The sequence below is a fragment of the Roseateles cavernae genome (assembly GCF_040187885.1).
Lineage (GTDB): Bacteria > Pseudomonadota > Gammaproteobacteria > Burkholderiales > Burkholderiaceae_C > Roseateles_E > Roseateles_E cavernae.
In genome coordinates this window covers 110,961-165,368 of sequence record NZ_JBDPLH010000008.1, presented here as the reverse complement: position 1 = coordinate 165,368, position 54,408 = coordinate 110,961, and the positions used below count along the sequence as shown (strand labels likewise).

Annotated in this window: 55 protein-coding genes (2 of these 55 running past the window's edge); 27 read left to right on the top strand and 28 right to left on the bottom strand. The window is 68.4% G+C overall.

Going from position 1 to position 54,408, the window contains the following annotated elements; genetic code table 11:
• The 3 genes in view from ABGI63_RS19635 to ABGI63_RS19625 are tightly spaced (at most 9 nt apart) and all read right to left on the bottom strand, a layout consistent with a single transcriptional unit that may run on beyond the window.
• A protein-coding gene (locus ABGI63_RS19635; RefSeq protein ID WP_349744106.1) for an aquaporin crosses the window boundary here: on the bottom strand, positions 1 to 203 show its 5' portion. The gene continues 493 nt to the left of window position 1, outside the view; 203 of the gene's 696 nt are visible here — the first part of the coding sequence; it begins with the start codon at positions 201 to 203; its stop codon lies beyond the left edge, outside the window.
• A gap of 9 nt (positions 204 to 212) precedes the next feature.
• Positions 213 to 728, bottom strand: coding sequence for an arsenate reductase ArsC (locus tag ABGI63_RS19630; RefSeq protein ID WP_349744105.1), 516 nt, complete (start codon positions 726 to 728; stop codon positions 213 to 215).
• The gene (locus ABGI63_RS19625; RefSeq protein ID WP_349744104.1) at positions 725 to 1,048 is read right to left on the bottom strand and encodes an ArsR/SmtB family transcription factor; all 324 of its coding nucleotides are present in this window, start codon (positions 1,046 to 1,048) and stop codon (positions 725 to 727) included. The genes ABGI63_RS19630 and ABGI63_RS19625 overlap by 4 nt, the downstream gene beginning before the upstream one ends.
• Before the next feature lie 181 nt (positions 1,049 to 1,229).
• On the opposite strand from ABGI63_RS19625, the gene ABGI63_RS19620 reads away from it, so the two are divergent.
• Positions 1,230 to 1,496: a hypothetical protein gene (locus ABGI63_RS19620; RefSeq protein ID WP_349744102.1), complete on the top strand. Its 267-nt coding sequence runs from the start codon at positions 1,230 to 1,232 to the stop codon at positions 1,494 to 1,496.
• Between the two features lie 65 nt (positions 1,497 to 1,561).
• On the opposite strand, the gene ABGI63_RS19615 is transcribed toward ABGI63_RS19620, so the two are convergent.
• Complete coding sequence (locus ABGI63_RS19615; protein ID WP_349744101.1) at positions 1,562 to 2,113, bottom strand: hypothetical protein; 552 nt, start codon at positions 2,111 to 2,113, stop codon at positions 1,562 to 1,564.
• 213 nt (positions 2,114 to 2,326) lie between these two features.
• On the opposite strand from ABGI63_RS19615, the gene ABGI63_RS19610 reads away from it, so the two are divergent.
• From ABGI63_RS19610 to ABGI63_RS19600, 3 genes are all read left to right on the top strand, one after another.
• Positions 2,327 to 2,641 carry a BON domain-containing protein gene (locus ABGI63_RS19610; protein ID WP_349744099.1) on the top strand — a complete coding sequence of 105 codons (315 nt, stop codon included), beginning with the start codon at positions 2,327 to 2,329 and terminating at the stop codon, positions 2,639 to 2,641.
• Between the two features lie 31 nt (positions 2,642 to 2,672).
• Positions 2,673 to 3,146 (top strand): thioesterase family protein, encoded by a 474-nt coding sequence (locus ABGI63_RS19605; RefSeq protein ID WP_349744098.1) that lies wholly within the window; start codon positions 2,673 to 2,675, stop codon positions 3,144 to 3,146.
• A gap of 61 nt (positions 3,147 to 3,207) precedes the next feature.
• Positions 3,208 to 4,269: a hypothetical protein gene (locus tag ABGI63_RS19600; protein ID WP_349744097.1), complete on the top strand. Its 1,062-nt coding sequence runs from the start codon at positions 3,208 to 3,210 to the stop codon at positions 4,267 to 4,269.
• Positions 4,270 to 4,283: 14 nt separating this feature from the next.
• Here ABGI63_RS19600 and ABGI63_RS19595 read toward each other — a convergent pair whose 3' ends face one another.
• Positions 4,284 to 4,871, bottom strand: coding sequence for a hypothetical protein (locus tag ABGI63_RS19595; RefSeq protein ID WP_349744096.1), 588 nt, complete (start codon positions 4,869 to 4,871; stop codon positions 4,284 to 4,286).
• A gap of 119 nt (positions 4,872 to 4,990) precedes the next feature.
• Here ABGI63_RS19595 and ABGI63_RS19590 point away from each other — a divergent pair, with 119 nt between their 5' ends.
• Genes ABGI63_RS19590 through ABGI63_RS19570 form a run of 5 tightly spaced genes read left to right on the top strand, consistent with a single transcriptional unit; the run spans position 4,991 to position 8,536 of the window.
• Positions 4,991 to 6,079 (top strand): hypothetical protein, encoded by a 1,089-nt coding sequence (locus ABGI63_RS19590; RefSeq protein ID WP_349744095.1) that lies wholly within the window; start codon positions 4,991 to 4,993, stop codon positions 6,077 to 6,079.
• Between the two features lie 39 nt (positions 6,080 to 6,118).
• Positions 6,119 to 6,595, top strand: coding sequence for a protein-tyrosine phosphatase family protein (locus tag ABGI63_RS19585; RefSeq protein WP_349744094.1), 477 nt, complete (start codon positions 6,119 to 6,121; stop codon positions 6,593 to 6,595).
• Positions 6,595 to 7,194, top strand: a complete 600-nt coding sequence (locus ABGI63_RS19580; protein WP_349744093.1) for an RluA family pseudouridine synthase — start codon at positions 6,595 to 6,597, stop codon at positions 7,192 to 7,194. Before ABGI63_RS19585 ends, ABGI63_RS19580 begins: the two co-directional genes overlap by 1 nt.
• A gap of 5 nt (positions 7,195 to 7,199) precedes the next feature.
• A complete protein-coding gene (locus ABGI63_RS19575) occupies positions 7,200 to 7,802 on the top strand; it encodes a DUF938 domain-containing protein (RefSeq protein WP_349744092.1) in 603 nt (200 codons plus the stop codon).
• Positions 7,799 to 8,536, top strand: coding sequence for an SDR family NAD(P)-dependent oxidoreductase (locus ABGI63_RS19570; protein ID WP_349744091.1), 738 nt, complete (start codon positions 7,799 to 7,801; stop codon positions 8,534 to 8,536). Before ABGI63_RS19575 ends, ABGI63_RS19570 begins: the two co-directional genes overlap by 4 nt.
• Positions 8,537 to 8,547: 11 nt before the next feature.
• On the opposite strand, the gene ABGI63_RS19565 is transcribed toward ABGI63_RS19570, so the two are convergent.
• The gene (locus ABGI63_RS19565) at positions 8,548 to 10,236 is read right to left on the bottom strand and encodes a methyl-accepting chemotaxis protein (protein WP_349744089.1); all 1,689 of its coding nucleotides are present in this window, start codon (positions 10,234 to 10,236) and stop codon (positions 8,548 to 8,550) included.
• 174 nt (positions 10,237 to 10,410) lie between these two features.
• On the opposite strand from ABGI63_RS19565, the gene ABGI63_RS19560 reads away from it, so the two are divergent.
• Positions 10,411 to 11,310, top strand: coding sequence for a Tim44 domain-containing protein (locus tag ABGI63_RS19560; RefSeq protein ID WP_349744088.1), 900 nt, complete (start codon positions 10,411 to 10,413; stop codon positions 11,308 to 11,310).
• 108 nt (positions 11,311 to 11,418) lie between these two features.
• Here ABGI63_RS19560 and ABGI63_RS19555 read toward each other — a convergent pair whose 3' ends face one another.
• The 6 genes from ABGI63_RS19555 to rpsP all read right to left on the bottom strand — a co-directional run bounded on the left by ABGI63_RS19555 (position 11,419) and on the right by rpsP (position 15,449).
• A complete protein-coding gene (locus ABGI63_RS19555) occupies positions 11,419 to 12,408 on the bottom strand; it encodes a CobD/CbiB family protein (protein WP_262968070.1) in 990 nt (329 codons plus the stop codon).
• A gap of 42 nt (positions 12,409 to 12,450) precedes the next feature.
• Positions 12,451 to 13,146, bottom strand: a complete 696-nt coding sequence (locus ABGI63_RS19550) for a CoA pyrophosphatase (RefSeq protein WP_349744087.1) — start codon at positions 13,144 to 13,146, stop codon at positions 12,451 to 12,453.
• A 65-nt stretch (positions 13,147 to 13,211) separates the two neighbouring features.
• Positions 13,212 to 13,565, bottom strand: coding sequence for a 50S ribosomal protein L19 (rplS, locus tag ABGI63_RS19545; protein ID WP_089417256.1), 354 nt, complete (start codon positions 13,563 to 13,565; stop codon positions 13,212 to 13,214).
• A 166-nt stretch (positions 13,566 to 13,731) separates the two neighbouring features.
• Complete coding sequence (gene trmD, locus ABGI63_RS19540; protein ID WP_349744086.1) at positions 13,732 to 14,517, bottom strand: tRNA (guanosine(37)-N1)-methyltransferase TrmD; 786 nt, start codon at positions 14,515 to 14,517, stop codon at positions 13,732 to 13,734.
• Between the two features lie 27 nt (positions 14,518 to 14,544).
• On the bottom strand, positions 14,545 to 15,165 hold the full coding sequence (gene rimM / locus ABGI63_RS19535) for a ribosome maturation factor RimM (RefSeq protein WP_349744085.1): 621 nt from the start codon (positions 15,163 to 15,165) through the stop codon (positions 14,545 to 14,547).
• Positions 15,166 to 15,182: 17 nt separating this feature from the next.
• A complete protein-coding gene (gene rpsP, locus ABGI63_RS19530; protein WP_137942383.1) occupies positions 15,183 to 15,449 on the bottom strand; it encodes a 30S ribosomal protein S16 in 267 nt (88 codons plus the stop codon).
• A gap of 233 nt (positions 15,450 to 15,682) precedes the next feature.
• On the opposite strand from rpsP, the gene ABGI63_RS19525 reads away from it, so the two are divergent.
• Genes ABGI63_RS19525 through ABGI63_RS19510 form a run of 4 tightly spaced genes read left to right on the top strand, consistent with a single transcriptional unit; the run spans position 15,683 to position 17,625 of the window.
• On the top strand, positions 15,683 to 16,240 hold the full coding sequence (locus ABGI63_RS19525; RefSeq protein ID WP_349744083.1) for a GNAT family N-acetyltransferase: 558 nt from the start codon (positions 15,683 to 15,685) through the stop codon (positions 16,238 to 16,240).
• On the top strand, positions 16,237 to 16,680 hold the full coding sequence (locus ABGI63_RS19520; RefSeq protein ID WP_349744082.1) for an NINE protein: 444 nt from the start codon (positions 16,237 to 16,239) through the stop codon (positions 16,678 to 16,680). Before ABGI63_RS19525 ends, ABGI63_RS19520 begins: the two co-directional genes overlap by 4 nt.
• Complete coding sequence (locus ABGI63_RS19515; protein ID WP_349744081.1) at positions 16,667 to 17,239, top strand: DUF4166 domain-containing protein; 573 nt, start codon at positions 16,667 to 16,669, stop codon at positions 17,237 to 17,239. The genes ABGI63_RS19520 and ABGI63_RS19515 overlap by 14 nt, the downstream gene beginning before the upstream one ends.
• Positions 17,236 to 17,625 (top strand): thiol-disulfide oxidoreductase DCC family protein, encoded by a 390-nt coding sequence (locus ABGI63_RS19510; protein WP_349744080.1) that lies wholly within the window; start codon positions 17,236 to 17,238, stop codon positions 17,623 to 17,625. The genes ABGI63_RS19515 and ABGI63_RS19510 overlap by 4 nt, the downstream gene beginning before the upstream one ends.
• A gap of 35 nt (positions 17,626 to 17,660) precedes the next feature.
• Here ABGI63_RS19510 and ABGI63_RS19505 read toward each other — a convergent pair whose 3' ends face one another.
• The 8 genes from ABGI63_RS19505 to murJ form a co-directional block, all read right to left on the bottom strand.
• Positions 17,661 to 18,671, bottom strand: a complete 1,011-nt coding sequence (locus tag ABGI63_RS19505) for an inorganic phosphate transporter (RefSeq protein ID WP_262968063.1) — start codon at positions 18,669 to 18,671, stop codon at positions 17,661 to 17,663.
• 15 nt (positions 18,672 to 18,686) lie between these two features.
• Positions 18,687 to 19,334 carry a DUF47 domain-containing protein gene (locus tag ABGI63_RS19500; protein ID WP_137942379.1) on the bottom strand — a complete coding sequence of 216 codons (648 nt, stop codon included), beginning with the start codon at positions 19,332 to 19,334 and terminating at the stop codon, positions 18,687 to 18,689.
• Positions 19,335 to 19,467: 133 nt separating this feature from the next.
• Positions 19,468 to 19,968, bottom strand: coding sequence for a 2-amino-4-hydroxy-6-hydroxymethyldihydropteridine diphosphokinase (folK, locus tag ABGI63_RS19495; RefSeq protein WP_432767444.1), 501 nt, complete (start codon positions 19,966 to 19,968; stop codon positions 19,468 to 19,470).
• Positions 19,968 to 21,530 carry a polynucleotide adenylyltransferase PcnB gene (pcnB, locus tag ABGI63_RS19490; RefSeq protein WP_349744078.1) on the bottom strand — a complete coding sequence of 521 codons (1,563 nt, stop codon included), beginning with the start codon at positions 21,528 to 21,530 and terminating at the stop codon, positions 19,968 to 19,970. The genes folK and pcnB overlap by 1 nt, the downstream gene beginning before the upstream one ends.
• Complete coding sequence (locus ABGI63_RS19485; RefSeq protein WP_137942376.1) at positions 21,527 to 22,195, bottom strand: histidinol-phosphatase; 669 nt, start codon at positions 22,193 to 22,195, stop codon at positions 21,527 to 21,529. Before ABGI63_RS19485 ends, pcnB begins: the two co-directional genes overlap by 4 nt.
• Positions 22,192 to 22,872 carry a DnaA regulatory inactivator Hda gene (hda, locus tag ABGI63_RS19480; protein WP_137942375.1) on the bottom strand — a complete coding sequence of 227 codons (681 nt, stop codon included), beginning with the start codon at positions 22,870 to 22,872 and terminating at the stop codon, positions 22,192 to 22,194. Before hda ends, ABGI63_RS19485 begins: the two co-directional genes overlap by 4 nt.
• Positions 22,873 to 22,951: 79 nt before the next feature.
• Complete coding sequence (locus tag ABGI63_RS19475) at positions 22,952 to 23,806, bottom strand: SirB1 family protein (protein ID WP_349744077.1); 855 nt, start codon at positions 23,804 to 23,806, stop codon at positions 22,952 to 22,954.
• 10 nt (positions 23,807 to 23,816) lie between these two features.
• The gene (gene murJ, locus ABGI63_RS19470; protein WP_349744076.1) at positions 23,817 to 25,379 is read right to left on the bottom strand and encodes a murein biosynthesis integral membrane protein MurJ; all 1,563 of its coding nucleotides are present in this window, start codon (positions 25,377 to 25,379) and stop codon (positions 23,817 to 23,819) included.
• A gap of 152 nt (positions 25,380 to 25,531) precedes the next feature.
• Between murJ and rpsT the strand changes: the two genes are divergently transcribed.
• Complete coding sequence (gene rpsT, locus ABGI63_RS19465; RefSeq protein ID WP_137942372.1) at positions 25,532 to 25,828, top strand: 30S ribosomal protein S20; 297 nt, start codon at positions 25,532 to 25,534, stop codon at positions 25,826 to 25,828.
• Between the two features lie 85 nt (positions 25,829 to 25,913).
• Here the strand turns inward: rpsT and ABGI63_RS19460 are convergent, their stop codons facing one another.
• The 3 genes from ABGI63_RS19460 to ABGI63_RS19450 form a co-directional block, all read right to left on the bottom strand.
• A complete protein-coding gene (locus tag ABGI63_RS19460; RefSeq protein ID WP_349744074.1) occupies positions 25,914 to 26,720 on the bottom strand; it encodes an alpha/beta fold hydrolase in 807 nt (268 codons plus the stop codon).
• Positions 26,717 to 27,712, bottom strand: coding sequence for a M14 family zinc carboxypeptidase (locus ABGI63_RS19455; RefSeq protein WP_349744072.1), 996 nt, complete (start codon positions 27,710 to 27,712; stop codon positions 26,717 to 26,719). The genes ABGI63_RS19460 and ABGI63_RS19455 overlap by 4 nt, the downstream gene beginning before the upstream one ends.
• Positions 27,713 to 28,030: 318 nt before the next feature.
• Positions 28,031 to 28,360 (bottom strand): DUF3579 domain-containing protein, encoded by a 330-nt coding sequence (locus ABGI63_RS19450; protein ID WP_137942369.1) that lies wholly within the window; start codon positions 28,358 to 28,360, stop codon positions 28,031 to 28,033.
• Positions 28,361 to 28,616: 256 nt separating this feature from the next.
• On the opposite strand from ABGI63_RS19450, the gene ABGI63_RS19445 reads away from it, so the two are divergent.
• Both ABGI63_RS19445 and argF read left to right on the top strand, forming a co-directional pair.
• Positions 28,617 to 29,819, top strand: a complete 1,203-nt coding sequence (locus ABGI63_RS19445) for an aspartate aminotransferase family protein (protein ID WP_349744071.1) — start codon at positions 28,617 to 28,619, stop codon at positions 29,817 to 29,819.
• Positions 29,816 to 30,778, top strand: coding sequence for an ornithine carbamoyltransferase (argF, locus tag ABGI63_RS19440; RefSeq protein ID WP_349744070.1), 963 nt, complete (start codon positions 29,816 to 29,818; stop codon positions 30,776 to 30,778). The genes ABGI63_RS19445 and argF overlap by 4 nt, the downstream gene beginning before the upstream one ends.
• A gap of 3 nt (positions 30,779 to 30,781) precedes the next feature.
• Here the strand turns inward: argF and ABGI63_RS19435 are convergent, their stop codons facing one another.
• A complete protein-coding gene (locus ABGI63_RS19435; RefSeq protein ID WP_349744068.1) occupies positions 30,782 to 31,597 on the bottom strand; it encodes a substrate-binding periplasmic protein in 816 nt (271 codons plus the stop codon).
• 94 nt (positions 31,598 to 31,691) lie between these two features.
• Here ABGI63_RS19435 and ABGI63_RS19430 point away from each other — a divergent pair, with 94 nt between their 5' ends.
• The 3 genes from ABGI63_RS19430 to ABGI63_RS19420 are packed head-to-tail and all read left to right on the top strand — an operon-like array spanning position 31,692 to position 34,248.
• A complete protein-coding gene (locus tag ABGI63_RS19430) occupies positions 31,692 to 32,447 on the top strand; it encodes a metallophosphoesterase family protein (RefSeq protein WP_349744066.1) in 756 nt (251 codons plus the stop codon).
• 4 nt (positions 32,448 to 32,451) lie between these two features.
• Entirely contained in the window at positions 32,452 to 33,903 is a 1,452-nt protein-coding gene (locus ABGI63_RS19425; protein WP_349744065.1) for a serine/threonine protein kinase, read from the top strand.
• Between the two features lie 9 nt (positions 33,904 to 33,912).
• Positions 33,913 to 34,248, top strand: coding sequence for a YkgJ family cysteine cluster protein (locus tag ABGI63_RS19420; RefSeq protein ID WP_349744064.1), 336 nt, complete (start codon positions 33,913 to 33,915; stop codon positions 34,246 to 34,248).
• 15 nt (positions 34,249 to 34,263) lie between these two features.
• Here ABGI63_RS19420 and ABGI63_RS19415 read toward each other — a convergent pair whose 3' ends face one another.
• Entirely contained in the window at positions 34,264 to 35,427 is a 1,164-nt protein-coding gene (locus tag ABGI63_RS19415) for a tetratricopeptide repeat protein (protein ID WP_349744062.1), read from the bottom strand.
• A 118-nt stretch (positions 35,428 to 35,545) separates the two neighbouring features.
• Positions 35,546 to 38,290, bottom strand: a complete 2,745-nt coding sequence (locus tag ABGI63_RS19410) for an alpha-1,6-glucosidase domain-containing protein (RefSeq protein WP_349744061.1) — start codon at positions 38,288 to 38,290, stop codon at positions 35,546 to 35,548.
• Between the two features lie 156 nt (positions 38,291 to 38,446).
• On the opposite strand from ABGI63_RS19410, the gene ABGI63_RS19405 reads away from it, so the two are divergent.
• The gene (locus ABGI63_RS19405; protein ID WP_349744060.1) at positions 38,447 to 39,997 is read left to right on the top strand and encodes an alpha-amylase family glycosyl hydrolase; all 1,551 of its coding nucleotides are present in this window, start codon (positions 38,447 to 38,449) and stop codon (positions 39,995 to 39,997) included.
• A complete protein-coding gene (locus tag ABGI63_RS19400; RefSeq protein WP_349744059.1) occupies positions 39,994 to 41,913 on the top strand; it encodes a glycoside hydrolase family 13 protein in 1,920 nt (639 codons plus the stop codon). Before ABGI63_RS19405 ends, ABGI63_RS19400 begins: the two co-directional genes overlap by 4 nt.
• Here the strand turns inward: ABGI63_RS19400 and ABGI63_RS19395 are convergent.
• Positions 41,849 to 44,821 carry an FAD-binding and (Fe-S)-binding domain-containing protein gene (locus tag ABGI63_RS19395; RefSeq protein WP_349744058.1) on the bottom strand — a complete coding sequence of 991 codons (2,973 nt, stop codon included), beginning with the start codon at positions 44,819 to 44,821 and terminating at the stop codon, positions 41,849 to 41,851. The genes ABGI63_RS19400 and ABGI63_RS19395 overlap by 65 nt on opposite strands.
• On the bottom strand, positions 44,818 to 45,507 hold the full coding sequence (locus ABGI63_RS19390) for a GntR family transcriptional regulator (protein WP_262968046.1): 690 nt from the start codon (positions 45,505 to 45,507) through the stop codon (positions 44,818 to 44,820). Before ABGI63_RS19390 ends, ABGI63_RS19395 begins: the two co-directional genes overlap by 4 nt.
• A 135-nt stretch (positions 45,508 to 45,642) precedes the next feature.
• On the opposite strand from ABGI63_RS19390, the gene ABGI63_RS19385 reads away from it, so the two are divergent.
• From ABGI63_RS19385 to ABGI63_RS19365, 5 genes are all read left to right on the top strand, one after another.
• Complete coding sequence (locus ABGI63_RS19385) at positions 45,643 to 46,878, top strand: pyridoxal-phosphate-dependent aminotransferase family protein (protein WP_349744057.1); 1,236 nt, start codon at positions 45,643 to 45,645, stop codon at positions 46,876 to 46,878.
• A 2-nt stretch (positions 46,879 to 46,880) separates the two neighbouring features.
• Positions 46,881 to 47,627: a fumarylacetoacetate hydrolase family protein gene (locus tag ABGI63_RS19380; RefSeq protein ID WP_349744056.1), complete on the top strand. Its 747-nt coding sequence runs from the start codon at positions 46,881 to 46,883 to the stop codon at positions 47,625 to 47,627.
• A gap of 61 nt (positions 47,628 to 47,688) precedes the next feature.
• Positions 47,689 to 48,672, top strand: a complete 984-nt coding sequence (locus tag ABGI63_RS19375; RefSeq protein ID WP_349744055.1) for a tripartite tricarboxylate transporter substrate binding protein — start codon at positions 47,689 to 47,691, stop codon at positions 48,670 to 48,672.
• A 130-nt stretch (positions 48,673 to 48,802) separates the two neighbouring features.
• Positions 48,803 to 52,210 (top strand): ATP-binding protein, encoded by a 3,408-nt coding sequence (locus ABGI63_RS19370; protein WP_349744054.1) that lies wholly within the window; start codon positions 48,803 to 48,805, stop codon positions 52,208 to 52,210.
• 49 nt (positions 52,211 to 52,259) lie between these two features.
• Positions 52,260 to 54,408, top strand: the 5' portion of a protein-coding gene (locus tag ABGI63_RS19365) for a SulP family inorganic anion transporter (RefSeq protein WP_349744052.1). It continues 77 nt past the right edge of the window; the window shows 2,149 of its 2,226 coding nt (coding positions 1-2,149); its start codon is at positions 52,260 to 52,262; the stop codon falls past the right edge of the window.

The following is a 54,408-nucleotide window of genomic DNA, read 5'->3' as shown; positions in this document are numbered from 1 at the left end:
AAATGCGCACCGCTGACGGGGCCGAAGACCTCGATCAGGATGTACAGGCCGCCCACCGTGGCCAGGGTGTTGGCCAGCAGCGCGATTGCCACATTGCCGCCGGACAGGCGCTCGGCCATCAGGCCGGAACCGATGACGACCGCCAGCAGCAGCGCGGTGCCGAGGCCCTCGGCCAGCAGCTTCTGGGAGGTGCTTGCATGCATGGTCGCGCCTCAGCTCTTCGCGATGGCGTTCAGCGCTGCCAGCAGCTCCGGCCTGCTCATCGACTCCAGCGGCAGCTGCAGCAACTGCAGCATGCGGTAGCCGATGGCCTGGCGGGTCAGCTCGAAAGCGCGGCGCTTGCCCTCGTCGCCACCTTCGGCATTCGACGGATCGGCATAGCCCCAGTGCACCTTGACCGGCTGGCCTCCATCACGGTTCGCTCCGAAGAACACCGGGCATTGCTCGGCCGCGGCGCTGTCGCAGACGGTGATCACCAGGGACAGCGGCGGCGCCTCGGGGCCGGTGAACTCGTCCCAGCTCTTGCTGCGGTAGGCGTCGGTCTCGATGCCGGCGTTGCTGAGCGCTTCGATGGCGAAGGGGTTGATGCGGCCGCTGGGTGCGCTGCCGGCACTGTGCGCGCGGACGTCGCGGCCCAAGCGCACGGCGAGGTGGTTCAGCATGCCCTCGGACAGCACGCTGCGGGCCGAGTTGTGGGTGCAGAGAATCAGAACGTTGAATGTCGTCATGGGCAGCACATCTTGTTGGGGTCGGGCAGGCAGGCCTCGCCCTGGCAGCAGTTGGCGGCCAGATAGGCCAGCAAGGCGTTCATCTGCTCATAGGCGGCGCGGTAGATCAGGTGGCGGCCATCGCGCTCCTGAGTCACCAGGCCGGCATGCAGCAGTTCCTTCAGATGAAAAGACAGCGTCGAGCCGGGCAGCGCCAACTGCTCGGCCAGTGCGCTGGGCGTCAGGCCGGCCGGGCCGGCCACGACCAGGGCCCGGAACACCTGCAGCCGCGCGGCCTGGGCCAGCGCGGCCAGCGATTTGATGACTTGCTGCTCTTCCATATTTCCATCTTAATCGAAATATAGAATAGATAGCAAGCTCACGGGAACGCCAGCGCGGGCAAGGTAGCAAAACAATCCCACGCCGCGGACGAATAAGGGTTAGCCTCGGGCGAGAAGCCGGCACAGACGGGCAACACCACTCCCGGCCTCGCGCCGTACGCAGTCAACCGCAGGCCCCACCATGTCCCACGCCGCTTTTTTTCACCAGCCGTCGGAAACCGTCCGCTTCTATGTTCCGGTCGGCACCGGTCAGGTGGGCGCCAGCGTCAGTCGCGCGACCCTGCATCATTGCTTCCGCCCCGGCTCGCAGGACGAGGATCCGCTGGAGACCTTCGAGGCCTTCTCGGCCGAGCTGGCCCTGGCCGTGCAGCGCCGCGTCGCCCAGGGCGCACTGGAGCCGGTGATGCTGCGCGAGTTCGATCTGCGGTCCGAGCCGCGCCAGAAATAAGAAAACCCGTGATCGGCTGATCACGGGTTCGGCCTCGCCCGCAGGCGAGGATCAGCGAGCAAAGGTCAGCTCTTGCCGAACTGGGCCTTGGCACCGGAGATGCAGGCGCTCTTGGCATCGCCCGCCAGCGCGTCGCACTTCTCGAGGGCCACCTTGTAGTCGGCATCGCGCTTGTCCTCGACGGCATCCTTGCGCGCCTCGCCGACCTGCTTGCCCAGCTTCGCGTCCGCCAGGGCCTTGGTCTCGGCGGCCTTGGCCTCCTTGACGCAGACATCCTTGTCGTTGCCGGCCTTGTCGTCGCACTTCTCCTTGGCCACCTCGTACTCGGCCTTGGCCTTGGTGGTCAGCAGCTTGGTCTGATCGGCCGGCTTGCCACTGTGGGCGTACTCGAGTTCGGCCAGGGCCACCTTCTCCTTGCCCTTGGCCTGCTCTTGGCAGACGTCCTTGGCATTGCCCGACATCGCATCACAGCTGGCCTTCGAGGCCTTGTACTCGGCACTGATGCGGGTCTTGCCGGCCTTGTACTCGTCCTTGCTGATGGTGGCGGCCTGGGCCATGGGCAGGGCCAGCAGGGCGGAAATCAGCAGTGCAGACTTGATCTTGAAACTGGTGTTCATGAAGGCATCCTCTTGGGTTGATGGAGTGAACGCAGTATGCAAATCACCCTGGGCTGCGGCCTAGCAGAGGAGGCCTCGGCTTGCCGTAGTCGGCGTCCTACATGGGCTGGCGCTGTGCGCCTATGGGCCGATATCGACAAAGTTTCTACAGTGCAGTCATGGCTTGTCGCAACTTGCGCAGTCCACTGCCCTCACCACTCCAAGGAGATTCTCATGACCATTCGCCACACTTTCGCCATCGGCCTGACCACGCTGGCCTTGCTCGCCACCACCGGCTGCGCCGTCACCCGCGGCCAGCAATCGGTTGGCACCTATGTCGACGATGCGGCCATCACCACGGCCGTCAAGGCGCGCTTTGTCGACAACACCAATGTCGCGGCCTCGGCCATCAGCGTCGAGACCATGAAGGGCACCGTGATGCTGTCGGGCTTCGCGAAGAACAGCACCGAAAAGAGCACCGCCGAGGCGCTGGCCTGGAAGGTCGACGGCGTCAAGGCGGTCAAGAACGAGATCACCGTTCGCCCCTGAACCGATCTGAAAATGCGCTACCGTTGGGGGCATGACCTGTCACTCCAGCCTGTTTGAAGCCGAGTTCGTCCAGCGCCTGTGCGAGATCTTCGAGCAGCACATCGCCTTCAACCAGGTGCTGGGCCTGCGGATCGACAGCCTGGAGGCCGACCGGGTCAAGGCCCACATCACGATGCGGCCCGAGCTGATCGGCCATTTCACCCACCAGCGTCTGCATGGGGGTGTGATCAGCGCGACCCTCGATGCGATGGGCGGGCTGGCCGTGATGGCGGCGACCGGCGCGCGCCATATGGACGAGGCGCCGCTGGCCCGGCTGGCGCGCTTCGGCAAGCTCGGCACCATAGACCTGCGCATCGACTACCTGCGCCCGGCCACCGGCCCCTGCTTCCACGCCACGGCCGAGGTGCTGCGCCTGGGCAGCCGCGTGGCCTCGACCCGCATGGAATTCAAGGACGCCGAGGGCCGCCTGCTCAGCAGCGGCGCTGGCGCCTACATCGTGTCCTGAGCGCGCTGACGGCGCAGGCATACTGGGCAGCGACGCCACGCAGACCGACCCGCCCGCCGCCATGCCGCCTATTGACCCCGCAGCAGATGCCGCCGCGACGCTGGCGACCGTGAAGGCCGCCATGCTGGCCCACCGCTGGGACTACGCGCAAGGCCTGGCCGAGGCGGCCCTGAGCGCAGCTGGCGGCACGCCGGCGCATGGCGAGTTGCAACTGCAGCTTGCGATGAGCCACTGGTGGCAGGGTCATCTGAGCCAGGTCCACCCGGCGGCGCTGCGCGCGGCGGCCCTGCCGTTGCCGACCGGCCAGCGTATCCGGGCGCTCGGGCTGGCGGCCCTGGGTCTGAGCGAGTTGGGTCTGGTGAACGAGGCGCTGATGCCGGCGCTGCGGGCGCTGGTGCTGGCGCGCGAGCCGGGCCAGCACCCGCACCTGCCGAGCGCGCTGAGCTGCGCGGCCCATGCCTACGCGCTGGCCGGGCAGCCCGAGCTGTCCGAGCCGCTGCATATGGAGGCGCTGTCGATGGCCCGCGAGTCCGCCCACAGCGGCGAGTTGCAGCAGGCCTATGCCAACCTGCTGGTGAGCTTCGCCCATGCTCATGCCGAACTGCTGGAGCAGGCTCAGCCGGAGGCGGCACGGGCGGTGCTGCAGCGCGGGCTGCACCATCTGAGCCAGGCGCGCGGTCTGCTGCTGGACGGCCGCATCCAGGAGGAGCGCCAGGTGGGGATGCGACTGGCGATCGCTCGCTTGCTGATGCTGGCCGAGCGGGCCGACGAGGCTGAGCCGCAGCTGCGGCAGGTCATCGCCGACAGCACCGCGCTGTCCAGCCATTTCTACCTGCACGCCGGCCGCCAGGTGCTGGCCGAACTGCTGCATCGGCGCGGCCGGCATCACGAGGCCTTGACCTGGTTGCGGCCGGAGCTCGACCGTGAGACCACTCACGGGGTACAGAGCCTGCGCATCGCCGCGCTGCGCAGCGCCCTGGCCTGCCAGCAGGCGCTGGCGCTGGCCGGCGAAGCGGCCTGCACGCGGGCCGATCTGGAGCAGGCCCTGGCCGAGCGGGACGATACGCGCCGGCAGGCGCGCCACGACCTCATGGCGCTGCCGCAACAGGCTGCGCTGAGCTGAGGCGGCCGCGCAGCCTATTTCTTGGCCGGCGTCTCGGCCTTCTTCTCGAAGGGCAGCAAGTCGCTGGGCAAGACCTTCAGCAGGGCCAGGCAGGCCCCCTTGGACTCGGTGAACTTGTTCAGCTCGCCCATCTCGCAGCGGTCGCCGCCATGCACCTGCAGCTTGGCGATCTCGCCGCAGCCGATGCCGGCGAACTGCAGCGCGCGTCTATGCTCGTCGCCCGGCCGCACCGGACCAAAGCCGGTCAGCTGGGTCATATAGGCCACGTCGTTGGTGCGCAGCACGGTGAAGTCGGGCACCACGCTGCGAATCTCGTAGTCCAGCTTGTTGCTCAAGGCCAGCTCGAAGCGGCAACCGCCGGGCGCCTCGATGCGCCGCTCCAAGCGCAGCTCGGCCTGCAGCAGCGGCTTGGCCGGCGCCGCCGGCGCAGCGGGTGCTGCGGGCGCGGCCGCATCGGCATAGCGCCAGCTGCCGTCATCCTTGAGCAGGATGCGCCGCCCCTGCTCGTCCTTCAGTTCGAAGTCGGCCAGCGCGCCGGCCGCCAGCGCGGCCAGCCCGGCGGCGACCAGCGCCGCGCGCAGGCCTTTTACTGTCTCGATCATGCGGAGTTCCGTCCCGGTTGTTGTCAGTGGCTAGCATAGTAGCGGGGCCGCCGCGGATGCTCGAAAGCCCACCCCGGATGCGGCGCCGGCTTGGCATAAAGTCCCAGCAAGCCCTTCCGATGCCGACCATGCCCGACGCGCCCTCCCGCCCCGCATCGCCCTCGCCCGCCCCCGCCGAGCAGACCCTGCAGCTGCTGGAGCAGGCCGATGCCGCGCTGGCCCGGCAGCAATGGTCGGTGGCACTGGCGCTGGCCACGCAGGCCCTGAGCCCCGCGCTGCCCGATGCGCAGCGCGCCCAGGCCTTGCTGATGCAGGCACGCGCCCATTGGCAGATGGGCGCGCTCTGGCAGGTCTATCTGCCGGCACTGGAAGTGGGTCGGCTCGGGCGGCTTTGCGGCAACGCCCGGACCGAGGTCGACGGTCTGAGCCTGGCCGCGTTTGCGCTGGCCGAGCTGGGGCTGGCCGACGAGGCCAGGCCGATCAGCCTGGAGGCCCTGGCCGCCGCCGGCGACTCGGCCGAGCTGCTGCCGCGCACGCTCAGCTGCGCCGCCCATGTGCACGCCCGGCTCGGCGACGTCAGCCATGCCGAGCTGATGCATATGCGGGCCATCTCGCTGGCCCGCGAGTCGCACGACAGCAATCTGCTGGCCCTGGCCTTCATCAACCTGCTGCTGTCGCTGAGCCTGGCCTACGAGGAGTTGCTGCATGGCCCCGGGGAGGCGGCCGCGCAGATCGCGCTGGTCCATGCGCCGCGTTTCCTGGCCCAGGCCAGCGGCCTGCTGGCCGACGAACGCCTGCCGCTCACCGCGCGGGCGAGCCTGCAGCTCGCCGCCGCGCATCTGGCCCTGCTGTGCGGCCGCCTGGACCAGGCCGAACCCTGGCTGACGGCCGCCCATCGCCAGTACAGCGAGCAAGGCACCGGCTACAACCGCCTGGCCGCCGAGCAAAGCCTGGCGGAACTGGCGCTGCGCCGGGGTCGGCCGGCCGAGGGCCTGGCCTGGCTGGACGGGCTGCTGGCACCCGCGCCCGGCCATGGCAGCTTCAATATGCGGCTGCCGGCCTTGCGCACCGCACTGGCCTGTCATCGCGCCCTCGGCCAGGCCGAGGCCGAGCGTGCGGTGGCGGTAGAACTGGATGAATTGCTGCGCGCCCGCCAGGCCATGCGCGAGCAGGCGCTGGGCGTGCTGCACCGGCCCGAGCTGCCCTGATCGCGGCGCGACGCGGCGCCGTGGTGGAGAATGCCGGCCATGGCTTTCCGACCCCTCCCCCTCCCCGCCGGCGTGGCCGGTCAGCTCTGGCTGCAATCGATGCCCGGCCGCCTGGAGTCTTTCGGCAGCTTTCTCGACGAGGCGCGCGCCCGCAGCCTCAGCCTGGTGGTCTGCCTCAATCCGCTCGAAGAGGTGGCCCAGCTCTCGCCGGCCTATCACAAGGCGATTGCCGAGGGCCGGCTGCCGTTTCGCTGGCAGCATCTGCCGATGCGCGATTTCGGCCTGGGCGCCGACCCGAGCGCTTTCGCCAAGGGCGTGGAGCTGCTGCAGCACAGTCTGGTGCTTGGTGACCGCGCGCTGCTGCACTGCGCGGCCGGCATCGGCCGCACCGGCACGGTGGCGGCCTGCGTGCTGAAGGCGTTGGGCCTGACTGCCGAGCAGGCACTGGCGGCGGTGCGCGCGGCCGGCTCCAACCCGCAGTCGGCCTTGCAATCGGGCTGGATCGAGCAGTTCTGATGCAGGTGCTGCATGCCGACGCGGGCCTGATCGTCGTCAACAAGCCCGCCGGCCTGCTGTCGGTGCCCGGCCGCGGCGCGGACAAGCAGGACTGCGCGGTCCACCGGCTGCAGCGGAGCTTCCCTGACGCGCTGACCGTGCACCGGCTCGATATGGCGACCTCGGGCCTGCTGCTGTTCGCGCGCGGTGCCGCGATGCAGCGCGCGTTGAGCCTGGACTTCGCCGAGCGTCGCGTCGCCAAGCGCTATATCGCGCTGCTGCAGGGCCGGCTCGACACCGGCGGCGCCTGGGCCGAGATCGACCTGCCGCTGAGCGCCGACTGGCCGAACCGGCCACGCCAGCAGGTCGATGCCATCGGCGGCAAGCCCTCACTGACGCGCTACCGCAGCCTTGCGCACGAAGGCGAGCAGACGCGGGTCGAGCTCGAGCCCATCACCGGCCGCTCGCACCAGTTGCGCGTGCACATGCTGGCGCTGGGCCATGCCATCGTCGGCGACGCGCTCTACGGCGGCCCGGCCGCTCCCAGGCTCTTTCTTCATGCCTGCCATCTGGCGCTGCCCGCGCGCGCGCTCAGCCTCGATTGCCCACCGGAATTCTGAAAACCATGAGCGCCCTGCATTCCCCCGCCGCCGGCCGCAACAAGCAGCCCATCCTCGACGCCCTGCTGACCCTGCTGCCACCCAGCGGCACCGCGCTGGAGATCGCCAGCGGCAGCGGCCAGCATCTGGCCCATTTCGCCGCCGCGCTGCCCGGCTGGGACTGGCAGGGCTCGGACCCCGACGCGCAGGCACTGGCATCGATCGCCGCCTGGCGGCCCGAAGGCCGCGCACCGCTGCGCCTGGATGTGAACCAGCAAGCCTGGCCGCTGCCGCCCAGCCACCAGGCGCTGGACCTGATCTATTGCGCCAATATGCTGCACATCTCGCCCTGGGCCAGCTGCGCGGCCCTGATGCAGGGCGCCGCCCGCCATCTGCGCCCGGACGGTCTGCTGCTGATCTACGGCCCCTTCGTGGTGCCCGGTCTTGCCACCGCGGCCAGCAATCTCGCCTTCGATGCCGATCTGCGCGCGCGCGATCCGGCCTGGGGCCTGCGCAATCTCGAGGCCGTGCAGCAGCAGGCCGACGAAGCCGGGCTGGGCTTGCGGGAGTACCGCTCGCTGCCGGCCAACAATCTGCTTTTGATCTTCAACCGTAACCCTCAGCCATGAAGCTCTACATCATCACCGGCGCCTCGCGCGGCATGGGCGAGGCCATCGCCCGCCAGTTGCTCTCGCCCGAGCATCTTGTCATCGGCATCTCGCGGCGCCGCAGCGCCAGCCTGGCCGCCGGACCCGGCCTGGAGCAATGGGAGCAGGACCTGGCCGAGCCGCTGGACGCAGCCGAGCGCCTGCAAGCCTGGCTGGCGGTGCAAGACCCGGCCCGCTTCAGCCACGCCGCCCTGATCAACAACGCCGGCGTGATCACGCCGCCCGGGCCGATCGATGCGGTGCCGCTGGCCGAGCTGTCGGGCGCGCTGCGCGTCGGGCTGGAGGCCACGCTGCTGCTGTCCAGCGCCTTTTTGCGCGCCACGCGCGACTGGACGGCCGACAAGCGGCTGCTGAACATCTCCTCCGGCCTGGGCCGGCGGGCGATGGCCGGCAGCGCGCCCTACTGTGCGGCCAAGGCCGGCATGGACAACCTGTCGCGTGCGATCGCGCTGGACGAGGACGGGCGCGAGCACGGGGCCCGCGTTGTGTCGCTGGCGCCGGGCATCATCGACACCGAGATGCAGGGCCAGCTGCGCGCCGGCGACCCGGCCGCCTTCCCCGACCAGCCGCGCTTTGCCGCCTTCAAGACCGAGGGCCAGCTCGACAGCCCCGAGGCCGCCGCCGCCAAGGTGCTGCGCTATCTGGCGCGCGCCGATTTCGGCAACACGGTGCTGGCCGATGTGCGGGATGCCTGAACAGGGCCGGTTCAGGTCTTGAATACCGCGACCGCCTGACCCAGGCTCTCGGCCTGCAGCCGCAGGCTCTCGGCGGCGGCCGCCGATTCCTCGACCAGGGCGGCGTTCTGCTGGGTCACCTGGTCCATCTGCATCACCGCATCGCTAACCTGGTCGATGCCCTGGCTCTGCTCCTTGCTGGCCATGCTGATCTCGGAGATCAGCGTCGTGACGCTCTGCACCTGGGCCAGCAGATCGGTCATCGTGCGGCCGGCGTCCTGCACCTGGGCCGAGCCGGCCTCGACGCGCGCGGCGCTGGCCGAGATCAGCTGCTTGATCTCCTTGGCCGCGTCGGCCGAGCGGCCCGCCAGCGTGNTCAGCGTCGTGACGCTCTGCACCTGGGCCAGCAGATCGGTCATCGTGCGGCCGGCGTCCTGCACCTGGGCCGAGCCGGCCTCGACGCGCGCGGCGCTGGCCGAGATCAGCTGCTTGATCTCCTTGGCCGCGTCGGCCGAGCGGCCCGCCAGCGTGCGCACCTCGCCGGCCACGACCGCGAAGCCGCGGCCCTGCTCGCCGGCCCGGGCCGCCTCGACGGCCGCATTCAGCGCCAGGATATTGGTCTGGAAGGCGATGCCGTCGATCACGCCGATGATGTCGCCGATCTTGCGCGACTGCTCGCTGATGCCCTCCATGGTCTGCACCACGCCCTGCACCGCCGCGCCGCCGCGCTGGGCCACGGCCGAGGCGCTGTCGGCCAGCCGGCTGGCTTCGGCGGCGGTGCTGGAGTTCTGCTTGACGGTCGAGGTCAGCTGCTCCATCGACGCCGCCGTCTCCTCCAGGCTGCTGGCCTGCTCTTCGGTGCGCTGGCTCAGGTCCATGCTGCCGCGGGCGATTTCCGACGAGCCGCTGGTGATCGATACGGCGCAGTCGCGCACCTGGCACACCATGGCCAGCAGGCTGCCGTTCATGGTTTTCAGCGCCGCCATCAGCTGGGCGGTCTCGTCCTTGCCCTCGACCTCGATCTGGGTGCGCAGATCGCCGCCGGCCACCGCGGTGGCCACCTGCACTGCGGCCGACAAGGGCCGGGTGATCGAGCGCACGATCAGCCAGGCGCCCCAGGCAGCGGCGCTCAGCACCAGCGCAAAGATCAGCAGGCTGCGCCAGATCATGGTGCTGAAGGCCTGCTGGCTGGCCTCGTATTCGGACTCGGCCACCTTGAGCTGCAGCTCGGTCAGCGCCAGCAGGATCTCGGCCACCGGGTCGATGGCCGGATACATCTGCTCGGCGGCATAAGCCGCGATGCCGGGCTTGTCGCCCGCCCGTGCCAGGGCCAGCAGACGCTGGCCGGCCACATCGGCCAGCTTCATGCTGGCCTCGGCCTTGCGCACCAGCGCAGCCTCCTCCGCCGTCAGTCGGGTCTCGGTGTAGGCCTTCCAGTTCTTGATGATGATCTGGTGGTTGTCCTCGATGGTCTTGACGGTGGCCGGCGGCGTCAGCCCACCATCGCGCATCTTGTGGGCGGCGTCCACATAGCCCACCGCATAGGCATCGGCCACCAGCTTCAGTTGCTTGAGCGGTACCACCCGGTCATGGTAGGTGGCGCCAAGCCTTTGGTTGGCCTCATGCAGGCGCAGCAGGCTGTTGCCCACCGAGGCCGCCAGTAACAAGAGCATCAGGGCCACCAGGGCGGCGAGCCGGGCGCGTATGCTGATCGCATTCATGGCATGGTCCTTCTGGACCGGGCACGTGTACGTTGATCTTGCTGTCGCGCCCAGCGGCCATCCCTGCCATGATTATCGGCCGTTGCAAGGCATACTGGACCCCTGCTTCCGGGGGCGGGCTTGAAACCGCCGGCCAAGCCCCCAGCTACGAACCGTTTCTACAGGAGATATTGCGTGAAATCACTTGCCTTGTGCACCGTCATTGCTGCACTGAGCCTCAGCCTGGTGGCCGCCGACGTGCAGGCCAAGCGCCTGGGTGGTGGCGGCATGAAGCGCAGCGTGCCGACGCAGCCGGCCAAGCCCGCGACACCGCCTCAGAACGCCCCGGCCCAGCAGCAGAATGCAGCACCCCAGCAGGCCGCAGCCCCGACAGCGGGTGCGACCGCCGGCGCCGCTGCCGCCGCACCCAAGCGTTCGTGGATGGGTCCGGTGGCCGGCCTGGCCGCCGGCCTGGGTCTGGCCGCGCTGGCCAGCCATTTCGGCTTCGGCGAGGCCCTGGCCAATATCATGACCATGGTGCTGCTGGGCCTGGTGGTGATGGTGGTGATCGGCTTCGTGATGCGCCGCATGGCCGCCAAGAAGGCTGCATCGCAAGGCCTGCAATTCGCGGGCGCCGGCGCCCCCTTCGGCCAAGCCCAGGCGCCGGTGATGCCGGCGCCGATGGCGATGCCTGCCGGCGGTTCGGCACCGGTCGCCGCTGTGCCGACTTCGGATTTCGACACCAACGGCTTCGAGCAGATCGCCAAGCGCGTCTTCATCCGCATGCAGGCGGCCAATGACGCCGGCGACCAGAACGATCTGCGCCGCTTCACGACGCCCGAGATGTATGCCTCGATCCAGCAGGAGCTGCTGGAGCGCAAGGGCACGCAGCGCACCGATGTGCTGGAGCTGCAGGCCCAGGTGGTGGAGCGGGTCGAGGAGCGCGGCGAGCAGATCGTCAGTGTGCGTTTCTCGGGCCTGATCCGCGAGCAGAGCGAGGCCGCTGCCCAGCCCTTCGATGAGGTCTGGCATCTGGTGCGCCCGCTGGACGAGAGCCGCGAATGGGCGATCGCGGGCATTCAAGCGATGGCCTGATACAGACCCGCACCGACCCTAAGCAATTCGGGCGCCGCCTCGAGACCCTGGCCGATGATGGCCTCGGGACGAGGCGGTTTTCTTTTGCCGCCTCTTCTGATCGACCGATCAGCCGACCAGATTGGCCAGCGTCAGCAGGGCCAGCAGCAGCATCCACAGCACGACCGAGCGCCACACCAGGCCGACCACGCTTTGCAGATGGCCCAGCTGCGGCAGCTGGCCCGGCGTCGAGCCATCGGCGCGGGTCGCCTCGGCATCGCTGCCGGCCTCGAAGGTTTTGCTGCGGTCGGGCGTGATGCCCGGCGCGGCCGAGCCGCCCAGCTGCACGCCCAGAGCGCCGGCGGCCGAGGCCAGGATGATGCCCTCGTTGGGATGCAGCCAGAGCTTGGCATCGCGACGCCAGCCGTTCACCGCTTCCTCGAAATTGCCGACGATGGCAAAGCCGGTGGCCGTCAGGCGCGCCGGCAGATAGTCGACCCAGCCGAACAGCTGGCGCGACAGCTGCATCAGGCGCTCATTGGTCGGCGCATCCAGGGTACGGCTCTTGAAGGCCCAGTAGCGGCTGGCGAACTCGGCCATCCGATAGAGCACCGCACCGGCCGGGCCCAGCGCCACCGTCGACAGCACGACAAACCAGAAGAACACGCCGAACACATGGCGATGTGCGGCCAGCAGCGAGTGCTCGATCGCATGGCGCAGCAGCTCGGTGCGCGGCAGCTCGCTGGCGTCCAGATGGCGCCACTCGGCCAGCAGCCGGCGCGCCTCCAGCTCGTCGCCGCGCTCCAGTGCGTCGCGGATGTCGGTGAAGTAGTGGCTGAACTGGCGAAAGCCCAGGGTCAGGTAGAGCATCAGCACGTTGAAGGCCAGCGCCAGCAGCACGCTGAAGCGGCTCAGCGCGATATAGATCAGCGCGGTGAGCACGGCCGGGCCGAGCACGGTGATGGCCCAGACCACGCCGGCGTGGTGTTCGCGTCCCGCGTCGAAGTTGCGACCGGTCCAGCGGACCCAGGCAATGATGGTGTGATGGACCCGGTTGCCATGGGGCAAGGGCTTGAGCTGTTCGCAGATCAGCGCGAACAAGACCGCAAAGAAGTTCATGGCCCGGGATGATAGCGGCGGATGGTGCGACTCAAGCCCGGATCAGGCGATCAGCAGGCGATAGAGATTGCGCAGCATCGCCGCTGTGGCGCCCCAGATGAAATAGTCGTGCGTCTGGCCTGTGCTGTCGGGGCCGCGCCAGGGCATGGACAGGAACTGGCGCTGCCCGCCCTCGAAGCTGAAGAGATGGCGCTGATGATGGGCCGGCGTCATCAGAAACTGCAGCGGCACCTCGAAGGCCTCGGCCACCTCGAACTCGTCGAGCGTGAGTTCGAAGCCGGGCCGCACCAGCGCAACCACCGGCGTGACCTGGAAGGCCGTCACCGTCGTGTAGATCGGCAGCTCGCCGATGATCTCGATGTGCTCGCGCACCAGGCCGATCTCCTCCTCGGTCTCGCGCAAGGCGGTGGCCACCGCGCTGCCATCCTCGGGCTCGACGCGTCCGCCGGGAAAGCTGATCTGACCGGCGTGCTCGCGCAGATGGGCGGTGCGGCGGGTCAGCAGCAGCGTCAGCCCCTGCTCGTGCATCACCAGCGGCAGCAGCACCGCCGCCGAGGCCGGCGTGCGCGACGCAAAAATGCCGCCATCGCCGGGCAGCTCGGCTTGCCAGGTCGGCGGCATCGCAAAGCGATGGCGCAGCGCTTGCGGGGTCAGCACCGAAGCATCGACCGCCGGCAGATGGGCGTCGACACCCGTCACGGGTACCAACTGGGGATTCAGGATGGGCGGGCGGGACATCGTCAAAGCATAGAGCGCAAACGACAAAGCCGCCCGGAGGCGGCTTTGCTGCAGGAGCCCGGCAATTAAGCCAGCTTCTCCTTGATACGAGCCGACTTGCCCGAGCGCTGGCGCAGGTAGTACAGCTTGGCGCGGCGCACATCGCCACGACGCTTGACTTCGATCGACGCGATCAGCGGGCTGTACAGCTGGAAGGTACGCTCAACGCCCTCGCCGCTGGAGATCTTGCGCACGATGAAGCTGCTGTTCAGGCCGCGGTTGCGCTTGGCAATCACGACACCTTCGTAAGCCTGCACGCGCTTGCGCGTGCCTTCAACGACGTTCACGCTGACGATCACCGTGTCGCCGGGGGCGAACGCGGGGATGGTCTTGTTCAGACGAGCAATTTCTTCTTGCTCAAGGGTTTGGATCAAGTCCATTGATTTCTCCTGTGATCATGATGGCGCCAAGGTCGTCAGATCACCGACATGGTGTCTGCGCCGCGCAAGCCGCCCATTGGCGTCAACCTTGCGGTATCAGCTTTGGCTCGCGAATCGGCCCGTCAGAGGATCGAAAAGCCTACGAGTATAACCGTTTTCGGAAGTTTCACCGAGGCTTCGACAACAGATCGCTGAGGAACACCTCATCGCTGCGGCTCAAACGCCCTTCCCGACGGGCCGTCTCGATCAGCTCCGGGCGGCGCATTTGGGTGATTTCGAGCTGGCGCTCGCGCCGCCAGCGCTTGATCTGCGCATGGTGACCCGACATCAGCACCGCCGGCACCGGCAGATCCTCGACCTGCCCCTCGAGCCCGCGCAGGACCTCGGGCCGGCTGTAGTGGGGGCAGTCCAGCAGGCCGTCGGAAAAACTGTCCTGCTGGTGCGAGGCCGCGTCATTGAGCACCCCGTCCTGCAACCGGGCAATGCCGTCCAGCAAGGCCAGCGCGGGCAACTCACCGCCGGACAACACGAAGTCACCCAGGCTCAGCTCCAGCGTCACATGCCGATCCAGGAAGCGCTGGTCGATGCCCTCATAGCGGCCGCACAGCAGCACACCGCCCTGGCCTTGCGCCAGTTCCTGCATCAGAGCCTGATCGATACGTCGACCGGTCGGACTGAAATGGATGACGGCGGGCGCCGCCGCCTCACCCTGGGCAAGCCGTTGCGCCTTGGCCGCCGCCAGCGCCCGCTCCAGCGGCTCGACCAGCATCACCATGCCCGGACCGCCACCATAAGGGCGGTCATCGACGCGGCGGTAGTTGTCGTCGGCAAAGTCGCGCAGCTGCCAGAGCCGGACATCGACCTGCCCGCTCTCGAAGGCGCGGCGCGTCACGCCGCTGCTCAGATGCGGCCCGAACAGCTCGGGAAACAGGGTGATCAGGTCAAAGCGCATCGCGCGCCGCCGCAGGGCTTGCGGGGCTCAGTAATCCAGGCCCCAGTCGACCGTGATACGGCGCTGGTCCAGATTCACGTCATCGACAAAGGCCGAGACAAAAGGCACCAGGCGCTCCTGGTCGGGCTTGATCGGCGGGGTCAGGCCGGGCGGCGTGATGCGCAGCACGCTGTGCGGGCCGGCGTCGATCAGATCAGCCACCACACCCAGGGTCTCGCCAGCGCGATTGACGACCGTCAGGCCGATCAGATCGACCCAGTAGTACTCGTCGGTATCAACCTTCGGAAAGGTCGAGCGCGAGACAAAGATGCGCGCACCGCGCAGCGCCTCGGCGCCACTGCGATCGCTGACATCCTGGACATTGGCGACGATGCCGTCGCCATGCTCGCGCACGGACAGCACCTTCAACACCGGCGGCAGGGCACGGGCTTTGGCGGCCACCGCCGCAGCCGGCTTGTTGTTCTCTTCGCTTGGTTTCAGAAACCAGCGCCGAGAGGAAAACAGGGCCTGGGGGTCATTGGAATAGGCCAGGACCTTGATCCAGCCCTTGACACCCCAGGCGTCGAGCACGCGCCCGATCTCGATGGCATCATCCGGCCAGGCCAGCTCGCTGGAGCCGGCTGCGGATGCGCGAGAGGTCTCGGACACCATGCTCATTCACTCACTCAGGCCGCGACGGCAGCCGGGGTGGCCTTCTTGGCCTGGTCGACCAGACGGGCGACGGTGGGCGACAGCTGGGCGCCGACACCGACCCAGTAGTTGACACGGTCCACGGCCACGCGCAGCGGCTCGGCAGCACCGGAGGCGACGGGGTTGTAGAAACCCACGCGCTCGATGAAGCGGCCGTCACGGCGCTGTTGGCTGTTAGCCACGACGATGTTGTAGAAAGGGCGCTTCTTGGAGCCGCCGCGAGCCAGACGAATCACAACCATGATGTTTCCTAAGATTTAGTGACCAACCGCACGAGGAGACACTCAGGGCGAGCAGATCGTTTGACGGCCCATGCCCCGGAATACCCGGGACCACAGTCCGCCGCATTGACTTCGACACCAGCGCCGTAGATACGCCGACCACATCAAGGCGCCCCCTGAGAGAACACCATCGCTGCAACCGACCGTCGCCAGAACCCAGCATTATAAACTCTGGTTTCCAACAAATAGCCCATATGCAATCAGAAAACTCCCAAGCGGCCGCCGGCTTGCTGATACGCCCCAGCACCGAGGCCGATCTGCCGGCCATTCGCGAGATCTATGAAGTGGCGGTGCTGCAAGGCACCGGCACCTTCGAAACCGAGGTGCCCGATCTGGCCGAGATGCGGCGCCGCCGCACCGAGGTGCTCAGCCGCAGCCTGCCCTGGCTGGTCGCCGAGCAGGACGGCCTGGTGCTTGGCTATGCCTATGCCAACTATTTCCGCCCGCGCATGGCCTACCGCTTCTGCCTGGAGGACTCGATCTATCTGCGCCCGGGCCATCAGGGCAAAGGCCTGGGCCGCCTGCTGCTGGCCGAACTGATCGCGCGCTGCGAGGCCGCCGGTGCACGCCAGATGCTGGCCGTCATCGGCGACTCGGAGAACAAGGGCTCGATCGGTGTGCACAGCGCACTGGGCTTCGAGCACAGCGGCGTGCTGAAAAGTGCGGGCTGGAAGTTCGGCCGCTGGCTGGACGTGGTGATGATGCAGCGCCAGCTCGGCCAGGGCGACCAGAGCAGCCCGGAGCCTCAGTGACGCCCTACAAGTCCAAGACCCTGGCCACCTGGCTGGCCCTGCTGCTGGGCAGCTTCGGCCTGCATCGCATCTATCTGCATGGTTTCGGCGATCGCCTGGCCTGGCTGCACCCGGCGCCAACGCTGCTGGGGCTCTACGGCCTGCAGCGCATGGATCAGCTCGGCCAGGACGACCGCCTGAGCTGGCTGCTGATGCCCTTGCTGGGCCTGATGCTGGTCAACGCGATGATCTGCGGCATCGTCTACGGCCTGACCCCCGACGAAAAGTGGGACGCCCAGCACAACCCCGGTGCCGCGCCACGCGCCACCGGCTGGGGCCCGGTGATCGGCGTCGTGGCCTGCGTGCTGCTGGGCGGCACCAGCCTGATGACGACCATCGCCTTCAGCGCACAACGGTATTTCGAGAGCCAGGTCGAGACCACGGGCGATGCGGCTCGCTGAACCCATCCGTGTCGCGGCATGCGGCACCCAGGACTCGCTCTACCAGCGTGCGATGGGGTCGGATTTCGAGCGCTTGGCCCCTGCGCTGCAACGTTTCCACAGCTTGAGCGGCGATTGCCGCTTGCAAGGCATGGTGCAGACCGAAGCTCCGCAAGGCTGGATCGCACGGATATTGGCCCGCACCTTGGGCACACCGCTGCAAACCAGCCAGGGGCCAATCCGTTTTGAACTGCGCGCTGCGCCGCACGAGGAGTGCTGGGTACGCCATTTCCCGCAGCAGAGCATGAGATCGGTGCTGCGTCTTGAGCAGGGGCGCCTGATCGAGCGACTTGGGCTCGCGCGCCTGGATTTCGAGCTGACCGAGCGCAAGGGCGAGCTGAGGATGGCGTTGTGCGGCCTGCGCTTTCTCGGCCTGCCCTGCCCCGGCTGGCTGTGCCCCGAGGTACTCGCTGAGGAGCGCGGTGACGGCGATCGCCTGCATTTTCATGTCCGCGCCCGCTTGCCCGGGCTTGGTCAGGTGGTCGCCTACCAGGGTCATCTGGAGCTACCCAAGCCATGATCATCGTCTTCGATGCTCAATGCCTGCTCTGCAATGGCTGGGTGCGGTTTCTGCTGAGGCACGACAGGCAGCAGCACTTCCGCTTCGCCTCGATGCAAGGTCGCTGCGGCCAAGCCCTGCTGAACGCAGCCGGCCTTCCGACCGAGGGTCTGCAAACCCTGTTGCTGGTCGACGGCGAGCGCAGCTGGCAACATACGGCCGCGATCCTGCGCGTGCTGCATCGCTTGGGCTGGCCCTGGCGTCTGGCCTGGCTGGCCTGGCCCGTTCCTGCTCCGCTACGTGACAGCGCCTATCGCTGGGTTGCGCGTCATCGCTACCGCCTGTTCGGCCGCAGTGAGGCTTGCTTGCTGCCGGCCGAGCGCTGGCGCCATCGCTTCCTGGACTGACCATGAACAAAGGGCCCGCAGGCCCTTTGTTCAAATCAGAACAAGGTGAAGCTCAACCAGTAGCAGATGCCGGCCACAAAGGCCGAGGCCGGTATCGTGAAGATCCAGGCCCAGACGATATTGCCGGCCACACCCCAGCGCACCGCCGACATGCGCTGCACCGAGCCCACGCCGACGATGGCGCCGGTGATGGTGTGGGTGGTCGAGACGGGGATGCCCAGTGCCGTTGCCAGGAACAGGGTCAGCGCGCCGCCGGTCTCAGCGCAGAAGCCACCCACCGGCTTGAGCTTGGTGATCTTCTGACCCATGGTCTTGACGATGCGCCAGCCGCCGAACATGGTGCCCACACCGATGGCGATGTAGCAGATCCACACCACCCAGCCCGGCGGCGAGGTTTCCGTGGCGGCCAGATAGCCCGAGGCCACGAGCAGCATCCAGATCAGGCCGATGGTCTTCTGCGCATCGTTGCCGCCGTGGCCCAGGCTGTAGAGCCCTGCGGACACCAGCTGCAGGCGGCGAAACCATTTGTCCACCCGCAGCGGCGAGGCACGCTTGAACAGATGCGCCACCACCACCATCATCAGCGAGCCGAGCAAAAAGCCCAGCAGCGGCGACACAAAGATGAAGAGCACCGTCTTGCCCACGCCGGTGGCGATCAAGGCCCCGGTGCCGGCCTTGGCAATCACCGCACCGACGATGCCACCGATCAGCGCATGCGACGAGCTCGACGGGATGCCGTAGTACCAGGTGACCACGTTCCACACGATGGCGCCGATCAGCGCACCGAAGACCACATGGTGGTCCACGATACCCGGCTCGACGATGCCCTTGCCCACGGTCTTGGCGACCGCGTAGTGGAAGACGAAGACGGCGACGAAGTTGAAGAAGGCCGCGAACAAGACCGCATGCTGGGGCTTGAGCACGCCGGTGGACACCACCGTGGCGATCGAGTTGGCCGCATCGTGAAAGCCATTCATGAAGTCGAACGCCACGGCCAGGATGACCAGCATGGCGACGACCCAAAAGGCGACCTGCATTGATTCCATGACAGGCTCGCGCGCTCAGGAATTCTCGAGGACGATGCCCTCGATCAGGTTGGCGACATCCTCGCAGCGGTCGGAGATCGACTCGAGCTGCTCATAGATGGCCTTCAGCTTGATCAGCTCGCGCACATCTTCCTGCTCGCGGAACAGCTTGGACATGGCCGAGCGCATCACGCGGTCGGCGTCCGACTCCAGCTTGTCGATCTCCTCGCAGGTCTTGATCGCCGCCTCGGCCGTCTGTGGCTGGCTCAGCTTGGGCAGCAGCGACACGGCGTACTGCACGCGCTCGCAGCACTTGGCACTCAGCTCGCCCAAGCGCAACACTTCTTCGGGGATCGAGCGCACGTCATACAGCGACATGGTTTCGGTCGAGTCCTGCAGCAGGTCCAGGATATCGTCCATCGCATTGATCAGGCCGTGGATCTGCTCGCGATCGATCGGCGTGATGAAGGTGCGGTGCAGCAGGCGGTTGACCTCGGCGGTGACGCGGTCGGCATGGTGCTCGGCCTTGTCGACCTCGGCGGCGTATTTCTCGCGCAGATTCAGGTCGTTGTAGTTCTGGATCATCAGCATGAAGGCGCGCGCACCCTCGACGATCTGATCCCCGTGTTCATTGAACAGCTCAAAAAAATTGCCCTCGCGGGGCAGCAGCTTGCCAAACAGCATGAGTTCTCCTTGCGCCGCCGCCCTGCGCATGAGCACATGGACAACGCAATGTCACAAAAAATTCATCGCCGCGTCACAAGCGGCAAAGGCAGGAGTGTAACGGCGAGCAGCGCACAAACCGGCGCCGGCCGGTTCAACGACCCGGCAGGCGCTCGATGCGCTGGTCGGAAACGGCGGCCACGCAGGGCCGCAAGGCACCGAGGCCCGGCGCCGACAAGTCAGGGGCGAGCTCCAGCAGCGGCAGCAGCACGAAGGCACGCTGGTGCAGCCGCGGATGGGGCACGCACAAATGCTCGCTGCGAATCTGCCGATCGGCGTAGAGCAGCAGGTCCAGGTCCAGGGTGCGCGAGGCATTGACGAAGGGCCGCTCGCGACCATGGGCCAGCTCGATGGCCTGCAGGCAGCGCAGCAGTTCCTCGGGCGGCAGCGCCGTATCGAGCCTGGCCGCAGCGTTCAGATAGTCCGGACCGCTGGCGTCCACCGGCGCACTCCGATACCGGCTGGAGACCGCCAGCAACTCGGTGTCTGGCAAGGCCGCCAAGGCGTCCAGGGCCTGGTCCAGGGTCTGGGCGGTGTCGCCCAGATTGGCACCCAGGCCTATATAGGCAGACACCCTGCCCGCCCCGGCCAGCATCATTCGGCGGCGGCCGCCTTGGCAGCCGGCTTGCGGCGCCGACGGCGCTTCTTGGCCGGCCCGCCGTCCAGCGAGACCGGTTCGCTGCCATCGGCCGGCAGGGTCGCCGGCTTGGGCGACGCGGTCTTGCGCGGCAGCTGGTGCACCTTGGCGCCGCCACGGCGCTGCTTGTCGGCCTCACGCGCCTCGTCCAGCAAGGCGGCGCGCTCATCGTCGCTGCCCAGCGCAAAGTCTTCCCACCAGTCGGCCAGGGCCGCATCGGTCTCGCCAGCATCGGCGCGCAGGCGCAGGAAGTCGAAACCGGCGCGGTAGCGCGGCTGTTCAACCAGGGTGTAGACCCCGCTGCCGCTGCGGCGCTCGAAGCGCGGCTGCATCATCCAGATCTCGCGCATATCGGTGGCCAGCTTGCCGCGGCCCGAGATATCGCCGATGCGGGCATCGAACACCGCATCGATGGCCTGGGCCAGCGCCGGCACGGTCGCCTCGCCCTCCTCGCGGATGCGGGTCCAGCGCTCCAGCACCTCGTGCCACAGCATGCAGGCCAGCATGAAGCTGGGCGACACGCCACGGCCCTCGCGCACGCGCAGGTCGGTGTCCTCGAAGGCCTGACGCACAAAAGTGCCGCGCACGCCCTCGAACAGCTCGCCCTGCTCGTTGAGCATCGCGTCCAGGATAGGGAAGACGCCGCGCGCCAGCCCCTGCTTGCGCAGCTGCTCCAGGCTGGCCAGCGAATGGCCGGTCTGCAGGAGCTTGATCATCTCGTCGAACAGGCGCGAGGCCGGCACATTGGCCAGCAGCTGGGCGCAGGCCTTGACCGGGGCGCGGGTCTTGGGCTCCAGCTCGAAACCCAGCTTGGCCGCGAAACGCACCGCACGGATGATGCGCACCGGGTCTTCGCGGTAACGCGTATCGGGATCGCCGATCATGCGCAGCACGCGCTTCTTCGCATCGGCCAGGCCGCCGTGGTAGTCGACCACCAGCTGGCGTTGCGGGTCGTAATAGAGCGCGTTGACGGTGAAATCGCGCCGCGCGGCATCCTCGACCTGCGGACCCCAGACGTTGTCGCGCAAGACACGCCCCTCGGCGTCCACCACATGGGACTTGCCGGCCAGCTCGCTCTTGGAGGTCTTCTCGTTGCCGCTGACCTGCTCGGCACTCTCATTGGCCAACAGGGCGCGGAAGGTCGAGACCTCGATCACCTCATGCTCGCGGCCGCGGCCGTAGACCACGTGGACGATGCGAAAGCGCCGGCCGATGATGAAGGCGCGCCGAAACAGGCCCTTGACCTCCTCGGGCGTGGCATTGGTCGCGACGTCGAAATCCTTGGGCCGCATGCCCAGCAGCAGATCGCGCACCGCGCCGCCGACGATATAGGCCTCGAACCCGGCATCGGTGAGGGTCTGCACGACGCGCACCGCGCGCTCGTCCAGCAGGCTCGGATCGATGCCGTGATCGGCCACCTGCACCTCGACCCGTTTGCCCAGCACCGAGCCCGGCGCGCTCTTGGCCGGCGCTTTGGCCGAAGGCTTGCCCAGCAGCTTGTCGATGAATTTCTTGATCATGCGAAGAGTTTCAAAAGAGGCCAGCCGCGCTGGCCGGCAATCGCTTCCAGCGCCGGGGTCGGATTGGTCGCCACCGGGTGGCTGACGCGCTCCAGCAAAGGCAGGTCGTTGACCGAATCGCTGTAGAAGTGGATCTGCTCGAAATCCTGCCATTGTCGCCCCAAGCCGGCCAGCCACTGCTCGACCCGTGTGATCTTGCCGGCCTGGAAGGACGGCACGCCCCGCACCAGGCCGCTGAAGCGCCCGTCGTCCTCGCGCTGCAGGTCGACCGCGATCAGGTGTTCGACGCCAAAGGCCTGGGCAATCGGTGCGGTGACGAACTCGTTGGTGGCGGTGACGATGGCCACCAGATCGCCGGCCTCCTGATGCCGGCGCACCAGCGCCCGCGCCTGCGGCAACAGCTGCGGCGCCATCACCTCGGCCATGAAGCGCTCGCGCGCGGCCAGGGCCTCGGCCAGGGGCCGCGCCCGCCACACCGAGGTCGAGAACTCGATGTACTCGTCCAGGTCCAGCCGGCCGGCCTGGTACTGGGCGTAGAACTCGTCATTGCGGGCCCGCCAGGCCTCGCCGTCGGCCCAGCCGATGTCGACCATGAAGCCGCCGAAGGCGTGGTCGGAGTCGTTCGGAATCAGGGTTCCGTCCAGATCGAAGAGTGTCAGATTCATGATTGGGAAGAGGGGGCTTGATCGGCCAGCATCTGGCGCAGCAGCGGCACGGTGACCGCGCGCTTGGCCGACAGGGCAAATTCATCGAGACGGTCCAGCAGGCCCATCAGGTGCTTGAGGTCGCGGGCGAAGCGGGTCAGCAGATAGTCCATCACCTCGTCCGACAGGAAGATGCCGCGCCGGTCGGCTTCGCGGCGCAGCGCAGCCCTCACCTCCAGCTCGGACAGCGGCTGCAGCGCAAACGTCGGGCCCCAGCCGAGCCGGGTACGCAAATCCTCGCGCAAGGCCAGATCCACCGGCGGCGCGGTGCCGGTGGCCACCACCGCCAGGCCATGGGTGGCCGCCTCGACGAAGAGCTGGAAGGCGGCGTGCTGCTGGCCGGCATCGAAGTGCTGGCAGTCATCCATCAGCAGGAGGCTGGGCTGGCTGGGCAACTCCCAGGGCAGCGCGGTGTCGGCGTCGTACCAGCCCACCTGGGCGCCGGCCGCCTGCCAGCGCTGGGCCAGCGCGCGCAGCGCATGGGTCTTGCCGCTGCCCGGGCCGCCCCACAGGAACACCGGCGGCGCGCCCGCGCCCAGGCTCAGCAAATGAGTCAGCGCGGCGGCATTGCCACCCGGCAGGAAATTGTCAAAGCTGTAAACCGGCTCCGGGCCCAGCGACAGCGGAATCTGCTTCAAAACCAAACCAACACCCTCTCAACCGGTGTAACACCACGCGCCCGGGATTTCAAATTGGCCGCGATTCTACGGGCCGCCATCAGTGCAGCGGTGGCTCGCCCCTGGCACGCAAGGCCTGCAGGCGCTGGCGCTGCTCGGCCCGGTCGGCCGCATCCGGACGCAGGCTCAGGTAGCGCTCCAGATCGGCCGCCGCGCCGCTCCAGTGCTGCAGCGCCTCCTGCACCAGGGCCCGGTCACGCAACTCCTGCGGCTCCTCGGGCAGGAGCAGCACCAGGCGCTGCTGCACCGCCAGCAGGCGCGGCCAGTCGGCCGCGCTGCGGTGGATCTCCTTCAGATTGCGCAACATACGCGCCAGCAACTGGCGCGAGCTGAGCGCCTGCAGAAAGAACTCCAGCGGCGGTTCGGCCGCGCCGCCGCGGTAAGGCAGCAGGGCTTCCTCCAGCGCCTCGCGCGACAGCGAGCGGCAGGTGAACGGGTCCAGCACCACCTCGCCCTGCGGCAGGTGCAGGCCGACCAGAAAGTGGCCGGGAAAGCCGATGCCGTTGGCGCGCAGCCCGATCTGGCCGGCCAGCTCCATATAGATGACGGCCAGTGCAATCGGTATGCCGCGCCGGGTCGCGAGCACCTGATGGATGAAGCTGTTGTCCGGGGCGTAGTAGTCGTTGACATTGCCGGCAAAGCCCAGCTCGTCATGGAAATAGCGGTTCAAAAGCAACAGCCGGTGGCTGGGCGCGGCATCGTCCGGCAGCCGCCGGCGCAAGCGCTCGGCCAGGGCATCGACCTCGGCCAGCACGGCCTGCACGTCCAGGCTCGGGTAGTCGTCCTGGGCAATGCAGGCGGCCGTCTCCAGCAGATTCAGCGCCCCAGCGTCGGCCACCAAGGTGGCGAAATGCTCCAGGGCCGAGGGGGCTTGCCAATATCGGGACAGCGTCATGAATCCGAGTTTATGCACGCCGGGCAAACTGACGCAGATTCAGCCCGCACAGGGCCAGCACCCCGAAGTACAGCAGGGCCGATACCGCCAGACTCGCCGCCATCAGCAAGGCACGCAGCAATTCACGCTCGCCCAGCGCGATCCAGTCCAGCCGGGTGGCGATCAGATATTGCAAGCCGCCCATCAGCGCACTGGCCAGCAGCACTCGCAGGCCAAAACCCAGCCAGCCGGGTGATGGCGCGTAGCTGCCCAGTTTCACCAGACCGCGCAGCAGCCAGCCGGCATTGACCAGCGCACCTAGGCCGATAGACAGGGCCAGTCCGGCCACGCCCAGCAGCGGCACCAGCGCGGCATTCATCAGCTGGGTCAGCACCAGCACGATCACCGCGATGCGCACCGGCGTTCGCATGTCCTGCTTGGCATAGAAGCCGGGCGCCAGCACCTTGATCGCGACCAGGCCCATCAGGCCGGCGCCATAGCCCATCACCGCCGTGCTGGTCTGGTCCACATCGAGCGCGGTGAAGGCGCCGCGGTGATAAAGCACTGCCACCATGGGCTCGGCAAACACCAGCAAGGCCACCGCACATGGCAGGGCCAGCAGCACCACCATGCGCAACCCCCAGTCCAGCATCGCCGAATAGGCTGCCGCTTCGCCACGCCCCTGGGCCGCCGACAGCTGCGGCGTCAGCACCGCACCCAGCGCCACGCCCAGCAAGGCGGTGGGAAATTCCATCAACCGGTCGGCATAGGTCAGCCAGGACGCCGCGCCGGCGCCGACAAAGATGGCGATCTGCAGATTGATGACCAGCGACAGCTGGGCCACGCCGACACCCAGCAAGGCCGGCCCCATCGCGCCCAGCACGCCCTTGACGCCAGGATGGCGCCAGGCCGTCCGCAGGCGCGACGGCGACCAGCCCAGGCGCGGCAACGCGCCGATGCGGCGCAGCGCCGGAATCTGCACCAGCAGCTGCAGCACGCCACCGATCATCACGCCGATCGCCAGCGCATAGATGGGCCGCCAGCCCCAGGCCTCCATCTTGGGCAGCAGCAGCCAGGCGCAGGCGATCACCGACAGGTTCAGCAGTACCGGCGTGGCCGCCGGCACGACGAAGCGCCGCCAGGTATTCAGAATGCCGGCCGACAGCGCGACCAGGGACATGCAGCCGATATAGGGAAACATCCAGCGCGTCATCACGATGGCGGCCTCGCGCCCATCGGCAGGCAATCCGGCCCCGAGCAGCCAGACCAGCAGCGGCGCGCCGACGACACCCAGCACGCAAACCACGATCAGCGCCCAGAGCAGCACCGTGGCCACGGCATCGATCAGGCTGTGCGTGGCCTCATCCCCGTCGGCCGCGCGGGTGCGCGCCAGGATGGGCACGAAAGCCTGGGAAAATGCCCCCTCGGCAAACAGCCGCCGCAGCATGTTCGGAATCCGGAAAGCGACCTGAAAGGCATCGGTCAGGCTGGAGGCGCCAAACAGCGCGGCCACCAACTGCTCGCGCACCAGGCCCGTGATGCGCGACAGCAGGGTCAGAACGGAGATCGTGGAGGCAGCGCGCAGCAGATTCATGAAGGGGCACAGAGCGTGTGGAGGGGCCGAAGCCGGCGCATTATCCGCGCTGCGCTGCAGCACCCGCCTCGATATCGGCACAGAGTCTTTGCCATAGCTTTCACAAAAGTGCTACACTCGCGGTCTTTGCACCATCTGGGTAGATACACAACATGGCAAGCTCTTCCAAAGCCAAAAAGAAAACCGTCCGTCTGGCATCGGGCCGCAAGCGCGCTCGTCAGGACGTGAAGCTGAACGCCGCCAACACGGCGCTGCGCTCCAAATTCCGCACGGTCATCAAGAACGTGCAAAAGGCTGTGGTCGCTGGCGACAAGACCAAGGCCGCTGAGCTCTTCAAGACCGCCCAGAACGTGATCGACTCGGTCGCCGACAAGGGCATCTTCCACAAGAACAAGGCTGCTCGCCACAAGAGCCGCCTGTCCGCCAAGATCAAGGCGCTGGCCGCCTGAAAACCAGATCTGGTGCAAAGCAAAAGCCCGCTTCGGCGGGCTTTTTCATGCCTGGCTCGCTTCGGCGGGCCTGCTGCCGGAGCATCTAGGTCCGACCCAGCCCAGCACTGGCATGCATCTGCCGTGCGCGCAGCCAGTCCGACACCGCACGCGCCACCCAGGGCGGGTCATCCAGCGGCAGATCATGGCCGGCCTGGGTATGCAGACGCAGCGGCACCCCCCAGGCGCGGCTGAGGGACTGCGAGCAGCGCCAGTCGACCAGGGTGTCCGCCTGGCTGCACAGCAGCAGCATCGGCGCATGCGGCCGGCCACGGCTGGCGCGGTAACGCATCGCCGCCAGCAATTGCCGCACGCCATTGCGCACCCCCACCGGATGCTTGCGCTGCAGCGCCACCCAGGACTCCAGCACCGGCTGGGGCTCGGTCACCATGCGCGAGGTCATTTTCAGCACCCTCGCCTCACGCCAGCGCACCCCCAGCCGCAGCAGGCCCAGGGCCAGCAGCTTCCAGTAGTTGGCCGGACGCAGGCGATGAAAGAAGGGGCTGTAGGGACGCAGGCTGGTGTTGATCAGCACCGTGCCGCCGACCTCGTCCGGATAGCGCGAGGCCCAGTCACACGCCACCATCGCGCCCAGCGACATGGCCAAGAGATGCACCGGCCCGGTCTGCCCGCGACGTGCCAGCTCGGTCCGGCAGGCCTCCACCATATCCGGCACACGGCTGGGACTGGCCTCGCGGTACAGCGCACCGTTGCCGGGCAGGTCCAGGGTCATGACCCGGGCGCCCGGCTGCTGGGCGGTGATTTCCTGGGTGAACACCGCCGGGAACGCGCCCCAGTGGCCGGCCTCGCGGGTCAGTCCGCGCAGCAGCACCCAGGTCACCGGCTCGCTCATGACACCCTCCCGCGCCGGTACCAACGCGTCAAAGCACGCTCGCGCTGCTCGGCGCGCTGCTCGGGGCTAGGCAGCCAGCGCTCGGCACCGCTGGCGGCCCGCGACACAAAATCCAGCCAGCTCATATGCCGGCGCAGCACCCGCTGCTGGCGGTGGCCGATCAGCGGATTGAACATGCCCTGGCGCGAAAACATCTGGCGCGGATTCTTCTTGACCCACAGCCAGGATCCCATCTCCAGGGTCAGCGGCAGCAGCATGCGCTCGGGCCGCTCGCAGGCCTGCAGATACAGATGATCCCAGAGATCGCCATGGGTCAGGTACTGCCGGCTCTGCGGCTCGAAGACATAACGGTGCTGGACATGGGTCTGATCCAGGATCTCGGCCAAGGCATGGATCTCGGGCAGATGCTCGATCGGCACGGCGGTATGGGCAAAGGGAAACCAGATGCGGTCACTCAGGCCGAAGCCCGAATGGCAGTCAACGCTGATCGCGAAGCGGTGGCTCAGCAACTCCTGCCGCACCAGCGCGCACAAGGCCTCGCTCTCGATCTGCATCGGCGCGCCGGCCGCGCCCCGATACCAGGGCAGATTGGCACTGATGCGCTGGCCACCCAGCATGAAAGGCGCGCCGCCGCTGGCCTCGACCGGCGCATTGCGCATCAGATCGACACCTTGCGGGTTGGCCCGCGTGCCGCGCCAGATGCCGCCCGGGTTGACCATGGGCATGAACACCATGCGCAGCGATTCAAGCTGACGATGCAGGGTCGCGTCCCAGCGCAAGCGTGCAACCAGGCTGCCCAGATAGGCCATCACAACCTCGGCACCGATGCGCTCCAAACCATGCACACCGCCAAAAATACCGATAGCCGGCACCTCCGGATCGGGGTTGCCGAGGCAAAAAGCCAGCACGGGAAGCCGCCGGCCCGCCACTTCGACATCGCAAAGCTGGCGCCGCTGCAGATAAGGCGCGCCCTGCTCGACAAGGCGTTCCATTTCCAGCAATTCGATCAAGGGAGACGGCTCTACGGCCTGTGTGCTGGACACCCGGGCTTCCAATTGGTGAGGACCTGGAGCATAGACGCCGCCGCTGCAGCCTCGATATGCCCGGTTTGATTACATCTCGTCACACGGCGGACATCAAGTGTGCGTAGCTTGAACAACACGAAAACTCGTCCCCTGTTGCGATGACACCCAGCCACCCTCTGAAGCTTCGTCCCGCGCTTGCACTGGCAAGTGCCTGTTTATGGGGTTTGATTGAGTTGCTGGCCCTGTGGCGTTCTCGGCACTCGCGCCAGCGATAGGCCGTGCTGCTCAGCCGGCTGGTGGCTTGTCGGGCAGCAGGCAGGCCTCGGCGACCTGCAACTGGTTGTCGCGTGCGAAGTTCATCACGAAGTCCCAGGCCATGGGCTCCAGCGCCTTCAGCTCTTCATTGACGATCACGCACTTGATGCCGTTGATGACGCGCGGCACGCAGTAGGGCGAATAGCCGATGTGGGCGCCCGGGCCGCCGCGCGAGCCGCCGGGCCGGAAGCAGGACATGGCACCGGCCAGCCGCTCGGCCCAGTCGCTGGGGCGAAACGTGCGTCCGTCCAGAGTCAGGCCCTGAATAAAGACTTCGCGCGGTTTGGGGGACTGGCTCATGCGTCTGACAAGGAGTTCAAACCCAGGCACCGAGGAGATGGCTGCGGCGGCCCGGTCTGCCGCGACCCGCGGCAAGAGCGCTATTGTGCCTCGGATGTGTTGCGCCGCAGCAAGACGGGGGCTTGCAGGCCGCACCAAGGGCGGCAGTTCTGCGCACAAAGCGATGGCTGCGCGAAACAGCCCCCTTAGAATTGTGCACAGGGGCGGCCAGGCCGCCCCGGCCTTTCCCAACACCCACCACCTATCCGGAGAGTTGATGAACGCTGTGTCTGCCGTACCGTCCGAGCCGCATGTCATGCAAACCTATGGCCGCCTGCCCGTTGCGCTGTCGCACGGCCAGGGCTGCTGGGTCTGGGACGTCAACGGCCGACGATATCTGGACGGGCTGGGCGGCATCGCGGTCAACACCCTGGGTCATGGCCACCCGAAGCTGGTCCCGGCGCTGCAGGAGCAGGTCGCCAAGCTGATCCACACCAGCAATTACTACCATGTGCCCTTGCAGGAGCAGCTGGCCGCCAAGCTCTGCGAGCTGTCGGGCCTGAGCAATGCCTTCTTCTGCAACAGCGGCCTGGAAGCCAATGAGGCGGCGCTGAAGATCGCCCGCAAATTCGGCCATGACCGCGGCAATAGCCGCCCGGAATGCATCGTCTTCGAAGGCGCCTTCCACGGCCGCTCGATCGCGACCCTGTCCGCCACCGCCAACCCCAAGGTGCAGGCCGGCTTCGGCCCGCTGGTCGAGGGCTTTGTGCGGGTGCCGCTGAACAATATCCCGGCGCTGGAAGCCGCGCTGCAGGCACACCCCAACGTGACCGCGATCTTCCTGGAAACCATCCAGGGCGAAGGCGGCATCAACCCCGCCCGCATCGAATTCCTGCAGGCACTGCGCAAGCTTTGCGACCAGCACGACATCCTCTTGATGCTGGATGAGGTGCAATGCGGCATCGGCCGCACCGGCAAGTGGTTTGCCCACCAATGGGCCGGCATCCAGCCGGACGTGATGCCGCTGGCCAAGGGCCTGGGCTCGGGCGTACCGATCGGCGCCGTGGTCTGCGGACCGCGCGCGGCCAAGGTGCTGCAGCCGGGCAACCATGGCACGACCTTCGGCGGCAATCCGCTGGCCATGCGTGCCGGGGTCGAGACCCTGCGCATCATGGAAGAAGAAGGCCTGCTGGCGAATGCGGCCACCGTCGGCGCGGCGCTGAAGGCCGGGCTGGAGCGCGAGCTGGCCGGCGTGGCCGGCGTGGTCGAGATCCGCGGCCAGGGCCTGATGCTGGGCATCGAGCTGTCGCGCCCCTGCGGCGTGCTGCTGGGCCAAGCCCTCGAATCCGGGCTGCTGATCAGTGTGACCGCCGACAAGGTGGTGCGCCTGGTGCCGGCGCTGATCCTCAGCGAGGAGGAGGCGGCACAGATCGTCGCCCTGCTCTGCCCGCTGATCAAAGCCTTCCTGGCCCAGCCATGAAGCCGGGGATGAGCTTGATGCGCCACTACCTGCAGTTCAAGGACTTCCGGGCCGAGGAGTACGTCTATCTGTTCGAGCGCGCCGCGCTGATCAAGCGACGCTTCAAGAACTACGAGCGCTACCAGCCGCTGCAGGACCGCACGCTGGCGATGATCTTCGAGAAAGCCAGCACCCGCACCCGGGTCAGCTTCGAGGCCGGCATGTACCAGATGGGTGGCTCGGTGGTGCACCTGACCACCGGCGACAGCCAGCTGGGCCGGGCCGAGCCTATCGAGGACAGCGCCCGCGTGATCAGCCGCATGGTCGATCTGGTGATGATTCGCACCTACGAGCAGACCAAGATCGAGCGCTTCGCGGCCCACTCGCGGGTGCCGGTCATCAATGGCCTGACCAACGAGTACCACCCCTGCCAGATCCTGGCCGATCTGTTCACCTTCATCGAGGCGCGCGGCATGAACCACCGCGGCGTCGTCGATGTCGACTGCCTGAAGGGCCGGGTCGTGGCCTGGGTTGGCGACGGCAACAATATGGCCAACACCTGGCTGCAGGCGGCCGAGATCCTGGGCTTCACGGTCCATGTCAGCACGCCGGGCGGCTACGAGGTCGACCCGGTGGTCGCGGGCATCAAGAACACCGACTGCTACAAGGTGTTCCAGGACCCGATGGACGCCTGCCGCGGTGCCGATCTGGTGACCACCGATGTCTGGACCAGCATGGGTTACGAGGCCGAGAACGAGGCCCGCCGCGCCGCCTTTGCCGACTGGTGCGTCGATGCCGAGATGATGGCTGTCGCCAAGCCCGATGCGCTCTTCATGCACTGCCTGCCGGCGCATCGCGGTGAGGAGGTCGCGGCCGATGTGATCGACGGTCCGCAGTCGGTGGTCTGGGAAGAAGCCGAGAACCGCATGCATGTGCAGAAGGCCCTGATGGAGTACCTGCTGCTGGGCCGCATCGGCTGAGGCTCAGCGCGGCTTGATGCTGTCGGCCAGGCTGCCGACCGGGTAGTAGCGCTGGAAGGTCTTCCAGACGATGCCGCTGCGCGAAGCCTTCTCCAAGGCCTCGCGCAGCACCGCACGGTCCTGCTCGCTGACCGATGTCCTGGAGATGTAGGCACCGCTGTCGACCCAGGGCAGCTCATCGACCGGCTCGTAGCGCAGCCTCTCGATCAGCGGCTTGAAGCGGGTATCGGCCAGCAATGCACCGACCAGGATGGACGGCGCCATGATGGTGATGTCGGCCAGACCGGCCTGCAGCATGCGCCCCACCGAGACCGGGTCCACATCGAGAAAAAGCCGCCCCTGGGCACGCAGATCCTTGATCAGGGCCTGGTAGGCATCGCCATAATCGAAGCCACGTACCAGCGCGACCCGCAGCTCCTTGCGCTCGCGCAACTCCTGCAGGCTGCGCACCGGCGCGCGTTCCGCGTTCAGCGAGATCAGCGTGGCGCGTGCATAGATCAGCGGCACGAAGACCCCGAACTCATCGCGGCGCGGCGTGCGGGCCGCCGGTATCAGCAGGTCGGCACGGCCATTCTCGAACATGGCCTCCAGTCGGGCCCGCGGCACCGGGGTGAAGAGGAAGTTGCAGCCCGAGATGCCGTTCAGCACATCGTGGTAGACCCCGCCGATGCCCTCGTCCGAGACGATCATGCTCAGGCCGACCGGTGCCGCCGGCACCTGCATGGCGCGCGAGCAGTCGGCCAGCGAAGGCGTCGACAGTCCCAGCGCCAGGGGCCACAACACAATCCGGCGCAGCAGGCGCCCAAGACTTTCAACCATCACCCCAACCCTTTGACGAGTGATCCGCGGCGGCAGATGCAGAGCAGCCAGCATAGCTCAGCCTGCCGTCAGCCCCCTGTAGCATGATGCGCCCATGAAACTTGCGCTGATCACCGATCTGCATGCCAATCGAGAAGCCCTGACGGCCGTGCTGGCCCATGCCCAGGCCCAGGGCTGCGACGGCCACGCTTTTCTGGGCGACTATGTCGGCTATGGCGGCGACCCCGGCTGGGTGCTGGACCGGGTTCGCGAGCTGGTCGATCAGGGTGCGCTGGCGGTGATGGGCAACCACGACAGCGCGGTGGTCCATGGCGCGCTGCCGACCATGCGCGACGACGCCCGCGCCGCCGCCGCCTGGACCCGCGAACAGCTGAGCACCGAGCAGCTGCGCTTCCTGGCCGAGCTGCCGATGACCGCCAGCCGGGGCCACTGCCTGTTCGTCCATGCCAACGCCTTTGCGCCCGAGGGCTTCGAATACATCCAGGGCCGTGCCGAGGCGATGCGCAGCCTGCAGGCCACCGACCGCGCCTACACCTTCTGCGGCCATATGCACGAGCCCATGCTCTACCATCTGTCGGGCACCGGCAAGGCCGGCGACTTCAGCCCGGTGCCCGGCGTCGAGATCCCGCTGCTGAGCCACCGCCAGTGGCTGATCATCCCCGGCTCCTGCGGCCAGCCGCGCGATGGCAATCCCGAGGCCTGCTATGCCTGCTTCGACACCGAGACCGGCCTGCTGAGCTTCCAGCGCGTGCCCTATGACGTCGAGGCCGCCGCCGCCCGCATCCGCAGCTCCGGCCTGCCCGAGGCCGTGGCCGAACGCCTGGCCGCGCGGCTGAGCCAGGGCGAGTAGGCCGATGAGCGACGGCGCTCCCCACAGCACGCAAGACCTGCCCCTGCCCGGCCCGCTGGTGCCGGGCCTGGTGCTCGATGGCTTCCGCCTGGACGAGCACCTGCACCAGGGCGGCATGGCCAATCTCTGGGCCGTCAGCCGCGTCGAGCCCGGCCCGGGCGACGGCCTGCCGCTGATCATGAAGCTGCCGCGCATCAAGGGCGGCGAAGACCCGGCCACCATCGTCGGCTTCGAGGTCGAGCAGATGCTGATGCCGGCATTGAAGGGCCCGCATGTGCCGCGCTATGTGGCGCGCGGCGACTGGACACGCCAGGCCTATATCGTGATGGAGCGCATCGATGGCCCCTCGCTGCGGCCACGGCTGGACGATGCGCCGCTGCCGCTGGACGAGGTGGTGGACATCGGCATCAAGGTGGCCACCGCCCTGCATGCCTTGCACCGCCAGCATGTGGTGCATCTGGACATCAAGCCCAGCAACATCATGTTCCGCCCGGACGGCGTGGCCGTGCTGGTGGATTTCGGCCTGTCGCGCCACAGCCAGCTGCCCGATCTGCTAGAAGAGGAGTTCGAGCTGCCTATGGGCACCGGCCCCTATATGTCGCCCGAGCAGGTGCAGTTCGTCCGCAACGACCCGCGCAGCGATCTGTTCGCGCTGGGCGTGATGCTCTACCACCTGGCCACCGGCGAGCGGCCCTTCGGCCAGCCCTCGTCGGTGCGCGGCCTGCGTCGGCGCCTGTACATCGATCCGGTGCCGCCGCGCGCACTGCGCGCCGAGATCCCGCCCTGGCTGCAGGAGCTGATCCTGCACTGCCTGGAGGTCAAGGCCGAGCGTCGCTACCAGAGCGCGGCCCAGCTCGCGCTGGATCTGCAGCGACCCGAGGGCATCGCGCTGACACGCCGCGCCGAGCGCCTGCAAACCAGCTCGGTGGTCAAGACCTTCAAGCGCTGGTTTTTCGCGCTGGGCGCCGAGCCCTCGCCCGCGGCCAGTGTTGACGAGCAGGTGGCGCGCAGCCCCATCATCATGGCGGCGGTCGACACCGAGGCCGCCACCCCCGCCCTGCTGGCCCAGTTGCAGGAGACGGTGCGGCGCCTGGTGCAGGCCGAGCCGGGCGCGCGGCTGGCCTGCGTCAGCGTGATGAAGACGGCCCGCATCGGCATGGACGAGCTGACCGACAAGGCCGGCCAGAGCCTGCATGTCAAACAGCTGATCGCCTTGAAGCACTGGGCCCGCCCGATCAGCCGCGCGCTGGCGCTGGAGGATGGGCGATTGACCTTCCATGTGCTGGAGGCGCCCGATGCGGCCCAGGCCCTGATCGAGTTCGCTGCCAAGGCCCGGGTCGACCATCTGGTGATGGGGGCCAGCGGCAGCTCGGCGCTGCGCCGCTATCTGGGCAGCGTCTCGGCCCAGGTGGTGGCCGAGGCGGAGTGCAGCGTGACGGTGGTGCGCGCCTCCTAAAATCGGGCCATGTCTGCGCCCCCCGCCAATCCCTGCATCGCCTGCGGCGCCTGCTGCGCCAGCTTCCGGGTCGATTTCGCCCGCGAGGAGCTGCAAAGCGAGGGCGGCTGCGTGCCCGACGGGCTGACGGTGGACCTCAACCACAGCCTGAGCCGCATGCGCGGCACCGATCATGCCCAGCCGCGCTGCGCGGCCCTGGTCGGCACGGTGGGCATCAAGGCCAGCTGCGGCATCTATGAATGGCGGCCCGGCCCCTGCCGCGAGTTCGGCCTGCGCGCACCGATGGGCATCGGCGACGAGGCCTGTGCGCGGGCGCGTGCCCGCCACGGCCTCGCGCCGCTGTAGGCACGCCCTCGGCCGCTACTGCACCAGCCTGACATTGCGCAGGCTCTCCAGCTTGGCCGCATACATCTGACGGTCCTTGACGGTGGCGCTGTTGTCGCGCGCCAGCGCCAGATGCTTGCGCGCTTCGCCGAGCTCGCCCAGCCCGTAGTTAGCCAGGGCCAGCCAGAAATGAAACTCGTGAAAATAGGCCGAGCGCTCGATCTCGCGGGTGAAGAGTTTCTTCGCGGCCTTGAAGTCACCGGCCCGCATGGCCACGACGCCCTCGTCGAAGTACTTGAACGGTGGATTGGGCTGGATGTCGCGCAGCTTGGCGCTCAGCAGCTCGGCCTCCTCGCGCCGGCCTCTGTCTTTCAGCACCAGGATCAGATTGGACAGGGTCTGGGCATTGGCCGGCTCCTCGGCCAGGACGGTGCGGAACACCTGCTCGGCCCGCTCGGCATGGCCATGGCGGCGATAGATCACGCCCAGCGTGTTGTAAGCGGCGATGAAGCGCGGATCCTGGGTCATCGCGCCACGCGCCCACCAGTAGGCCTCGTCGGTGCGGCCCTGCTGCAGCAGCTCGGCCGCGCGGTTGTTCATATACATCGCGATCACCGTGCTCTCGTCGATCACACGGCTGCGCTGGCCGCGCAGCTGTTCGGCCGGCAGGAAGTCGATGACCAGCAGCTCGGCCTCGAAGGTCCGCGCGCTGCGCTCATAGACGGGCCGGCCCAGGCTCAGATTGATGTGGCCGCTGAGGAAATAGAGATCGCCGCTGCGGCTCCACAACTCTTCGACATAGACGCTCTGGTAGCGCACCGGCAGGCCCAGCGCCTTGGCGAATGCCGAGGTCATCAGCACCAGGGACAGGCAGTTGCCGCGGCGCGCCTCGAAGGCTTCGGCCGCACTGCGGGTGATGCTGGCGTCGTACTCCAGCTGCAGCTTGCTCTTGTTGTAGAGCGCATCGATCAGGCCCTGGCGGCTGCCTTCGCGGCGAGCTTGCTGGGCGATCTCATGGTCCAGATAGCGCTGCATCTCGGGGCTGAGCTTGAACAGGGCCTCGGCACCCAGCGAGGCGGGCGCCGGCGCGAACAGGGCATCGTCAAACAGGCGCTGCGGCTGCGGGGCGGGCGGCGCGCTGGCACAACCGGTCAGTGCAGCAAACCCGAGTGCGAGCCAGAGAACGGCCAGGGGTTTCATGGTGCTGTCTCCTGCGAACATGGCGCCGGCCAGCCTGTTGCGACCACCGTGCGTCCCTGGTTCCAAAGCTAGCACCGAAAGCCCTGGCTCGCCAGTGCGCAAAGCCGTGCCGATGCCCTCAATTCAGCACATAGACCAGGGCGCTACGCGCCGGCACCGTGAAGCGCCCGGTTTCCGGCTCGAAGCCAGCCTGCTCGGCCGGCCTCTTGTCGGCGGCCTGCGATGCCAGGTGCACCGGATGCAGCCGGTAGGCCAGGCCCCGGGCTTGCGGCAGGTTCAGGGCCTGAGCGCTCTTGCCTGCATTGACGATATAGATCAGCCGCTCGAAGCCGGCGCCGGCCAGGCCGCGGCCGTCCAGCTCACCCACCAGCAGCAGCGGGTTCTGCTGCGGCCCGGTGTTGTGGAAGCGCAGTCGTTGCTGCACCGCCGCCGCCGAATCGAGGCGGAACAGGCTGGAGCTGGCGCGGATGCGCAGCAGGTCCAGAAAGGCATCGCGGGTCCAGCGGATCTGGGCCGGCTCGGGCTTGATCAGCGGGTTGTTCAGCACCGGGCGCAGCAGCGCGTAGTTCGCGCCGTTGTCGGCCTTGGGCGGCAGCCCGGTGCCGAAATAGTTGTCGCTCAGCGACCAGTCCAGGCGGTTGAACCAGTCGCCCGAGTCGTAGCTGTTGCGGTCCAGCGACTTGGAACGCAGGGTCTCGATGCCGGCATGGAAGTAAGGCACGCCCTGGCTGAAGGCGGTGACGGCCATGCCCAGCAACTGCACCCGGGCCCGATCCTCGCGCGAAGTCTGCTGCGGCAGCTTCAACGCATTGATGTCGAACAGGGTCTGGTTGTCATGGTTGTCGGCATAGTTGACCACCTCGCCCGGCGCCGAGGCATAGCCGGCCGGCTGGCCGGCGTAGTCGATCTGCGCCAGGCGCCGGCGCTCGCCGCCGAAGGTCTGCAGCTCATAGCCGCGCAGCGAGCCGGCCAGGCCGACCCGCAGCAGGTCGGCGGCACGCAGCAAATCCTCGCGCGTGGCCGCGCCGCCCAGCGCGTTCGGCGCATGGTGCAGGCCGTTGAGCCAGCCCTGGCGGCCAATCAGGTCCTCGCCGCCGTCGGCCGCGCCGCCGCCACGCAGCGCGTCGCGCGCCCGGTCGCTGAAGGTGGCGATGCCGCTGCCGTTCAGCGATAGCTGCGAGGCCTGGACAAAGCGCCGGCCATCGGCCACCTCGCCGAAGTTCCAGCCCTCGCCGATCAGCTGCACCGGCCGGCCCAGCTCGCGCCGCAGCCGCGCCTGCAGCCGCTCCATCGCGGCGCGCGGCTGGTGGCCCATCAGATCGAAACGGAACGAGGCCATCTTGTACTCGCGCGCCCACAGCAGCACCGAGTCCTCCATCAGCTTGCCCATCATGCGGTGCTCGGTGGCGGTGTTGTCGCAGCAGGTCGAGCGCTCCACCTGGCCCTGGGCGTCGTAGCGCTGGTAGTAGCCGGGCACGATGCGGTCCAGCACCGATTTCCGATGCTGGCCGGCGGCGGCCGTGTGGTTGTAGACCACGTCCATGCCGACCCGCAGGCCGGCCCGGCTCAGCGCCTGCACCATCTGGCGCAACTCGATGATGCGGCGCGCGCCGTCCATCGCATCGCTGGCATAGCTGCCTTCGGGGGCGTTGTAGTGCAAGGGGTCGTAACCCCAGTTGAAGCAGTCGCGCTCGGCCAGTGCCATCACCGCCGCCTGCTGGGCCTCGCTGTCCGGCGCCGCCGCCGGCACCTGGGGCACGGCGCAGCCGGTCTCGGGAATCGTCGCGATATCGAACACCGGCAGCAGATGCACGTCCGTCAGGCCGGCCTCGCCGAGCGCGCGCAGATGCTGCATGCCCAGCGAGCCGGCAACGGTGAAGGCCTGGTACTTGCCGCGCTGGGCTTCGGGCACCGAGGCGTCATTGATCGAGAAGTCGCGCACATGCAGCTCATAGATCACCATCTCGGTATTGCGCTTGACACGATCCGGCAGCTGCAGCGCATCCCAGCCCGGCGGCTTCAAGGCCGGCGCGGCCAGATCGGCGATATAGCTGCGGTGCGAGTCGGCGCTCAGGCTGAGCGAGTAGGGATCGGTGACCCGGTTGCGCAGCCGGCCGACGCCGCGCACATGGGTCTCGACCAGATAGCTGTAGTAGCCGCCGCTCAGATCGGCGGGCAGGCGCAGCGACCAGATGCCGGTGGCGGCGTCGCGCCGCATCGGCAGGGCCTGCTGCGCCGCCGCCGCGGCGCTGGCGTAATGGCAGAGATGCACCGCGCGGGCCGTCGGCGCCCAGAGCTTGAAGCCGGTGTGGCGGCCGGCGCCGACGCTCACCCCGAGATCCGGCACGGCCGCAGCCCTGGCATAGAGATCGTCCAACGCAGCGGCGGCCTGCAGGCCGGTCGCCTGCAAGACCTGACCCCGCTCGTCCTCCTGAACCAGCAGCATCTGGCCGCGCAGCAGCTCCGGCAGGCGCGCCACCGCAGACTCGGGCACAGCCAGCAGCAGCCCCGGCCCCAGATGGCGGAAGCGCCCGGCCAGCGCCGGCGGCAGGGCTGCCGAGCGCGGTGTCAGCGGCACCACGCCATCGAAGCCGCTGACCTGGTGGCCGGCTCTCGCGTCCAGCCGCCCGGCCGCCGAGTGATAGAGCTTGAAACGCCCGCTGGCCCTCAGCGCCGGCCACAGCAGCAGGCGCCGGTTCAGCCAATGGCCGCGCGCATCCATGGCCGGCGCCTCAGCAAGCAGCTGCTCGAAGCCCGCCGCATCACAGGCCGCGCGCAGCTCGGCGCTGTCGTCGGCCGCCTGCGCGACCCCGGCCAGCAAGGCCAGCATCCCCGCCCACATCCCGATGCCGCCTGCGGCCATGGCTCGCTCCTGTTGTCTCATTTTCAAAATAGTAGCAAAACTACATCAACAATCAGCTAGCGACTTTCACCAACAACTTCCAATCCATCGATGTTTCACCTATGCTGCCGCCAAACCAAATCGCTAGACAAGTAATTTAGCTACAACATCGAGACAATGATCAAAACCCTCATCCTGGCCTGTGCGATGGCCGGCAGCGCAGCCGCCACCGATCTCGGCCCGGTGCCGGCTCGCGACCCCGGCAGCCGTCTGGCGCCCGGTTGGCAGCATGGCGCCTTCATCGAGATCTTTGTGCGCGGCTACCAGGACAGCGATGGCGACGGCATCGGCGATCTGCGAGGCCTGACGGCGCGGCTGGACTATCTGCAGGACCTGGGCGTCAAAGGCATCTGGCTGATGCCCATCACCGCCAGCGCCGACCGCGACCACGGCTATGCGACGACCGATTTCCGCGCGCTGGAGCCGCAGTACGGCAGCATGGCCGATTTCGATGAGTTCCTCCGTCAAGCACACCGGCGCGGCATCGGCGTCATCATCGACTATGTGATCAATCACAGCGCCGCCGCCCACCCGCTGTTCCAGCAGGCCCTGCACAAGCCGGCCAGCCCCTACCGCGACTGGTTTGTCTGGCAGCAAGAGTCCCCGAGCGGCTGGGACATCTGGGGCCAGAACCCCTGGACCACGACGCCGACCGGCAGCTATTTCGCCACCTTCGGCCCGGCGATGCCGGACTTCAATCTGAACAACCCCCAGGTCTGGGACTACCACCTGAACAGCCTGCGTTTCTGGCTCAATCGCGGCCTGGACGGTTTCCGGCTCGATGCTGTGCCGCATCTGGTCGAGACCGACGCCGTCGAATGGAACGACCAGCCCGAAAGCCGGCGTCTGACCAAGCAGCTGCAGGACCTGATCAAGAGCTACCGCCAGCGCCACGTCGTCTGCGAGGCCACCGCCAATCCGCAGGTCTATGCCGACCCGGCCATCTGCGGCAGCGCCTTTGCCTTCGGCCTGGAGCATCAGATCATCAAGGCCGCGCGCGGCGAGCCGGCCGCGATCCAGGCCGTGGCCGACTATTTCAGGACGGCGCCGCCGACCATGGCGACCATGCTGGCCAACCATGACATCTTCGCCGGCGCGCGCATCTGGGATCAGCTGGCCGGCGACGAGACCGCCTACAAGCTGGCCGCCGCCAGCTATCTGCTGATGCCCGGCACCCCCTTCATCTACTACGGCGAGGAGATCGGCATGGCCGGCATCCCCGGCCTGCCCGGCGACGAACCGCTGCGTGGCCCGATGAGCTGGCGCGCCGATGGCGGCTTCAGCAGCGCTCTGCCCTATCGCCCGCCGTCACCGAATGCCGCCCGCCACAACGCCGCCGCCCAGGCTGCCGACCCCGACTCCCTGCTGAATTTCTACAAAGCCATGCTGAGGCTGCGCAACACCCTGCCCGCCATCGCCCGCGGTAGCTACGAACAGGCCCGGGTCGAGGGTCAGGTCTTGAGCTTCCGGCGCCGGCTGGGGCGCGAGCAGGCCCTGGTCGTGATCAACTACGGCGCGCAGGCCGCGCCGACGCCGCACATGACCCTGCCGGCCCGGGCCAGGCTGCAGGCCGTTTATCCTCGCGGGCAGACGCGGCCACGCGCCGATGCGCAGGGCCGGCCGTCCATCCCGGCCCGATCGGTCGCCGTCTACCGCATCACGCCATGAACATCCTCGCAAGCACTCTGGCCGCGCTCGCCCTCGGCGCCAGCTTTCTGATGAACACAGCCCACGCCCACACCCTCTCCCGCATCGAGCCGCCGTCCTGGTGGGTCGGCATGGCCGAACCCGGCCTGCAGCTGCTGGTGCATGGCGAGCGCATCGCCGAGTTGAACCCCAGGCTGCAGCCCTATGCCGGCGTCAACCTGCGCAAGGTCCACCGGGTCAGCAGCCCCAACTACCTGTTCCTGGACCTGCAACTGGACGCGGCCGCCCGGGCCGGCGAGCTCGAACTGCATTTCGACAACGCGCAGGGCAAGACCGTGCTGACGCAGCGCTATGCGCTGCAGGCCCGCGAGCCCGGCTCGGCGCAGCGCCAGGGTTTCGGCCCCGAGGACGCGATCTACCTCGTGGTGCCGGACCGCTTTGCCCAGGGCGACCCTGGGCTGACGGCCCGCGCGGGGATGCGGGAGGGGCTTGACCGCGCATCACCGGGCGGACGGCATGGCGGTGACCTGAAGGGCCTGCGCCAGCATCTGGACTACATCGCCGCCATGGGCTTCACCCAGCTCTGGCCGACCCCGCTGAGCGAGAACAACAGCGCCGCCTACAGCTACCACGGCTATGCCGCGACCGACTTCTACCAGGTCGACCCGCGCTTCGGCAGCAATGCGGACTACCGCGCCCTGGTCGCCGAGGCCCGCGCCAAGGGCCTGGGCGTGATCCAGGACATCGTGCTCAACCACATCGGCGGCCAGCACTGGTGGATGCGCGACCTGCCCGACCCCGACTGGCTCAACCAATGGCCGGCCTATACCGAGACCCATCACGCCCGCATCAGCCTGCTCGACCCCTACGCCGCCGCCAGCGACCGCAAGCGCTTCACCGACGGCTGGTTTACCACGACGATGCCGGACCTGAACCAGCGCCATCCGCTGCTGGCCAGCTACCTGACCCAGATGAGCTTGTGGTGGATCGAGTCCGCCGGGCTCAGCGGCATCCGCACCGACACCTACAGCTATTCCGACAAGGACTTCCTGGCCGCCTGGTCGGCCCGGCTGATGCGCGAGTACCCCCGGCTCAATATCGTCGGCGAGGAATGGAGCCCGCATCCGGCCATCGTGTCCTACTGGCAGCGTGGCAAGAAAAACCACGACGGCTATGTCTCGCAGACGCCCAGCATGATGGACTTCCCGCTGCATGGGGCGCTGCTGGCCGGCCTCAGCGAACCCGAGGACCAGGGCGGCGGGCTGATCAAGCTCTACGAGGCCCTGGCCCATGACTTCGTCTACCCGGACCCGGCGAATCTGGTGCTGTTCGAGGGCAACCACGACACGCCGCGCCTGCATTCGTTGCTCAACGGCGAGCTGGCACTGACCAAGATGGCCTGGGCCTATCTGGCCGTGACGCGGCGCATCCCGCAGTTCTTCTACGGCAGCGAGCTGCTGCTGCAAAGCCCGAAGCAGCGCGACGACGGCGTGGTGCGGGCCGACTTCCCCGGCGGCTGGGCGGTCGACAGCGTCAACGGCTTCAGCGGCCAGGGACTCAGCGCGCGGCAGCGTGAAGCGCAGGACTGGCTGCGCCGCTTGCTGAACTGGCGCAAGGGCTCGCCAGCCGTGCATGCCGGGCGGCTGATTCACTACACGCCCGAGCAGGGCTGCTATGTGCTGTTTCGCCAGCTGGGCACGCAAACCGTGATGCTGGTGCTGAACAAGAACGGCAGCGAGACCCGGCTGGACACGCGGCGCTTCGGCGAGGTGCTGGGGCTTCAGGCCCATGGGATCGACGTGATGAGCGGCCAGCGTCACGAACTGGGGCAAAGCCTGACCCTTCCGGCGCGTTCGGCCCTCGTCCTGGACATCAGGTCATCAATCGCTCCAGCAGCCGCGCCACATGAACAGCCTCGCGCTGCGCGCCGTCCTTGATCTGATGCCGGCAGCTGGTGCCGTCGGCCACGACGATGGCCTCGGGCCGGGCGCGGATGGCCGGTAGCAAGCTCAGCTCGGCCATCTGCATCGACACCTCGTAGTGCCTGGCCTCGTAGCCGAAGCTGCCGGCCATGCCGCAGCAGCTGCTCTCGATCAGCTCCGGGCTGGCGCCGGGAATCAGCCGCAGCACCTCGAGGATGGGAGTCACCGCGCCGAAGGCCTTCTGATGGCAATGGCCGTGCAGCAGGATGGGCGCCTCGGCGGGCTTGAACGTCAGATCGAAGCGGCCGGCCCTGGCCTCGCGGGCGATGAACTCCTCGAACATCAGCGCCTGGGCGCCGACGACCTGGGCCGGCTCGCCCAGGCCCATCACCAGGGCCTCGTCGCGCAGGGTCAGTAGGCAGGAGGGCTCCAGGCCCACCACCGCAATGCCGGCACTGGCCAGCGGCAGCAGTGCCTGGATCAGCGCACCCGCCCTGGCCTTGGCCTCATCGACCTGACCACTGGCCAGATAGGTGCGGCCGCAGCAGTGCTGGCCGCCGTCCTTGCTCACCTGGTGCAGGGTATAGCCGGCCGCCTTCAGCACGCGGGCGGCGGCCAGCGCGTTCTCGCTCTCGAAGCTGCCGTTGAAGGTGTCGACGAAGAGCACGGCAGCCTTCTCGCCCGCCGCCAAGGTGACCTCAAGACTGGAGAACAGGCCCTGGTCCGGTGCGCGCCAGAAGGTGTCGCGGCGCCAGCGCGGCAGGCTGCGCTTGGCCGAGAAGCCAAGTAGCTTCTCGGTCAGCCCCGGCAGGCGCAGATTGAAAAGCCAGGGCGCACGCGCGCCCCAGGCCGCGTAGTCGGGCAGCGCGGCGACCAGCCGGTCCTTCAGCGTCCGCCCATGCCTGGCCTTGTAGTGCGACAGGAACTCGATCTTCATCCGCGCCATGTCGACGCCGGTGGGGCAGTCGCGCTTGCAGCCCTTGCAGCCGACACACAGCGCCATGGTCTCGGCCATCGCCTCACTGGTGAAGGCGCCCTCGCCCAGCTGGCCCGACAGCGCCAGTCGCAGCGTGTTGGCGCGGCCGCGGGTCAGGTGTTGCTCGTCGCGGGTGACGCGGTAGCTGGGGCACATGGTGCCGGCGTCGAACTTGCGGCAGTGGCCATTGTTATTGCACATCTCGACCGCCTTGGCCAGGCCGCCGGTGCTGTCGCCGCCGCTGCCGGGCGCGGTCGTGGCCTCGGTGACCGGATCGTTCTGCACATTCCAGGCCGACCAGTCCAGCGCCGGCCTCAAGGCAATCGTGCGGTAGGGCTTGGGCGCCGAGGCCGGCGGGAAGCGGAACAGCGCGCCCTCGTCCATCTTCGGCGGGTCGATGATCTTGCCGGGGTTGAACAGACCGGCCGGATCCATATGCTGCTTGATCGCGCGGAAGGCCTCAACGAGCTTGGGGCCGAACTGCCATTCAATCCACTCGCCGCGGCACAGGCCGTCGCCATGCTCGCCGCTGTAGGCGCCCTTGAACTTGCGCACCAGGGCCGAGGCCTCCTCGGCCATCGCCCGCATCTTCAGCGCGCCGTCGCGGCGCATGTCCAGGATGGGCCGCACATGCAGGGTGCCGACCGAGGCATGGGCATACCAGGTGCCGCGGCTGCCATACTTCGCGAACACCTCGGTCAGCGCGTCGGTGTACTCGGCCAGGTGCGGCAGCGGCACCGCGCAATCCTCGATGAAGGACACCGGCTTGCCGTCGCCCTTCAGGCTCATCATGATGTTGAGCCCGGCCTTGCGCACCTCCCAGAGGTTTTTCTGCGGCGCCTCGTCGGCCATCTCCACCACCGTGCCCGGCAGGCCCAGCTCGCCCATCAGCTCGACCAGCTCGACCAACTGCCTCAGCAGGGGCGGTTTCTGCGGGCCGGAGAACTCGACCAGCAGGATGGCTGCCGGACGGCCGATCAGCGCGGTCTCTATCGTCGGCCTGAAGGCCGGGTTGGCCAGGCTCAGCTCTATCATCGTGCGGTCGACCAGCTCGACCGCACTGGGGCCCAGCTTGACGATGTGCTGGGCCGCATCCATCGCCGCGTGGAAGCTCTCGAAATTGACCACGCCCAGCACCTTGGCGCGCGGCAGCTCGGCCAACTGCAGGCTCAGGCTGCGGGTGTAGGCCAGCGTGCCCTCCGAGCCGATCAGCAGATGGGCCAGGTTGACGCTGCCGTCGTCGGTATAGGGCCGCTCGTTCTGGCAGTCGAAGATGTCGAGGTTGTAGCCGCCGACGCGGCGCAGCACCTTGGGCCAGTGCTCGGCCAGCTCGGCGCGATGGCTTTGCGCCAGACCGCGCACGAACTCGGCGATCCCGGCCGCACGGCCGGCGGCAAGACCTGACACCGGCCCGAAGTCCACGAGCGAGCCATCGGACAGCCAGGCGCTGGCGCCGACCACGTTGTGCACCATATTGCCATAGGCGATCGAGCGCGAGCCGCAGGAATTGTTGCCGGCCATGCCGCCCAAGGTGGCCTGGGCGCTGGTCGAGACATCGACCGGGTACCAGAGCCCATGGGGCTTGAGCTGCGCATTCAGATGGTCCAGCACCAGGCCCGGTTCGACCGTGGCGCGGCGCTGCTCGACATCGACGCTCAGCACGCGGCGAAAGTGCTTGCTGTTGTCGATCACCAGGGCCGCGCCGGTGGTCTGGCCACACTGGCTGGTGCCGCCGCCGCGCGGCAGCACCGGGATCTTCAGCTCGCCGGCGATCGCGATCGCGGTGGCGATGTCGCGCTCGGTCCTGGGCACGAACACGCCCAGCGGCATGATCTGGTAGATCGAGGCGTCGGTGGCATAGCGGCCACGGGAGCCGGCATCGAACCTCACCTCGCCCTCGGTCTCGCGGCGCAGGCGCTGCTCCATCAGCAGCACATCGCCGCTCATCGCGCGGCCTCGGCCGGATAGATGGCCCCGTCCCGCAGCAGGGCCAGCACCGCGTCGCGCTTGGCCAGCACATGCTGGATCAGCACCTCGCGCAGCCGGGCGCCATCGCGCGCGGCCAGTGCTTCGATCATCTGCTGGTGCTCGGCCAGCGCGCGCGCCCATTTGGCCTCGTCCTGGTTGGTGCGAAAGCGCAGCGACTGCACGCGGGCATTGATCGCGCGATAGGTCTGGGCCAACACCGGGTTGCCGGCCGCCTCGTTGATCGCGCTGTGGATGCGGGCATTGAGCCGGTAGTAGCCGGACAGGTCGCGCCGCGCATGGCAGGCCATCATCTCGAAATGCAGAGCGCGCAGCTCGGCGATCTCGGCCTCGGCAATGCGCTCGGCCGCCAGCGCGCCGGACAGGCCCTCCAGCTCGGCCAGCAGCTCGAAGCTGTGCATCACATCGGCCTCGGTCAGCTTGACCGCGACCGCGCCGCGGTTGGGCAAGAGATCCACCAGCCCCTCGGCGGCCAGCAGCTTGATGGCCTCGCGCAGCGGGGTGCGCGAGACCTGCAGCTGCTCGCTGAGCTCGCGCTCGTTGAGCTTGGCGCCCGGCGCGATGCGGCCTTCGACCAGCATGGTGCGCAGGCGCGCGGACACCTGCTCATGCAGGGCCAGGTGGGACATCTTGACGATCTCGGCCATGGCTGAAAACTCCTTCGTCATATTTTGCATGCAAATTTTTACCCCCAAGAAGCCAATGATTAAGGGTATTCCAAGGTGCACCCCTTGTTTTTGCATGCAAAACTAGCCGAAGGCAAAGAACTCGGAAAGACCCCCATGCTCCAGCTCGACCATCACCCCACCGGCCGCCATTTCCTGCAGATCCCCGGCCCCAGCCCGGTGCCGGACCGCATCCTGCGCGCGATGAGCCTGCCCACCATCGACCATCGCGGCCCCGAGTTCGGCGCGCTGGGGCGGCAGCTGCTGGCCGACATCAAGCCCATCTTCAAGACCCGGCAGCCGGTCCTGATCTACCCGGCCTCGGGCACCGGCGCCTGGGAGGCCGCCCTGGTCAACACCCTGAGCCCCGGCGACGAGGTCCTGATGTACGAGACCGGCCACTTCGCCGCGCTATGGGCCAAGCTGGCTGTGCGCCTCGGGCTCAAGCCCGAGATCCTGGCCTGGGCCGGCGAGGACGAGCACCTGCCCCATGCGCCGAGCTGGCGCCGCGGCGTGCAGGCCGAGCTGATCGAGGCGCGGCTGAAGAAGGACGTCGACAAGAAGATCAAGGCGGTCTGCGTCGTGCACAACGAGACCTCGACCGGCGTGACCTCGGATATCGCCGCGGTGCGCCGCGCGATCGACGCGGCCGGCCACCCGGCCCTGCTGCTGGTCGACACGATCTCGGGCCTGGCCAGCGCCGACTACCGGCATGACGAATGGGGCGTGGACGTGACGGTCAGCGGCTCGCAGAAAGGCCTGATGCTGCCGCCGGGCATCAGTTTCAACGTGCCCTCGGCGCGCGCGCTGGAGGCCGCCAGGAGCGCCCAGCTGCCCAAGGCCTACTGGGCCTGGGACGAGATGCTGGAGATGAACAAGGATGGCTACTGGCCCTCGACACCCAATACCAATCTGCTCTACGGCCTGCATGAGGCGCTGGAGATGCTGGCCGCCGAGGGGCTGGACGCGGTGTTCGCCCGCCACCAGCGCTGGGGCGCCGGCGTGCGCGCCGCCGTCACGGCCTGGGGCCTGCCCATCCAGTGCGCCGATCCGGCCGTCTACTCGCCGGTGCTGACCGGGGTCATCATGCCGGCGGGCGTCGATGCCGACGCGGTGCGCCGGCTGATCTACGAGCGCTTCGACATGTCGCTGGGCACCGGCCTGGGCAAGCTCAAGGGCCGCATGTTCCGCATCGGCCATCTGGGCGACAGCAATGACCTGACCCTGCTGGCCACGCTGGCCGGCTGCGAGATGGGGCTGAAGCTGGCCGGCGTCCGGCTCGCCGGCAGCGGCGTGCAGGCGGCGATGGACTATTTCGCCGCCCACGCGGCAGCCGCACTGAAGCGGGGCTGAACATGGACGCTGATCTGGCCGCCCTGCTGACCCAGGCCTGGATGGACGGGCCGGTCGCGCTGCCGCTCGAACTGACACCTCTCGACGCGGCTTCCTCCCATGCGGTGCAAGACCTGACCCTGCTGCTGCGCGGCCAGCAGGCAGCGGGCTGGAAGGTCGGGGCCAGGGGCGCCGACGGCCCGGCCCTGGGCGCGCCGCTGCCGCAGGTGCTGCTCAGTCCGGCACGCCTGCAGCCGGCCCGCTTCGGCCGCTTTCTGGGCCTGGAGCTGGAGATCGCGTTCCGGATCGGCCGCGAGTTCCCGGTGCGTCCGCAGCCCTATGGCCTCGAGGAAGCACTGGCCGGCGTCGACGGCGTCTGCGCCGCCATCGAGCTGGTCGCCAGCCGCCTGCGCCCCCAGGGCGACAAGCCGCTGGCGCCGCTGGCCCAGCTGGCCGATCTGCAGAACCACGGCGCGCTGGTCGCCGGCGCCTGTGTGCCCTATGACCCGGCCTTCCCTTTTGTTGCGCCCGCACTGAGCTGGCAGTTCGACGGCCGCGACATCGCCCCGACTCTGCCCGCCAACCCGGCCGGCGATCCGCGCCGCCTGCTGGTCTGGGTGCTCAACCATTGCCGTGAGCGCGGCCAGGCCGTCCCGCCCGGCACGCTGATCACCACCGGCACCTATACCGGTGCCTATCTGCCCGAAGGCCCCGGCGAGGCGCTGGGGCAGATCGCCGGCCTGCCCCCGGTGCGTTTGGTGCTGGTTTGATGCTGTTCTGATCGACCGCGCGTTCCTTCGCTCGATTTCCCATCACAACAGGAGACAAAGCATGCAAAGACGTACCCTGATCCAGGCGGCCGGTGCGGCCGCTGCCGGCCTCGTCGCGCCCCAGCTGCGCGCCCAGGCGGGCGACTGGCCCACCGGCCCGGTGCGCATCATCGTCGGCTTCCCGCCGGGCGGCGGCACCGATGCGCTGGCCCGGGTGGTCGGGCAGAAGCTCTCGCAGATGTGGGGCCAGCAGGTGCTGATCGAGAACAAGGCCGGCGTGGCCGGCGTGCTGGCGGCCGAGTATGTGGCCCAGCAGCCGGCCGATGGCAGCGTGCTGCTGATGGCCCATATCAACAGCCATGCGCTGGCGCCCAGCCTGCAGCCCAAGCTGCGCTACAACATCGAGCGCGACTTCACCCCCATCGTGCTGGTGGGCGTCACGCCCAATCTGCTGATCGCGCACCCGGGCCAGCAGGCCAAGACTGCCAAGGACATCGCCGCGCTGTGCAAGGCCGAGCCCGGCAAGATCAGCTTCGGCTCGGCTGGCAATGGCTCGGCGCAACATCTGGCGCTGGAGCTGTTCAAGCAGCAGGCCAAGGTCGACGCGCTGCACATCCCCTACAAGGGCAGCGGCCCGCTGCTGACCGACATCATGGGCGGCCAGATCCAGTACAGCTTCGAGACGATGACGGCGGCCACGCCCCATGTGAAGAGCGGCAAGGTGATCGCGGTGGCCCAGACCCGCACCAAGCGCGCCAAGGGCCACCCCACCGTGCCGACCATGCAGGAGCAGGGTTTCGAGGGCTTCGAGGCCACCACCTGGTACGGCCTGGCCGGCCCCGGCAAGCTGCCCAAGGCCATCACCGACAAGGTCAACCGCGACGTCAACACCGTGCTGGCCATGCCCGATGTGCAGGAGAAGCTGGACATGTACGGCGCCGAAGACGGCGGCGGCTCGGCCGACAAGTTCAAGCGCTTCATCGAGACCGAAACCGCCAAATGGGGCAAGGTGGTCAAGGACGGCAAGGTGACGATCGATACCTGAACGCTTTGTCGACCGCACCGGCCCGGTGCGGTCGCTCGCGTTTCACCCGCTGCCGCAGTCATTCATCGGTCGAGCCCCCGCGAGCGCAAGGCCTCGCGCACTCGACCCCGCGTTGCTATGCTCAGCACCCATGTCGCCCGAGCACGAACAGCTTCGATCCGCGATCCAGGCGCTGGAGGCTCAGCGCGGCTTGCTGGGCGACGCGGTGGTGGACATGGCGGTGGCGCCGCTCAAGGCCCAGTTGGCCGCATTGCTTGAGCCAGCGCCGCCTGCCGAGGCAGCCCAGACCCTCAGGCAGGTCAGCATCCTGTTCCTGGACGTGGTCGGCTCGACCACGCTCTCCCATCGCCTCGACCCCGAAGCCATCAGCGCCGTGATGGACGATGCCCTGGCGCGTGGCACGGCCGTCGTCCAGGCGCACCACGGCAAGGTGCTGCAGTACGCCGGCGACAGCATCCTGGCCGCCTTCGGTGCCGAGGAGTCCCACGAGGATGACACCGAACGCGCCGTGCACTGCGGCCTGGCCTTGCTCGAACTCGGCAAGCAGCTCGGCGCCGAAGTCGAGTCCACCCACGGCCACGCCGGCTTCAACGTCCGCGTGGGCCTGCACACCGGCGCGGTGCTGCTCGGCGGTGGGGTCGACGGCGACGCCAGCATCCGCGGCATCGCCGTCAACATCGCCGCCCGCATGGAGCAGACCGCCCCGGCCGGCGCGCTGCGCATCAGCCACGACAGCTACGCGCAGGTGCGTGGCCTGTTCGATGTCCAGGCGCAGGCGCCGCTGACGGTCAAGGGCGTCGACAGCCCGATCCGGAGCTATCTGGTCAAGAGCGCCAAGCCGCGCAACTTCCGCGTCGGCACGCGCGGCATCGAAGGCGTGGCGACCCGGATGATCGGCCGCGACACCGAACTGCAGGCCCTGCAGGCCGCCTTCAAGCGCCTGTTTGCCGACCGCCGGCTGGCTGCGGTGACGGTGGTGGCCGAGGCGGGCGTGGGGAAGAGCCGGCTGCAGCACGAGTTCGAGGCCTGGAGCGAGGAGCAGCCCGAGCGCTTTTATCTGTTCCGCGGCCGCGCAACGCCACAGACCGGGCTGCAGGCCTATGGCTTGCTGCGCGACCTGCTGGCCTGGCGCTTCCAGATCCGCGATGACGACAGCGTGGACCTCGCGCGCCGGAAGATGGAAGACGGCGTGGTGCCGCTCTTTCTGCATGACGACGGCGCTGATCTGGCCGAAGCCCACGCCCACCTGCTGGGCCACCTGATCGGCATCGAGTGGCAGGACAGCCGCCACATCCAGGGCATCGCCGAGGATCCCAAACAGATCCGCAACCGCGCCTTTCATGCCGCCGCGCAAGTGTTCCGGCGGCTGAGCGCCAGCGACGGCAGCCCTGTCGTGCTGCAGTTGACCGATCTGCATTGGGCCGACGACGAGACGCTCGACTTTCTGGAGCACCTGGCCGATGTGAACCGCGACGTGCCGCTGCTGCTGCTGGCCTTCACGCGGCCGACGCTGTTCGAGCGGCGCACCGGCGGGCGCCGCAGCGATGGCCCTCACCAGCGCATCGACCTGCGTCCGCTCGACCTGCCGACGAGCCGGCTGCTGGCCGAAGAACTGCTGAAGAAACTGCCCGGCATCCCGATGGGGCTGTCGGAGTTGCTCGTCGGGCGCGCCGAAGGCAATCCCTTCTACATGGAGGAGTTGCTGCGGATGCTGATCGACCAGAGCGCCATCCGCACCGGCGAGACCTGGGCCATCGACGCCGAGCGCCTGCTGTCCACCCAGGTGCCATCGACGCTGACGGGTGTGCTGCAGGCGCGCCTGGACGGTCTGCCAGGGCCCGAGAAACATGCGCTGCAGCAGGCAAGTGTGGTGGGCGCGGTATTCTGGGACCAGGCCCTGGCCGCCGTGGAGGCGGAGGCCGCGCAGCAACTGCCTGCGCTGGCGCGGCGCGCGCTGACCCTGCCGCGCACCGAGGCCGCGCTGGAAGGCCTGCGCGCTGACCTGCGTGAATATGCCTTTCGCCACCAGCTGCTGCACCAGGTGACCTACGACACCGTGCTCAAGCGCGCCAGGCGCGAAGGCCACGCCAAGGTGGCGCAGTGGCTGGCGCTGCTGACCGAACGGGGCGGCCTGCGTGCCGGCGACCTGCAGGGCCTGGCGGCCGAGCACTTCGAGCAGGCGGGCGACGCGGCCCGGGCCGCCGAGTTCCACGCCCGCGCCGCCGAGCAGGCGGGGCAGCGATTTGCCCACGAGCGGGTGCTGGCGCACGTGGGCCGGGCGCTGGCATTGCTGGGCCAGGTGCCGCCCGCGACGACGGACGGTGCCGAACTGCGTTGGCGGCTGCTGAGCGTGCGCGAGAAGACGCTGGGCCTGCAGGCCCGCCGGGCCGAGCAGGCCACCGACCTGGACGCGCTGGCCCAGCTGGCCGAGACGCTCGACGACAACCGCCGGCGCGCTCATGCGGCCAGGCGCCGCAGCCTGCGCGCGATGCGCATGGCCGACTGGACAACCGGCGAGACTGCGGCACGCCAGGCCATGGCCTGCGCGGCGGCGGCCGGCGACGACGGCCCGCGACTGCATGCGCTGCGGCTGCTGGCCTGGGCGCGGGTGAAGCAGCTCGACTTCGAGGGCGGCCGCTCGCTCGCGCTGCAGGGCCTGGCCGAGACGCGCAGCCTGGGGCTGCGCGATGTCGAGGCACCCATACTCAACGTACTGGCCATCGCCGCCGCCACGCAGGGCGACATGCTGGGCTACCTCGCCGCAACACGGCAGAGCCTGCAGATCTACCGCGAGACCGGCGACCGCGTCAACGAAACCATCGGCCTGTCCAACCTGGGCGTGGGCTGGCTGAACCTGGGCGACCTGGCGCAGGCCCAGCGCGACCTGAGTGCGGCGCTGCAACTGCTGCGCGCCGACGGCAACCGCGTGGTCGAAGGCACGACGCTGTGCATGCTGGGCGTGGTGGCGCTGTGGCAGGGCGACGCGGCGGGGGCGCTGGTGCTGGCCGGCGCGGCGCGGGACATCGCGGTGGCGGCGCAGGCGCGCGACGAGGAAATACTGGCCACGCTGCAACTGGCCGCGGCCGAACTGGCGCTGGGCCACGGCAGCGCTGCGCGGGCCTACTACGCCCAGGCGCGCCAGCGGGCGCTGGAGATCGACCACCCGCTGCAACAGGAAGCCAGTGCCGGCCTGGCGCGGGTGGCGCTAGCCGAAGGCGACACCGCCGGCGCGCTGGCCGCGCTTCAGCCGGTGCTCGACCATGTGGCCGCCGGCGGCTCGCTGGACCACATCGACGAGCGCCAGGTCGAACTGAGCTGCCACCAGGCCCTGGCCCGCGCCGGCGACCCGCGCGCGGACCACTGGCTGGTCCGCGCCCACGGTGCACTGATGGCCCAGGCCGACGCGATCAGCCGCAACAGCACCGACGCCGCGCTGCGCCAGGGATTCCTGCAGAACATCCCGCACCACCGCGAGATCGTCGCGGCGTGGGCACAGCGTGATGTGGGGAGTGAAGCGCCTGCGGGGCCGGCGGGCTGAGCGTCGGCATCCAGTTGATCGGGCCGTGCACGGCCGGGAAGGGAAAAGCATGGCGGAACAGAAGATGGCGACCCAGTGGGCCGCGGCGCTTGGCGAGCACGTTCGTGCGCTGCTGCGTGACCTGCTGGCCGGTCTGGTCGGCTCGGTGGCGCTGGTTGCGAACGTGGTCTCGTTCGCGGCCCTGATGTTCCCCGGCGCACTGTCTCCAGGCGCGCCGGTGGCCGTCTGGGCGATGCTCGTGGGCGGCGGCATCACCGGCATCTGGCTTGCGTGGCGCACTTCGCTGCCGCCAACGGCTGCCGTCATCGACTCCGCCACCGGCGCGGTGCTGGTGCTCTTGTCGGCCAGTGCCGGTGCGGCCGTGCTGGCGGCCGGCGGCAGCCCGCAGACGGCTGTGAACGCGGTACTGCTGCTGTTCACGGCGACCACCCTGCTGACCGGCGCCCTGCTGCTCGCGCTTGGGCTGCTGCGCTGGGGGCACTACATGCGCTTCGTGCCCTCGTTTGTCGTCGCGGGCTTTCTTGCGGCCACCGGCTGTCTGCTGCTCGCGGGCGGGGTGCGCATGAGCAGCGGCCATGCGATGAGCGAGCTGTTCGCGCCCTGGAGCGGCGGGCAGCTCGCCCGACTGGTCTGCGCTGCGGCAATGTTGGGCCTGATGCTGGCGCTGCGGCGCTGGGTCCGTTCGGGGCTGGCGATGCCGATGGCCTTGCTCGCTGTGACGGCCGCCGGCCACCTGCTCTTGCATCGGAACGGGCTCGCGAACTCCGGGTCCGGCTGGTACCTGCCCTCGCCGGGTGCACTGGTGTCCTGGTCGCCGCTCGACGCCGCGCGCTCGGTCGCCGTGCCTTGGGCCCTGCTCGCGGGCTTCGTGCCGGAACTCGCGGCCGCGGCCGTCGTGGCACTCGTCTCCATCGTCACCAAGACCGCGACGCTCGAGTCGATGCGCAAGACCACCGGCGATCTCGACTGCGAGCTGCGCGAGCATGGCGTCGCGACCCTGGCCGCCGCACCCCTGGGCGGTATCGCGGCCTGTGTGCAGCTCGGATCGAGCCGCCTGCTCGAACAGGCGGGCGGTGCGGCAAGGCGCAGCGGTGTCTTCTGCGGAGCGATCCTGTTGCTGGTGGGGCTGACGCACGCGGACGTCCCGGCACTGGTCCCGCTGCCCGTCGTGGCCGGCCTGATGCTCTACCTCGGCTGGAACCTGCTAGTCGAGGCCCTTGCGCGGCTGCTGGCCCAGCGTGCCTGGCTCGACCTGCTGCTGTCGGTGTCCATCGCCGCGGCCTGCGTGCGCTACGGCTACCTCGCCGGCGTGATCGGCGGCGTGGTGGGGGCCTGCCTGCTGTTTGCGGCGAGTTGTGCGCGTACCGGCGTCGTGCGCCAGCACCTGTCGCGCGCCCAGTTCACCGGCAATGTCAGCCGCACGGCGGCGGACGAGCGCTACCTCGCGGACCATGGCGAGCGCATTCAGATCTACTGGCTGGCCGGTCATGTGTTCTTCGGTTCCGGCGAGGGGCTCTTCGAGCGCGTGCGCCGCGACCTCGACGCACGTGCCTCGCTGCCGGTCAGCCACGTGCTGCTCGACTTCGGTCTGGTGACCGGCATGGATGCGTCGGCCGTGGTGAGCCTGAGCAAGCTGCGCAACCACTGCGACAAGCGAGGCACGGTGCTGCTGCTCGCAGCGACGGCGCCGGCCGTCGCGCGTGCACTCGGGCGCCACGGCAGCGTCGCCGCCCCCCAGGGCGGGCCGCCGCCGTTCGCCGATCTCAACGCCGCGCTCGCCTGGTGCGAGGAGCGCGTGCTGGAGCGCGCGGGCCGTGCGCCCGACGCCGGCGAGGACGGATTCGAGGCGTGGCTGCAATCGCAGCTCGGAACCAGCGTGTCTGCGGAAGATTTCATCGCCTACCTGGAACGACACGAGGTCGCCAGCTCCCAGGTCTTGTACGCCCAAGGCGACGACTCGGACGAGATCGACCTCGTGGCAGCCGGCCGGCTCGTGGTCGACGTGACCGATGCCAACACCGGCCGCACCGTGCGCACCCGGGTCGTGACCACCTGCTCGGTGGTCGGCGAGATGGGCTTCTTCCGCGGCGTGCCGCGGTCGGCCACCGTGTCGACCGAGGGACCGGCGAGCCGCTACACGCTCACGCGCGCAGCCTACGAACGCATGCGGCGAGAGCGGCCTGCCGTAGCGATCGCGT

Bases quoted from the DNA above. Each gene is read 5' to 3' on its own strand.
- ABGI63_RS19475 (WP_349744077.1), bottom strand. From the start codon at position 23,806: ATGACGCTGTCCCGATATTGGCAAGCCCCCTCGGCCCTGGAGCATTTC.
- trmD (WP_349744086.1), bottom strand. From the start codon at position 14,517: ATGCGCTTTGACCTGATCACCCTGTTTCCCGAGCTGTTCGGGCCGCAT.
- ABGI63_RS19630 (WP_349744105.1), bottom strand. From the start codon at position 728: ATGACGACATTCAACGTTCTGATTCTCTGCACCCACAACTCGGCCCGC.
- ABGI63_RS19590 (WP_349744095.1), top strand. From the start codon at position 4,991: ATGCCGACCATGCCCGACGCGCCCTCCCGCCCCGCATCGCCCTCGCCC.
- ABGI63_RS19420 (WP_349744064.1), top strand. From the start codon at position 33,913: ATGTCTGCGCCCCCCGCCAATCCCTGCATCGCCTGCGGCGCCTGCTGC.
- ABGI63_RS19605 (WP_349744098.1), top strand. From the start codon at position 2,673: ATGACCTGTCACTCCAGCCTGTTTGAAGCCGAGTTCGTCCAGCGCCTG.
- ABGI63_RS19485 (WP_137942376.1), bottom strand. From the start codon at position 22,195: ATGAATCTGACACTCTTCGATCTGGACGGAACCCTGATTCCGAACGAC.
- ABGI63_RS19570 (WP_349744091.1), top strand. From the start codon at position 7,799: ATGAAGCTCTACATCATCACCGGCGCCTCGCGCGGCATGGGCGAGGCC.
- ABGI63_RS19445 (WP_349744071.1), top strand. From the start codon at position 28,617: ATGAACGCTGTGTCTGCCGTACCGTCCGAGCCGCATGTCATGCAAACC.
- ABGI63_RS19395 (WP_349744058.1), bottom strand. From the start codon at position 44,821: ATGAGCGGCGATGTGCTGCTGATGGAGCAGCGCCTGCGCCGCGAGACC.
- ABGI63_RS19505 (WP_262968063.1), bottom strand. From the start codon at position 18,671: ATGGAATCAATGCAGGTCGCCTTTTGGGTCGTCGCCATGCTGGTCATC.
- ABGI63_RS19425 (WP_349744065.1), top strand. From the start codon at position 32,452: ATGAGCGACGGCGCTCCCCACAGCACGCAAGACCTGCCCCTGCCCGGC.
- ABGI63_RS19415 (WP_349744062.1), bottom strand. From the start codon at position 35,427: ATGAAACCCCTGGCCGTTCTCTGGCTCGCACTCGGGTTTGCTGCACTG.
- ABGI63_RS19370 (WP_349744054.1), top strand. From the start codon at position 48,803: ATGTCGCCCGAGCACGAACAGCTTCGATCCGCGATCCAGGCGCTGGAG.
- folK (WP_432767444.1), bottom strand. From the start codon at position 19,968: ATGCTGGCCGGGGCGGGCAGGGTGTCTGCCTATATAGGCCTGGGTGCC.
- ABGI63_RS19580 (WP_349744093.1), top strand. From the start codon at position 6,595: ATGCAGGTGCTGCATGCCGACGCGGGCCTGATCGTCGTCAACAAGCCC.
- ABGI63_RS19430 (WP_349744066.1), top strand. From the start codon at position 31,692: ATGAAACTTGCGCTGATCACCGATCTGCATGCCAATCGAGAAGCCCTG.
- argF (WP_349744070.1), top strand. From the start codon at position 29,816: ATGAAGCCGGGGATGAGCTTGATGCGCCACTACCTGCAGTTCAAGGAC.
- ABGI63_RS19450 (WP_137942369.1), bottom strand. From the start codon at position 28,360: ATGAGCCAGTCCCCCAAACCGCGCGAAGTCTTTATTCAGGGCCTGACT.
- ABGI63_RS19510 (WP_349744080.1), top strand. From the start codon at position 17,236: ATGATCATCGTCTTCGATGCTCAATGCCTGCTCTGCAATGGCTGGGTG.
- ABGI63_RS19380 (WP_349744056.1), top strand. From the start codon at position 46,881: ATGGACGCTGATCTGGCCGCCCTGCTGACCCAGGCCTGGATGGACGGG.
- ABGI63_RS19515 (WP_349744081.1), top strand. From the start codon at position 16,667: ATGCGGCTCGCTGAACCCATCCGTGTCGCGGCATGCGGCACCCAGGAC.
- ABGI63_RS19385 (WP_349744057.1), top strand. From the start codon at position 45,643: ATGCTCCAGCTCGACCATCACCCCACCGGCCGCCATTTCCTGCAGATC.
- ABGI63_RS19405 (WP_349744060.1), top strand. From the start codon at position 38,447: ATGATCAAAACCCTCATCCTGGCCTGTGCGATGGCCGGCAGCGCAGCC.
- ABGI63_RS19390 (WP_262968046.1), bottom strand. From the start codon at position 45,507: ATGGCCGAGATCGTCAAGATGTCCCACCTGGCCCTGCATGAGCAGGTG.
- ABGI63_RS19550 (WP_349744087.1), bottom strand. From the start codon at position 13,146: ATGTCCCGCCCGCCCATCCTGAATCCCCAGTTGGTACCCGTGACGGGT.
- rpsT (WP_137942372.1), top strand. From the start codon at position 25,532: ATGGCAAGCTCTTCCAAAGCCAAAAAGAAAACCGTCCGTCTGGCATCG.
- ABGI63_RS19585 (WP_349744094.1), top strand. From the start codon at position 6,119: ATGGCTTTCCGACCCCTCCCCCTCCCCGCCGGCGTGGCCGGTCAGCTC.
- ABGI63_RS19625 (WP_349744104.1), bottom strand. From the start codon at position 1,048: ATGGAAGAGCAGCAAGTCATCAAATCGCTGGCCGCGCTGGCCCAGGCC.
- ABGI63_RS19455 (WP_349744072.1), bottom strand. From the start codon at position 27,712: ATGGAACGCCTTGTCGAGCAGGGCGCGCCTTATCTGCAGCGGCGCCAG.
- ABGI63_RS19595 (WP_349744096.1), bottom strand. From the start codon at position 4,871: ATGATCGAGACAGTAAAAGGCCTGCGCGCGGCGCTGGTCGCCGCCGGG.
- ABGI63_RS19410 (WP_349744061.1), bottom strand. From the start codon at position 38,290: ATGGCCGCAGGCGGCATCGGGATGTGGGCGGGGATGCTGGCCTTGCTG.
- ABGI63_RS19525 (WP_349744083.1), top strand. From the start codon at position 15,683: ATGCAATCAGAAAACTCCCAAGCGGCCGCCGGCTTGCTGATACGCCCC.
- ABGI63_RS19555 (WP_262968070.1), bottom strand. From the start codon at position 12,408: ATGAACTTCTTTGCGGTCTTGTTCGCGCTGATCTGCGAACAGCTCAAG.
- ABGI63_RS19400 (WP_349744059.1), top strand. From the start codon at position 39,994: ATGAACATCCTCGCAAGCACTCTGGCCGCGCTCGCCCTCGGCGCCAGC.
- ABGI63_RS19435 (WP_349744068.1), bottom strand. From the start codon at position 31,597: ATGGTTGAAAGTCTTGGGCGCCTGCTGCGCCGGATTGTGTTGTGGCCC.
- ABGI63_RS19375 (WP_349744055.1), top strand. From the start codon at position 47,689: ATGCAAAGACGTACCCTGATCCAGGCGGCCGGTGCGGCCGCTGCCGGC.
- pcnB (WP_349744078.1), bottom strand. From the start codon at position 21,530: ATGATCAAGAAATTCATCGACAAGCTGCTGGGCAAGCCTTCGGCCAAA.
- rplS (WP_089417256.1), bottom strand. From the start codon at position 13,565: ATGGACTTGATCCAAACCCTTGAGCAAGAAGAAATTGCTCGTCTGAAC.
- murJ (WP_349744076.1), bottom strand. From the start codon at position 25,379: ATGAATCTGCTGCGCGCTGCCTCCACGATCTCCGTTCTGACCCTGCTG.
- rpsP (WP_137942383.1), bottom strand. From the start codon at position 15,449: ATGGTTGTGATTCGTCTGGCTCGCGGCGGCTCCAAGAAGCGCCCTTTC.
- ABGI63_RS19460 (WP_349744074.1), bottom strand. From the start codon at position 26,720: ATGAGCGAGCCGGTGACCTGGGTGCTGCTGCGCGGACTGACCCGCGAG.
- ABGI63_RS19600 (WP_349744097.1), top strand. From the start codon at position 3,208: ATGCCGCCTATTGACCCCGCAGCAGATGCCGCCGCGACGCTGGCGACC.
- ABGI63_RS19615 (WP_349744101.1), bottom strand. From the start codon at position 2,113: ATGAACACCAGTTTCAAGATCAAGTCTGCACTGCTGATTTCCGCCCTG.
- ABGI63_RS19575 (WP_349744092.1), top strand. From the start codon at position 7,200: ATGAGCGCCCTGCATTCCCCCGCCGCCGGCCGCAACAAGCAGCCCATC.
- ABGI63_RS19610 (WP_349744099.1), top strand. From the start codon at position 2,327: ATGACCATTCGCCACACTTTCGCCATCGGCCTGACCACGCTGGCCTTG.
- ABGI63_RS19620 (WP_349744102.1), top strand. From the start codon at position 1,230: ATGTCCCACGCCGCTTTTTTTCACCAGCCGTCGGAAACCGTCCGCTTC.
- ABGI63_RS19500 (WP_137942379.1), bottom strand. From the start codon at position 19,334: ATGCTGTTTGGCAAGCTGCTGCCCCGCGAGGGCAATTTTTTTGAGCTG.